The sequence below is a fragment of the Pseudoalteromonas obscura genome, from assembly GCF_030135505.1.
GTDB classification, from domain to species: Bacteria; Pseudomonadota; Gammaproteobacteria; order Enterobacterales; family Alteromonadaceae; genus Pseudoalteromonas; species Pseudoalteromonas obscura.
The window spans coordinates 741,922-799,592 of sequence record NZ_JASJUT010000001.1 but is presented as its reverse complement, the minus strand read 5'-3'; the positions used below and the strand labels follow the sequence as shown (position 1 = coordinate 799,592).

The following is a 57,671-nucleotide window of genomic DNA, read 5'->3' as shown; positions in this document are numbered from 1 at the left end:
TTGAGTGTTCGTACTATTCAGCGAATTGAGGCTGGTGGAAACGCGAGTTTGGAATCGCAGAAATGCCTTGCTGCTGCACTCAATGTCAGTATCGCAATATTGAATCAGGAGAAAATGACAATGAATAGACGTTCGGAAAATTGGCAAGGTCTTCCAATTATTTTAAAAATTTGGTTCGCGCTCAACTTTTTACAGCTTAGACCAAAGCGAGAAACAGCAAAACGTATCATGTGGTTAGGGCATATGTCAGGTTTTATATTCTGTTGTATGGGGCTCGTGAGTGAAGCTGCATTGGTAGGTGGCTTGCTTATGTTAATGACAGCTTACTTGTTTGCTTTGTTAAAGTGGCAAGGGGACAAATACGATATTTGGGATGAACCTAAAGTAACAGAGCGCTGAGTAGGACATGATTGTGAGGGGGTATGCCTCTTTGGTGAAGGTATGAATTTGGCGTAACGTGACGCCAAATTAATACCTTTAGTCCGAAACTCATCAGTGCATAGCACATAAATTAAATATCAATCAGATGAGAACTAGAATTTATCAAAAAAGGATTTTTGCACCGGGTGTTTAAGCGCTTTAGGCCTGAGTGTTTGTACTTGCTCAATGATTGCTTGGTTATCGTATCCAAGACGTTTCATCAGCAGCCCAATGACCAGCCCAGTTCGACCAGAGCCACCTTTACAGTGGACCGCGACAGTGCCTTTTTGCTCTACAATGGATAAGATTGCATCGACATGTGTATTGAAAGCATCAGTAAAGTCTTGGTTAGGGGCGTCGTCATCTGGCAGAGGCATTTGAAACCACTGCAGCGCGAACTTTTCACAGGCAAGTGGTAGTCCTTGTACACCGTTTTTTTCCATTTCACTGTCGTACATCAAAGTGACAATCGCTTGAACTGAAGCAGACTTGAGCTGCTCGACAGCTTGGATTAATGACACTTCTTTTGTGCCAGGGCATGGAGTGAAAACGAACGTCCCGCCGTTATTCAGGGTTAGTTTGTCAAAAGGGTGTGTTTGCATAACAGTCTCTTCGTGAGTTTATGGGTTAAACCAATGTTTGGTTTTATTGACGATAGCAACGAGAGACAGCATTACAGGTACTTCTACCAAAACGCCAACCACGGTTGCCAGTGCCGCGCCTGAATGCAATCCAAATAAAGAGATCGCGACAGCAACAGCGAGTTCAAAAAAGTTCGAGGTACCGATCAGACAAGCTGGTGCAGCAATATTGTGTCTAAGTTTCAATTTTAAAGCGGCAAAATAGGCGATAAAAAATATCCCATAGGTTTGCAAAATGAGCGGAATTGCAATCAGGACTATGTTCATCGGCTGTGAAATAATGGTATTCGCTTGAAATCCAAACAGCAGTACCACAGTTGCCAATAAGCCAATGACTGAATACGGCTTTAGCCTCGCCAAGAAGGAATTAATCGCAGCTTCATTTTTATTCGAGCCATTCAGTTTTTTCCGAGTCACAATACCAGCTACAAGCGGTAATAAGACATAAAGTAAAACTGAGATAAGTAAGGTATCCCATGGAACATGAATATTCGACACGCCCAAAAGCAGACCTGCAATCGGCGCAAAGGCAAATATCATGATCACATCGTTGACTGAGACTTGCACTAAAGTGTAATTCGCATCACCTTTGGTCAGCTGAGACCAAACAAACACCATGGCAGTACAGGGAGCAACTCCCAGTAGTATCATACCTGCAATATACTCTTGTGCAGTTTGTGGGCTGACATAGCTGGCAAAAATGCCTTCAAAAAATAACCATCCAAGGGCTGCCATGGTAAATGGTTTTATCAACCAATTTATCACGACAGTGAGTACCAGCCCTTTGGGGTTTTTACCGACTTCTTTGATGGTAGAGAAATCAATTTGCACCATCATGGGGTAGATCATCACCCAAATTAGCACCGCGACTACTAAATTGACTTTAGCGAAGGTTAAAGCAGCGATAGATTCAAAAACTGTTGGGTAAACTAAGCCAAGCCCAACCCCTGTGGCGATGCTTACGGCGACCCAAATGGATAAATAGCGTTCAAAAATTCCCACTGTAATACCTTTTAACTACACAAGTTTGAATAACGAGTAGGGCGGTCTCCCATAGTGTTTAGTCGTGCCAGTTCTTGCTCTATGAAATTTGGTTCATTGATAACTGTTGACGTGATCGTGTGTTTCATCCACTCGGGCAGTGTAGGGTTGAGAGAGTAAAACACCCATTGATGATATTTACGATCGGATAATATACCTACTTTTCGCAATTGAGCGAGGTGACGTGACACTTTAGGCTGGCTGGGTTCGTCCAGTGCGGTCATAAGTTCGCAGACACATGCTTCTTGCTCTACTGCAATGATAAGTAAAGCCTTAAGCCGAGTTTCGTCTGCAAGTGCCTTATAAAATGCCATGGGCTCTATGGTAGCTGGCTTTTCAGAGGCGTTATCTATGAGGAGAGATTGTATTTTTTCATTGATCTCTTGCAACGTTTTTTCAAATGGGTTGTCACATTGGCGAGTCTTTGGTTCATCTATATCCCATGCTAGGCAATTTACGCCATTGACTCTGCCTTCACACTCCTTGGTTGCACTGGCACATAGGGTTATCACGTAATCGAAATGCATGTTGTCATATTCGTCTATGTGTTGTGATTTAAGCCCTTGGCTTGTGAGCCCAAAATGCTCAAGAACAGCGAGAGTACGAGGATCAGCACCGCTTGGTTTTGTCCCAGCACTGTAAACCTCATATTTACCTTTCCCATGATGTTTTAGCAGAACTTCTGCCATCAGCGATCTCGCTGAGTTCTCGGTACATAAAAAGAGTACTTTCATATCAATGCTCGCTTTGAATATGAATATAATTAATTTGTTATATACTATCTTTGTTATGTATTACTCGCAAGCAGTTTTAATTTGAAGTTTTGAGAATGTACTGGTTTACTTTTCTTCTGATGGATAAGCAGCCTATGCCCAAAAGTTACTGGGCATAGGAAAACTTACAGCTTTTATGGGCAGTTAAAATGAGTAACTCAGCCCCACATAAGCCATTTGTGGGGCGCCAGGTTGGATTCGCTCTTTGCCATATCTGAGCTCAGCTTGTAAGGCATACTTTTTGTCTGTGACATTCGCCAATCGCGCGTGTAGCTTGAGTGCCTCAGTGACTTGATAGTTGGCCTTGAGGTTTGCAATTGTATAGCCATCATATTTTCGCGTGTTTTCAGAGTTCATCCAGTAGTCTCCAATACTCTTAATCTCAGCTGTGATATTGAGGCCTGACACGAATTGACTTGCGTAATTTAAGCGTAGGTTAGCAATGTACTCTGGGGCCATGACTAAACTATTACCAGATAAATCGACTTCTTTACTTTCTTTCGTTTTGAAATCGACTCTGCCTGCATCTTGTACATAGTGTTGAAATTCATGATTGGATTGGCTATATGCCAGCGCCACCGACCACGCAGGTGAAAAGGTGTAAATCCCACCGATCTCGAACCCTTGATGCCTCACTTCAGAGGCATTGACGCGAAAGCTTGCGCCAAAGTCATCATAGGCTGTCACAATCGCGTCTTTAACATCCATAATATAATAAGCCAGTTCTATAGAGAGTTTGTCAAAGTTTGCTTTGTAGCCTAGTTCGTATGTATCGGATGTTTCCTCGCTGATTGAGTCCAATTGTGAACTGGTTTCTTTGGTCTTTAAATGGTAAATCTCAGAAGCCGTGGGGATCCGAATCGCATTGGCATAACGAACATAAACACTGGACTGTTCGCTGAGTAGGTAGTTTAAACTCGCTTTAGGGCTCAAGTGTTCAAAAGTATCACTGCGACTTGCGATTGAACGATTACCAAATCCATCATCATCGTAAGCAGACAAGGTATTGTCAAAGTCGTATTGGTTGTTGTCGTATCTTAACCCGATTGAATAATTTAGTTGTTCAGTGAGTTTACCTAGGTGTTGAATGTAAGGAGATACCCCTACAAAACGTGTGGAATCATTATAAAAAACATGCCCTTGCGGATAGGTTGCAGCACCCCAACCAGTTGTAGTTCTGGTGGTTGGTTGATAGGAGTAAGCATCACCTTCTGAGCGTTCTAGGTCGATGCCTATCGTGGTTTCAAAATCCGGATTGTGTCTAAAGTTTGTTAAGGCCAACAGACCGACCGTTCTAACACTTGATTCGATCTTCGGCATATTCGGTTGCCAAGTCGCAATATAATCGTTACTACGATAGCGTAAATAAGGAATCACCGACGCGTAAAAGTCGTGATCTTCATATTTATATTCTGAGCTCAATCGAACGTAATCGGTGGCACGGCTAGGATCAATGGCTAGTACTTCATCGGGCAAACCAGATTGTGATGGATCTAGGTTAAACTGCTCTTCGGTGAGTGCGTTTAGCATTTGTTGATCTAGCGTTGAAGTGATCAAGCTGGTTTTAAGGCTTTGTTTGTCATCTATCTCAAGCTCATGGAGGACATTAAACTCCGCTTTTTCAACACTGCTATGCTCTCTCCAGCCCTCATTATTTAAGTAGGCACCACTGATCCGAATACCATTTGAGTTTGAGAGCTCGTGAGTAATGCTGCCGTTGACTCGCTGGTAGCCATGTTCGCCTAACGTGGAAGCCAATTCATTTTTACCTTCACCGATGGGTGCTGAAATAACATTAACGGTTGCTGCAACTGCACCGGAACCATACAGGCTGGTCCCGGCACCTTTAAGCACCTCTAAGCGAGATATTGACGAGTTGCTGCTTGCCCACCAAAGTGCATTGTGGTTGTAAAATGCAGCGGATTGCAAAGGCACATTGTCTTGTAGATATAGCGTGTAACCGCCATAGTTTATTGGCATCCGTATCGCGGCGTTATGTCCTTGTCCACCAGATAGCTGGTTGAGCAATACACCTGAAATAGTTTCTAGAGACTCAGATACGTGTTGTGCATTGTCATTTTTTATAATATCAGTGGATACACTGCCGACACTCAGTGCCAGATCCGTATTGGCTTTGGCTGTTCTACTTGCTGTGACGATGATCTGCTCGATATCCTCTGCCTGTTGCTGTGCGTACAGTAAATCTGCCTGCATTAGCGCTATGGCAATGAGTGAATAAGAAAAGCCAGATTTCATTATGCTTGTTCCTTAGTTATTTCTAATATTTCGTTATTTTGTATATTGCGATGTATTTTTGCCCGACGTTGGCGCAGCAGTCTCGAAAAGTACATTGAAGTACCTAATAAGGCAATAAATGCTAATCCGAGGCAGATCAGAGTAATGATGCTATCACGAATATCTTTACCCAAAGGGTTTAAAAAGTGGTACTTATGTAAATAGCCAAAATGCCAACTACGAGCGTTTTGCAACGTGTCGTCAACTGCGGCAATGTAACCGGTATGGAGTTCTATGCTATAGCGCACCTCTGGAGATTGTTCGAAACTCAGTTGTAGCACTGGTAGCCGCTTGTTAACAAAACCATATGTTGGGCCGAACTTATCAATTTTTTTGCTGTGTGTGAGCGTGCCCTTTATATTTAATTGATTGAGCAACGCACTCTGAGCGAAAGCTTTATCGTCATATTGAGTTTGGTTATTCTGCCAATATGTAAAGTGCATCGAATTATTTTTGTACGATACGATTTGGCTTAGGACTTGACCTGAAATAATGACCAACTGGAAATTATGGCCATTTGCTATTGCCAGCGTTTTGACAGGATCATGATGGATGGCGTTTGTGGCAATTTGGTTGGTCGGTGAAAGATCTCTAAACTCTTGCAAAAAAAACTTATCAATTAAAATGTGCGTACTACTACTCGCAAACCCGAGCATACACAAACTTAAAGCCAACCCTGAAGCCCTATGTAACGACCGTCTATTAAGTTGTTTTGTTTTAATTCGTGACCACAACACACTGTAAGAAAGCAGTCCAAAAATGGCCATAACCAATACCGCGATGCTGATTATCAGCATGGGGATGATGCGCCATAGGCTGTGTCTATCACCAGCAAACTGCCATGTATGTAACTGTTTGAACCAGAAAGACAGCGACTCTCTCAGTGGTGTATTGTGCGCGGTTATGCGTTTGCCTAATGTGTCTATATATATGTTGTTCCCGCTGTCCATGTGCAATCGATACACAGGCAATACCCGGTTTATTTCAGGGTAAGCAGAACTGAATTGTGTGACAAGTTCACTCTTTATAACGTTTTGATTGGTCCATTGTGTTGCTAGGTAGCGTGCATAATCAACATCATTTAAGCTGACACTGGTTGCTGATAAAGGGAGGTAATGCACCGTTGTGCCGTCATCAATTTGCTGTTGAACTTGATAGAAGTAGTTTCCTTTAAACTCTACCAAACTAGCATGGCTGAAGTGATGGACACCTTGCTGCTTTAATGCGTCTTTCAAATGTATATAGTTTTGTAATTTATTTGATTCAACTTTGATTGGGTCAGGTTTTATGTGTGGCGCTTTTGCAAAATGAGACATTGCGGGGTGCAGTAGCCCTGACAGCGTCCAAATTACAAATGGAATTACGCATAAAAGAGCCAGTCGTCGATGCCATGCGAGCAGTATTTTTAGCATGAATTGTTATTTAATTGGGGATAATGGTTGGATTATATGTAATAAACTAGCCTCAAGGGATGTGACAAATTGTCGCACAAGATTCTGATTAGTATCACGAATGTTAAAGCCCCATAAGTTGTAAGGAAATGTGAAGTGGCTCTATACAAGTTGTATTTCGGTTGATACATTAATCAGTGTTAAAATAGGTACTAACAATTGGATATTGGTGTTACTATTTTGGGTACAAAAATTGTGCCTAATAAATAACAAAAGGAACTCGCCATGTTTATCGTCACGCTTAATTATCTCGTTGGATTATCAGAAGTAGAGAAGTATTTACCGCTGCATATTGAGTATTTGGATCAGTGCTATGACGATGGTATTTTTTTAATGTCAGGCCCAACTGAACCTCGTACCGGCGGTGTCATTTTAGCTGCTTCCACATCTAAAGAATCATTGGAAGCAACTTTAAACGAAGATCCATTTTATAAAACAGGTATTGCTGACTATCAAATAACGGAATTTGTACCAACTAAGTCAATGAAAGAGCTAAACTATCTTCTATAGTTGTTCAAGAGCCGATTGTGGTCCACTTGGTACAAGGAGGTAGCTAAGTGCATAAAAATCTACTAAACACACTGCGCTTACTGGTTAAGCAACCCACTCAATTAAAAGGCAATATAAATAAGCAGCTTACGCTATTTAAAGACTCGGTAGCGGGACTGCCTTTTTTAGCCTCGTGCCACAAATCGAAACTGTCAGGCTATGACGAAAAGCATTACTTTGTCATCCCTTTTGAATTGGGGGAGCACAAAGTTGCCTTACATACTTTAAGAAACTTGCCGGACGGTGTACCAGAAGTAAACGCATTACCAAAACGCCGAGTATTTCACTTTGCCAATGAACATGCTGAAGCTTTATTAACAAATATTTTGTCAGAACAAGCTGAATCTTTAGTAAGAAAACAGCAGGAAGGGCAGGTAAGTCGGTTAGAGCTGCTAGCAAATGATATAGATAAGTTAGATACAAAACTCACTTACGGCATGTTGCTCATAGGCGGACTCTCCGCCTTTGTGAACCCTGCAATTGGTGCGGCTATTGCTGCAAAAGCGGCACTGCCTAGTATTACGGGTTTATTAAACAAACATGGTATTCGCCCATTAGGAGAAAAGTATACGCAAGTCGCGCTCAATCAGCATATTGAAGAGGCGCAAGATAAAGTGCTACAGGAATTTTCTGAGGCGGATACAGTAAAATTGATAAACCCGGTTTTGAGCCGATTATACCGTGCCCTTGAAACGTCAGAGCAACAGTATGATCCATTATTAGACGAATCATTTAATGACGTGGACTTTGGTGAACATGAAAAAGAAGAATGGTTAGAATTGACGGTTGAAGCATTGGCACATGTTTACGAAGACATCATTCATCAGCCTGAACTACACCAGCAAGCATGTTTAGGTGAGGAAGATATACGCTGGTTAAATTATCTCTTTAAAGGGTATCTTGGTTGATTTACATAAGGAGTAAATAAATGGCGATGTGGAAGCAAGCTTGCCAATTTTTCGGTCTATTTTGGTTACTTTTTAGTTCAAATACCTTTGCAACTGTGGATATATATTCTCAGACAGTAGCGGACAAGTCATGGCAAGTTAGGCAAGCCGTGTCGTCACCAACAGGACAAAGGATCAAGCTCAAAGTTGACGTATTGGCTGAGGAGCAAGTGAGGTGGTTTCAAATCATTCCTGATACTAGCCAATACTACAAAAACGCCAACCACCCATGGGAGGAAAATCCTTATAAGTGGGCCGGGTTTGGCAAAGTAAACTACTATAAAAAGCATCTCAATCAGTTTGATAATTTGGCTGAAATAGAAGTATCAGGAACATGGTTAAGTAAGAATAATGTGTTTGATTCACCCTACTACCATGCCAATGTAGGTAGCTTTTGGTTCCAAGTTGAAGTGGTAGGCAAAGATGGCCGCCGCCGTAAAAGTATGGGGTTAGAAAATAACGATCATCGCGGTTTAGATAAACAGGTACTTCGAGTTTCATTCACTCAAGGCGAGGGATATTTGGGTGTGCTGAGTAGCTTTTTTAATGTACCGGCCATTTTCGGGTCTATACCTTACCAAAGCCAGCATTATTTAGGGGTTGATTGCGCAGATGTATTAATGGCTGCAAATGCGATAAAGGACAATGACAAAGTATTTGATCGTAATGTAGCTTGGTTGGTGACAAATTTAAAGCACAAAGCGAAGTTACATGGATTTACAGGTTCAGATACAAAGTTGAAGTGGGGTGATGACATTTTGCCAGGAGATTTTATTGCGGTTAGATACCGTCAAAATGGGCAGTTTGCCCACATAGGCGCGCTCTATCAAGATAGCAATAACAATGGCGTACTCGATGGTGACGATTTAGTTATGCACGCCGGGCCTAATGCGTTGAGTTATAGCACAGTAGCCAATGCGGGGTTTCTGGGTGAGGTCGTGGTCCTTGATAATCAAGATTAAGCCGAATGTAACTGCCGGGTACCTGAAATTCAGAGCCAAGTGACGTGAAAAATATTCAGCGCCTACATACATAATGGACAACCTCATCACTATGATTAGAAAAGCTCAGTTTCAAGATATAAACAGTCTTGCTGCACTCGCGTTGCAGGTGTGGTTAACGACGTATACTTCAGATGGTATGCGTGACGAATATGCGCACTTTGCATTAACGACATTTACGCCCAAGTACTTTAGCCAATTAATTAATAACCCTAAGTATAAAGTAATGATATATGAGCGAGATAATGCCATTGTCGGCTTTGCGGTAGTCAACTTTGAGTCTAATTATCAGGGACGTGACTACGGATTTGAGATAGAAAAACTTTATGTTCACAATGCGTTTCAAGGACAGGGGATTGGAAAAAAACTATTGACTGAAATGAAACGTCATTGGGGCGCTGAATTTTGGCTTTATACATGGGTGGAGAATACGTCGAATTTGTTTTACCAGCGACTTGGCCTTGAACACATTGGCACATTCAGTTTTGATTTCTCAGGTACTCAAATAGTCAACAATGTATATCGTAGTAAATAAGCTCGGCTCTAAGTTTATGGAGTATATTAAGTAGGATTTTATAATGATTTTTATGTTATTTAATCTCGTTTGGTTGATTTTTGAGTAGCAAATGTTACGTATTTAACACATAAAATATTACTTATTTAATATTTTATTTATTTTAAGCTTACATGTTGATGGTGTGTAATTATTGTGTACAATCCTGCGTTGATATTATATTTTTTGCAGGTGTGTGATGAGTTGTTCTAGTAAAATACCAATTACACTGGGTATTTTTATTGCATTATTAATGGTGGGTTGTGGAGGCGGTGGAGATGGAGGAGAAAGCTCCGCTACCTCTGAGTTTGGTTTTCAAGATAATCTGGGTACTCCGTCAAAAGATGGTAAGCTTAAATTGGAAGCCAATTACGGTGGCAGTTTAGAAGTCGCTAAAATTAATACTAAAAACTTTGCCATGGTAGCCCACGAAGCTGTGTATTGGAATGATATAAAAAATTTTATTCTGTACGACGATGCCAGAGGTTTTTCAATTGGCCACCCCAAGTTCTTTAAATATTATAATAGAGACTACATGCTTCCAGAGTCTCAGAACTGCGAATCGGGATCCATTGAACTCCCAACGATTGATGCAGACAACCTTAAATCCAGTTATATAGTGAGGATTAATAACTGCAAAATTGGGCCACTAATATCCAATGGCACTTTGAAAATGCATGTCATCAAAACTATTCGAGGTACGCCCAAAAAAATTGCATCCGAATTTTCGCCAACATTTTCAGTACAAGACGTCGAGTCTGATGCTACCTATACTGTGACTGGGTACATAGTGCAGTCTATGGAAGAATCGTTACTTGAGGCGAGTTTTGTTTTTGGCCAAGCAGGCAAAACGCGTGCTTGGGTCGATGAAAAGTTTACCGCTTCTGGTGAGACGTATAATCATATATATTTGCCTGATTACGGCAAAGTCATTCTTAGTACAACAGACAATGGACGTGCCTATCCGGCGTTAATATCGGGCGATGCAGAGATCTCTTTTAAAAACTCCTATAATAACTATCTAATATTAAGCCTGTTGAATTCAGGTAGTTCGTTATATGGTCCATTTGATCAAGAGCATGTTAACTCGTCATATGAGCCTTTTACCACAGGCATGCTCAAAATACCTTTTGAGCACTTTTCTCCTTCATCCCTTAGCGAAGACACTGGGCCTAATGTTCCAGCTATTCAAGTACCTAATGTAGTATCACCGAACGAACTTCATACCATGAAGGTGACTGAGCTCAAAGCTACAGATTATGATCTGTCGCAGTTAAAATGGACTATTGCCGATGAATTAGGTGAAGTTTTCTCAGAAGGTGAGCAGTGGCAACATGAGTATACGTTTGAATCTTCAGGTGTATACACGGTTACATTAAATGCAACAGACTCTTTTGGCAATACTGCTACCGCTTCGGAACAAGTTTACGTGACAGGCGCCAAAAGAGGGCTGTTATCGCTTGAAGCTGATATTTCTGTAAATAGGGATTTGACAGAAGGTGAGTTGTTTTCCGCGCAGTTAAACGTAGAAAACCTCGATAAATACATAATTAAACTCACATCTGGACCAAAATCTATGACGCTTTCTGCTTCGGGTGGTATCGCATGGGATGGTCAATTGGATGAAAGCTATCATTTTGCCGATACAGTCCATTACTCGATAGAGGTTATCGATGAGGAGCAGAACAAGTCCATAACTGTATTGGGGGAAGTTGCGATACCTACAAATACGAAGGTAAGTTCGGTATTTCACTTCACAGGAGACAATCCAACTGACAATCGTTTTTGGCCAGTTGGGGCTGACAAAGCAGCTCAGTTATTGCCTTTTTCTGACGACTATAAAAACGGTATATATTGGCTAACTTTGCAAGATGGCCAACTTAAAGTGGATACAAATTTATTATCTCGATCGAGCAAAGGCTCTGTACTTGATGTGAACTTTTCTAACGATACGCAATCTATGGTCTATCTATATGCTAATGAGCTCGGTACTTCTGCGGAATACGAGAGCTTTCAAAGTTCAGGTGATGTTAACCATATTTTTGAAGTCACGACACCCAGTTATCGCTCAGCACCAAGACTGATTGATTTGAATGGGGATGGTACATTGGAAGTGGCCAACATGATTGATAACAATCGTATAGAAATATTTGACGCAACATATGTGCGCAGTGAATATCAATTGCCAAGCGACTTAACATTTTTTACCGGGCAGTCATGGAAGGCGTGTGATCTCGATGGAGATGGCAATCAAGAACTTGTTTTTTCTGCAACTAATCCAACCTTAAATGAAGTTAAATTAGTGCTTTCTAGCTATAAAGATAACGCATTAACAGACTTTGAAGTTCATCAGCAAGGTTATTATCAGTGGAATCGAGGTACAGTAGACAATACCTTATTTATTGATCAGGATAACAACGGGGTATGTGAAGGATTGCTGACGTTAGGGGAAAATGAATCGGGTGAGCAATATTTAAGTTGGTATGGCTATGAAGAAGGTGGTCTTATCAAAAAAGAGCAGCTAGATACCAGTGAATTTGGCAGCCTCTATCATGATGCTTTTGCGATAGCGGATGACTCAAATGGGACGAGCGGTATATTGTTTCAATCTGATAATGGTTTAACACTCGTTGGATATGACCAAATAAAACAAGGTTTTATAGCGAACACCTATAATTATGTTGCTGGGCTTGAAGTAACACCTAATATCAACAACTCAACCATAATTGGTCAATCTGACATAGATGGTGACGGAGCTCGTGAGCTTATTCTTAAACATTTTGTGTCAAGTCAAGACGCCATTTCATCTACGCTTCTTAAGCATGGGTATATTTCTAATGGGAGCATTGACAGTTACTATATTGCAGCCAGCCTTACAGATAATAAAATCGAGCCTAAATACATAAGTAATTTAAGCACTCGTTACCCATACACCTCAACAGACGACAGATACCATATAGGTAGCCGGGTTATACCGCTTAATGACGGAGGTCTTATGATTAATGTGTATGGACACACAGATATTATTGATGAGCGAAGCACCCTTAAAAATAGACATTTTCCGCTTGGATATGGAAACGATATGGTTATGAGAAGTGACGGTAGTTACTATCAGAAGGCTGACTCTGAGTACATTTTATATGATGTTAATAGAGTAGAACAAAAACGTATTTCTATACCCTATAGCGGATATGAAGGCGGTTATGTGCTAGCAGCTTACGATGGATTAGAATTAGTCAGGCAGCCTGAAATGATGGGGTCTCAGCGACGTCACTTTTTGATCAATGAACACGCTGGTCAAATTAAGAAATTAGAATATGTAAAGCACGTGTCTCCACATCCTGAATTTAGCAAAAATGGCTTAATTTACGTTTATTTGCACTCTCCACACTGGACTCACTCCACAGATGCTGAAGCGGTATCCAAGGTAGACAATGGCTATAGATTTAGTCAGTCAGGTGTGTATAAAGTGACTAAAGACGATATTGAGCTGGTTCATTCTTGGCAAGAGAAAGTTTTTAGTATTTATCAAGAGGATATTTTAGATGTTTATTGGGCTAATAATGATGATGACCCTGAGTTTGAATTGATTCACCATGTCATTAAAACGAGCGAGTACGGGAGTGTTGAGCAGTACTCGAGCTATGCATTTGTTGCCGACCAAAATGGCGATAATTTAAAATACTTTCAGACTAGCCGTTATATAGCGCAGAGAATTGCTGAAGAAGTCCTATCGAATGGCATGTGTATAGATAATGCCTGTCGCGATACCATCAGAATGGGAACACGGTATTCTTCAAATAAGGCGGAGTTGGCCGGCTATGATAAGGTGACTGGTTATAAATTGTGGTCTCGAACCTTCTCAATGAATGAGACCGAAGGGCGATTAGCCTACTTTGATGATAAGCAAATTTATATTTGGGCTAACGGCTTACACGTGATTAAATAAAGATATAGGGCCAGCCTCTATGAGGCTGGCCCTGTTTTAGGGGATTAACTAAGCCGACTGTTCTAACAATTGCGAAATCACTTCTCTGGCTTGATCAAATTCAAAATCTTCAATGAGTTCCACAAGTTCAATGCAAGTAGACTCATCAATTTTATGGTTAGCTTTGAGCTCATAAACTTTTTCAACGGATTGAGTATCACAACTGAGCAATAGCTCTTCCAGCTCTAAGAAGTCCCCACGAGTGACTTTAAAACTCACAATATTTGACGTGCTGGGGGCTGAGGGGGTTGGTTTATCATCACTTTGTAGTTCACTTAGGCTTTTATGTAGTCCTCTTAAGTATTCAGTAAGTACTTCAACGTCTTTTGTATCAACCTTTTGTTCATTGGCGATTGCTGCTTCGATGTCTGAAGCTTGCTTGGAAAGCTCATCAATGCATAAATTGGCACTGGCCCCTTTAAGAGAATGAGCAATACGCTCAGCGTGTTCCATATCGCCAATGACAAGGGCTTGATTGAGGTTAATGGTTTCTTCTATTTGATTTCGAGCAAACTTTTTAATAATGTTCCAAAAAGCTTTTTCATTGCCTCCCAACCGCTTTATTGCCCGTTCAATGTCAACTCCATCTAACTTGGTCTCTTGTTGCTTTGCACTAGTCTCTACTTCTGGCTGCTTGTCGTCAGGGCTCTCGACTACCTGATGCTGGCAGGTGTCCTCTTGGTTAGCCAATTTGTACAAATGTGCGTGTAAGGTCTCTGTCATTTGATTGAAATTAATGGGCTTACCAATATGATCATTCATGCCCGCAGCTTTACATTTTTGTAAATCTTCTTTCATGACATTGGCTGTCATGGCGACAATTGGTAACCCATCGAACTGACTAAATTCACGTATTCTTTTGGTTGCTGAGTAACCGTCCATAACAGGCATTTGGATGTCCATGAGTACGATATCAAACGTGTTATTTTTGACCATATCAACGGCAATCTGGCCGTTATCTGCAATGGTTACGTCTAAATTTAGGGAACTAAGCATCTCATTGGCAATTTCTTGATTTGTCGTATTATCTTCAACAAGTAACACTTTTTGATTCTCGAATGAATGTCTCACGCTGCTGTCTTTGTTTGACACATCGCCGTTTCTAGGCTGACTTGCTAAGTTAAATGACTCCATAATGGCATCTAACAGAACCGACGCATTAACAGGTTTGAGAATTATGGCATCAATTAAGTCGTGGATTTGTGAGTTCATACCAATGTCGGTGCCGTATGCTGTAACAAGTACATATTTGGGCTCAGGTGTTAATTCAAGTGAACGAATGTGTTTGATGGCATCAATTCCGCTCATATTTGGCATTTTCCAATCCATGAAAACAATGTCAAATTTGCTGCCTTGTACCAGCTCAATTGCGCCTGAGCCACTTGCCGCGCAAGTGACCGTAAACTTCATTGCTTTGAGCAGATTGGTCAATATTGCACGTGCACTTTCATTATCATCAACGACCAATGCGTGTTTACCGGCTAACTGGCTATCGGGACAAATGACATTGGTCAGTTTGGCCGACTGCAACCCGCAGCGAACTGTAAAGTAAAACTCAGAACCTTGGCCTTGCTCGCTGTTAACACCAATAGTGCCTCCCATTAATTCCACCAGCTTTTTAGAAATACTCAGTCCTAGCCCGGTTCCTCCATATTTGCGAGTAATGGAGCCATCTGCTTGTGAGAATGCATTGAATAACTTGCTTTGCTGCTCTTGAGACATACCAATACCAGTGTCTTTTACAGTAAACTTCAAGGTAGTTTGATCATCTTGCTGCTCAAGATTAGTGACCGAAATGGTAATTTCTCCACGGTCTGTGAATTTGATGGCATTGCCACATAAGTTAATTAGGACTTGGCCCAAACGAAGTGGATCACCGACAAGGCTAATAGGTACGTCAGGCGCAATGTCCAACAGCATTTCTAAGCCTTTTTCTTGCATACGAATGACGTTAATATTAACAACATTATCCATTACTTCTTGCAAAGAAAAGTCGATATCTTCAATTTCTAATTTGCCTGATTCTATTTTAGAAAAATCTAAAATGTCGTTAATTATACCGAGTAAACTCTTAGCTGCTTGGTCTATTTTATTGATATAACCGGATTGCTGGGTTGTTAACTCCGTGCGAAGCGCCAAATGGCTCATGCCAATAATTGCATTCATTGGCGTGCGAATTTCATGGCTCATATTTGCCAAAAACTCTCCTTTGGCAGTGCTCATTTCATCCGCTTTATCTTTTGCCAGACGCAGTTCGAGTTCCATTTGCTTGCGCTCTGTTACATCAAGTAATAAACCAACTACACCAGCAAGTTCGTTTTCGGCATTGGTAAATACCGCTTCATAAACAATGAAGTTGCGGGGATCACCTTGCGCATTATCAATTTTTATTTCGTAGTGTTGGTTTGACTTACCGTCTAGTAAATCTTGGTGTGATTGCTCAAAAACTTGGGCAATCTCATAGTTAAAAATATCTTCTGTAGTGGCGTCCAACACATCCGCATCGAAAGTCCCGAAATATTGATGAAAAACACTATTCACACCTAAATAATTGCCAGAGCTGTTTTTGTAATACATTGGGCTTGGAATGGCATCGAGAATTTTTTTGTTGAGCTCAAGTTGCTCTACGATACGTTTTTCGGCCTTGGACTGTAAGTCGATGTTTTGCGTAAGTTGTAGGCTCACTGCCAAATCGTTAATAACCGATTTCACCCACTTATAATCTTGATCAGTTAGCTCAACTAAGCTGCCCAGTTCTAATAAACCAATGCTGTCGTTGCTGACGACCAAGGGGAAATAGTATAACTCGCTTATCGAGAGCTTTTCTCCATTTAACTCAATGGCATACTGTTCCTTTTCAAACTTCATCGAGTAGGGCTTTTGAGTACTTAATACATGAAAGTGAATGGAGTCGTAGTTGCTATATGTTCTCGCGCAATTACAGCTGTAACCGGTGCCAGCAACACGCGTGAGTACTTTTTGCTCTTCAAAAACATACAGTCCTAATAGGGGAACTGATAGCCTTTGCTCTAAAAACTGCAACAGCTCTTCACCAAGCTCGTTGGGATTTTTTTTCCCCCTGAGTGCCAATCCAAAGTCTTTCATGATGGTGTTGAATTCAAGTTGTTCGGACAAGTCATTCAGGAGTTTGTTCATCGATTTTGAAAGGTCTGATAGGTCGCCTTTCACCGACTCATCAAGTACAAAGTTATAATTACCTTTTTCTACATTGCTCACTACTTGTTTTTGAATCGATGCAACTGGGTTTATATAGAGTTTCCAAAGTAGGTAAAAAGACAACGCGATATTAATAAGTAAAATTAAATTGAAAATATTTCTGAGCAAATAGGTATTGTTTAAACTATTTTGATGACTCTCAAGTTCGGCATTGAGGCGGTTGGTGATAGCTCTGTGTGCCTCACCAATAGCAGACATGATTTTTGATTTCTCAACTAGGTAGTTATCGCTGAAGAGTATTTTTTGAGCGCTCACTAAGTCTGGTGCTGCGTCTTTAACCCAATTACCATATTCGTCTTTGTGTATGCCTTCTATGGCATTAAAGGCCCGGCGTTCCAGGCTAACCAGAGCATTGGAAGTAGAAAGCGCATTTTGCATTTGCAAAAGTTCAAAGTCTTGCGCACCCAACTGTTGAAACCGCTCAATTATATTATGTCCATCGTTTACTCGGATCGTCTCAGGAACGCTGGAGTGAGGAGCTGCTAGACTATCCCAATAGTCATAGGTGTTGGCATTGTCCGCTCGAACCTTTCCGTCTCGCACTAGCAAAGTGTAACTGAAAAGCTGTTGCCATTTATCATTGCCTGTTACTGCATAGGCTCTTGCAAAATTTGTCAGATTGTCTGAACTCAGCTTCAGTTCATGAGCAAGCTCTGTCAGCTTAAAAAGTTGGGTCTGCTTATCAGTCAAAGCACTGACTTCTGATTTGACGTAATAGGACATTAACCCAATCCCAATACTGACCAGCAACATTATTGAGAATGTGATAAAGAAGCTGACTCTTAAACTTTTCATCTAATCCAATCCATGCTTGGCGTTTCAGTAATAATAGACCTATATTTTTGTGTGTGATGAATAATTGTCTAACAATTCAATAGAAGAGACTATGGAACAGCTTAAAACGGTGTTGGTAGTAGATGACGTGAAGGAAAACTTGGCTTTCATGACGGAAATTATCAAAGATAAGTATCGTGTCTTAGCGGTAAAAAGTGGTGAAGCCGCTATCTCCGTGGTTGAGAAAAACAAGGTCGACATCATTCTCCTTGATGTCGTTATGCCACAGATGAACGGGTACGAGGTGATCAAGTACTTAAAGTCGCACGAGGTATATAGTGACATCCCGGTGATTTTTTTAACTGCAAAAACCAGTGTTGAAGATGAAGAAAAAGGTTTTTTGTTGGGTGCATGTGATTACATTAACAAGCCAATTAGTCCGCCAATACTGCTTGCTCGCCTAAATACACATTTATTGAACAAAGAATCCAAAGACATTCTAAAAAACAAAAACGATTATTTGGAAGAAGAAGTGCAAAAGCGCACGGAGCAAATGTCTCGCCTTCAAGATGTCACCATTCAGGCAATGGCCAGCCTAGCTGAAACACGAGATCAAGAGACCGGAAATCACATTCGCCGTACACAGCTCTACGTAAAATTGTTAGCAACTATTTTGTGCGAGAAGGAAAAATATAAAAAAGTACTCACTTTAGAGGTCATTAATAATTTTTATAAGTCTGCCCCATTACATGACATTGGCAAAGTAGGGATCCCAGACAATGTATTGCTCAAACCAGGTCGGCTTACAGCTGACGAGTTTGAAATCATGAAAAACCATACCGTATTTGGTCGCAACGCCATAGAGACTGCCGAGTCTGCACTCGGTCAGGCCAATAGCTTCTTAAAAACTGCGAAGGAAATCTCGCACTATCATCACGAAAAGTGGGATGGCTCGGGCTATCCAGAAGGGTTGAAAGGAGAGGAGATCCCACTTAGCGCGCGGATGATGGCGATAGCAGATGTCTATGATGCATTAATTAGTAGGCGAGTTTATAAAGATGCGATGGAGCATGACAAAGCAATTGCGATCATGAGGGAAGGGCGGGGAAGTCATTTTGATCCTGAATTGTTGGATGAGTTTTTGGAAAAAGAAAATTTATTTTTTGATATTTCTCAGCAGTATCGAGATTAGAGTCTATTGGGGGGCGTATGTCGTACTCAATTTTGTTAGTCGATGACGATGAAGTTAACCATGATATTGCAAAAACAATGCTTGGTGAATCACATAACTACTTCTCAGCGCATAACGGTGAGGAGGCATTGGCGTTATTTCATGAACGCAAATATGATGCGATTTTGCTGGATGTTGTGATGCCAGGTATGAATGGCTATGAGGTGTGCAAAGCGATCCGCAGTGACATTTCTAATTCCGACACCCCGGTTTTATTTGTTTCCTCAAAAGATTGTATCGAAGACAAGCTTGAAGGGTTTAAAGCTGGCGGTGATGATTACATTACTAAACCGTTTGACGCAGATGAACTTAGTTTTAGGATTGATAGATTGGTCAAGTTCAGTAGCGAAATTGACACCTTAAAAGTAAATTGCGAGGCGGCTGAAGAAGTTACCTTAACAGCCATTACCAGCTGTAGTGAGCTGGGTTTATGTCTTGAGTTCATTGAAAATTCCTACCAATGTAACACCTTAGCTGATTTATCGAGCGCAATTTTAGCTGTTTGTCGAAATTTGGATTTAAACGCGTCTGTGCAGTTGGGATTATTGGGTGAGTTCAGAGATTTTTGTAACTTTGGCGTCATTAACCCGTTAGAAAGCGAGCTTCTTAAGAAAGGGCGAGAGAGTAAAACCGTCATTAATATCGAAAAGCGAAGCTTTTTCAATAGTGCATATTGCTCATTGTTAATAAAAAACATGCCCATTGATGACGACGAGAAATATGGGAGGTTTAATGACATCTTGGCACTGGTGGTTAGAGGAGCTGATGCAAGGTTAAAAAGTTTAGAAACCAACATTCAAGCTATTCAGGCAAAGAATAAAGGGCTCAGAGAGCTCAGTCAGGTAGCGAGTAAAGATTTAGAAGACATTGAACTTATTTTTAAAAACTATAATCAATCATGCCAAGAGCTTGTTGAAACGCTTATTTTTGACGTTGAAGATTCAATAGTCTCTTTTGGTATGAGTGAAGCGCAAGAGCAAACCCTACGAGAAACGCTAGACGGCGCGAAAGAAGATCTTCAGAAAATACAAGAGCACTCAGAAGATATGTCCGCAACATTCAACGATTTTTTTATTAAATTGGATAAGTTAATAGATTAATCGGATGTTTTTCTTTATTTAATATTTACGTTTGAGGATTCTTAGCTTCAAATATTGATTTTTTCATTATTTTAAATTTCATATTGTAATGGTTGAGGCCTTTTGTTAGCTTTGTTTATGATTATTTTTATTAGAAGAGTAAACATTAATATGCGAGCTTTGGGTTTTAATCAAGATTATTTGATGAGGACTCCTAGCTGTTTAAGCCGCTCTCATTGAATGGTTTAATTATTATATATTGAATCAAGTGGTACACAGAGTGTATTACTTAGGACCAAAGGCGCACTTCTAATTAAGAAAAAGGGTTGTTATTAAGGGATATCGAGTTAAAGCGGCGTGAACACATCTATGCGTTTTATTTTCCGGCTTGTACTTAACCCATAATTACTTATCTGGATGCTATTAATAAAGGAATTAAAAGTGTGCCCCAATTTTAAGTCTCTTGAAGCACAGTGGTTTTTTGAATTCCATATTACGTTATTTGCTGTCATGGCCTTTTTTGCCATGATCATATTGCCTGCGGTCAGGCTTCTTCTGCATTGCCATGCTAAAAAGGAAAGTTTACATTCATTTATAACACTATTTACGACACGAGTGGTCTCTAAAAGTAAACTCGAAGTTTTTGCTTTGTTAGTTTTATTTTTTCACATCCTATACTTCTTGAGTATGTTCGTTTTTAAATTTTGCATTCAGTGATATAAGTTAATTGCAAATTGAAAGTGTTCGATGTTTGTAGAGTTATTTATGATGGTTTTGAAGGGGGGGTATAGTGGTGTTAATGTATCTCTATTTATTTTATTGGTTTTCATAAATTATTATATTATCGTTGTTGTATAAATGGATTAGCGGCTTATTTGGCAACGTGTAGACACACCTCTCAATTTTAAAGTCACTTCTAACGATTAGAGCTGGTTACAGGCAAAGCAGCTGTTGAAGCTGCTTTGCCATAGTGTTTACTTAATAAAGTAAAGTAGTTTGTCTTGCTCTGTATGCGCATAAATTGTGCTATACGGCCAGATAGAAAAAGGCCTTTCAGGATTACCGTTAAATATTGCTGCCCCTGCGATATGGTATTGGTAATACCCCGTGTTGTCGGCCAGTTGTGCCATTGTGAACGTGCCGCTATCAACATAGTTGCATGCCACGCCTGTAGGCTCGGAACGGAATATGTTTAAACCTTCCATATGAGGCGTGCCGTCAAATGTTGCAGTTAGGTCAGCGGCCGTGTCATCAAGCAAACTCTGGCATCCATTACCGGTTGGATTGGTGACATTATGTGCTGAAATCATCGACACTCGCTGATGTTCGTCAATAAACATAAGCCCTTCTGTCATTGTGGCTCTCAGCGCTTGCCAGCGGGCCGATTCCAAAACACCATATTGGTCAATTTTTACTGGGTCGCGCATGAGTTTGCGTTCAATGCCATCTGCGTGATTTGCAAAGAGTGTCCAACCACCGCCAAGGGTGTCCATATCGCAATATACAGCAAAGGGGGATACGCCTTGATCGCCATCCGGGTCTATTTGGTAGTAACCTGAAGACGCTCCCGGATTATTAATCTGAATATCTTTACAGTTTATTCCTTGTGAGGCGCCAGGTTCTAGTCCAAACTCGTCTACAAAAAAGCCATAGTATTCCATCTCATCTATTTGACTATGTTTAACAGAACCATGAGTCGTCAAAATAAGTAACCTAAAGTAGGTGCCACTCGCAGCACGGTTTAACGTAACGGAAGCATGTCCTTTTTCCATGGTGATCTGTTCATGATCTATAAAATTAACGCCATCATTTGAGACTTGCAAAATCGCTTCTTTAGGTGTTCTTGGCGCGAATTCAGCATGGTGATTTGAAACACGCGTACTGAAGCCCGTAATTACTGCTTTTTTGGCGAAGCCAACCTGTAACCATTCATTGGTGTTTGTAGGGCCCAACCAGATACCGTGGGAAATTAAGTTACCTGCATCGGCATTTATTTTGTTGTTTGGATCTGTGTAATATAGATGACCGTCAAATGCGCCCGCTGGCGTAAATTGATTTACGGTGGCGCTGGCCGAGTAACTTGCTGGCTGCAATGAGTTGGTGTAAACCAATGCGATATTGTCATTGTCCCCGGTCATTTGACCAAAAATGGCTTTACTAGATGCACTTGGGTTCTCCATATCGCAATAGTAGTATTCGCCTTCTTTTCCACCTGGCCCATCACTATCTATCAAGTAAGCGCCACTTGGCGAGTTTGGTTTGGCCGCCAAAATACTTGCGCAGCTTGAACCATCGCTGGGAAACACCTCTTTATTCAGTGTTGAAATCATCGCAAAGAGTTCTTCGTATTTTGCCGCTAGCATACGATCTGCAGAATCAGTGTAACCTTTGGTAACCAGGTGGTTAGGCTGGATAGGTGTATTTGCAATGGCGTTACCTATTACTTCTAGGGCGGCAGAGGGAGAAACGGTCCCGACACCGACTCTAACTGAAGTGGTAACTTGATTTGCACCATCAGTCCAGTGCGTGGTGCCCGGTACTCCTTGGATCCCTTGCGGACCTTGTGGACCAATCAAGCCCCTTTCCCCTTGAGGGCCGATCAGGCCTCTTTCGCCAGCAGGGCCTGCTTCTCCAACCAAGCCCTGCAATCCTTGAATACCTTGAGGGCCTTGTGCGCCGGGTTCACCTTGTAGCCCCTTAAACTCGCTCCAAATAGCACCATCGCAAATAAATATTTGTTTATCAATACTGTTGTAGTACATCGAGCCTTCGTGAGCCGCATCACACGATATTGGGCTGTTTGTTTGTGGCACAAGTCGTAACGCACCTGCGACTTCTGTATTACCCGCTAATTGTTGGGAAAATGTCGGGGGAGTGCTAGTTGGATCACTGGGATCTGTGCCATTGCGAAACTCCAAGATATTGGTGGCGTTATCCAGATCGAGATCCGTACTTGCATCGCTTGGATCATTTGGATTTAATCCATATTGGATTTCCCAGTTGTCGTTCATACCATCTTGATCACTATCAACTAACGTTGGTGACACTGTTACTGAGACATCGTCAAAATCGATAACGCTTTGTTGGGAGTCTGAGTTAATGAGCTCCAATATTAGAAAGTCTGTGGATTCAATTAAAGAGCTATGGGTCTGAGTTGGTGTAAAGCTGATTTCAACCGGAGTAAACTGCCCTTTGGATAAAGATACTGAGGGTGTTAAATCTATAAATTGGCCATTGACTCTAAAACCAATTCTAAAATTGTATGCATCACTGTCATTTCTCCATCCGACTTTAGCTTTGACAAGGTAGGTACTGTGCATATCTAACGGGACTTGTAAGTTTTGGCTCAACTTACTGCCGGATTTTACAAAACCGATATTGTCGATTACATCATGATTTCCGTATTGTGCTAGGGTTGGGTTGAATATGCCGGCTTCGGTGGAGGGTGATGAGAGCCAGTACAGAGATTCTGAACTTTGCTGTGCTTCTTGCACGGTAAGAGCGTTAAAGTGGCCATCTTGAACAAGCTCTTGGCCAAGGGTAGGTAAACTGGCTACACAAAGAGCAGCAGAGATGTAATGAGACAATTTAGTGTGTTTCATTTATTTCCTTAAGGGTAAAGGTGTGGTGATTTAATGTACAAAATATATTGCGTAAATAACTCAACAATATGAATGAGAGTAGGGTTATTTATGAACTTGCTCTTTGGCTTGTTTTCTTGCGGCACATCGCTCTAGTATTGCAGCTTTTTCCTGTGCACTTTTGCTACCCCAGCCGACAATTTCATCTATGCTTCGAAGGCAGCCAATACAAATATCATCGGCATCCAAACAGCAATTTCTCACGCAAGGGGATTGCGTAGCACTTTGCTGTGGAGGTAACTTTTGGGCCATGATGTATCGACTTTGGTGGTTGTTTTCAGCGACTATTATGACGGTTTTTCAAATAACAAAAAAGTCGTGCATTTGGCTGGTTTTTAGTTAATGAAATGGAGGTTAATCTCAATTCTGCGGGGGTTCATCGAGTTTCATGATTTGCTGGGAACTCTGCAGATTTTTGTTGGTCTTGATAGTTAGATGAATCAACTATTTGTGGTGTAATTTTGTTCAATTAAAGCAAATAGTGTCTGTCTAAATAAAAACTAAAACCAAATAGCAAGGAGTTGATCACACGCTATGACATGCAATAGATCACAAGATTTGAGTTATTCACCTGTTCAAGCTTGTCGCAAACAACGTGCAAGGGCTGTAAAAAAGCGCTGGATTTTAACCGGTTCTACCAGTGCGGTGTTGAGACAACTGACGGTACCTATGTTGTGGGCTATTTTGGCTTTGTTTAGCGCGGATTTAATTGAACTTTACTTTGCATCTCGGTTAGGAGTCGAAGAGCTCACTGCAATGAGTTTTACGTTGCCAGTGCAGGCAACCTTGTTTGCGTTTGCCATAGGGCTTGGGATTGTTGTTGCGACACGTTTAACTCAGGCGAGAGAAGTGGAGGAGCTTGCCGCTGTCAGCTTGATATTTACCATTTTGGTTGGTGCTACGGTAGCATTGGGTATTTGGTTTAACTTATTACCTATTTTGAACTTGCTTGGTTTTGCTGACTTCTCTGAACGTGAAAAAGTTTGGGAACCTCTCAATACTTATATGCAGTACCGTCTTAGTGCTGTTATCTTCTTTTTCTTAATCATGGTGATTTTTGGGGTATTGCGCGCCTTTGGGAATATGCGATCGGCAGCGCTACTGCTGGTGGTGTTTGCTGGTATGCAGGTGCTCACCAGTGCGGTATTGTTTTCACCATGGGTCGGTTCTGAGCTTTCGAACAGTGGTTTAGAGAAGTTGGGAATTGCACATTTAGTTGCTGCAGTAACGGGCTGTATTTGGGCGCTTTATTTACTGGTAGTGAAAGAAAACATATCCATCAAAATTAATTTGCTCTCTACACAAAGTCGGCAAGGTTTTCGCTGTTTATTTCGTCTTTTGATCCCAATAGTGTCTATGCAGCTGCTTACACCGCTGGCGCAGTCCATATTGATGGCAATTGTTGCGACACAAGGCAGTGATGCCGTAGCTGCCTATGGAGTTGTAATGCGCCTAGAGCCACTAGCTTTGTTATTGCCTATGGTACTTACTACGTCATTACCTATCTTTGTCGGGCAAAATTGGGAGGCAAATAAAGCGCTAAGGGTTAGGCGTGGAATTAAGCTGTCGGTTTTAGCATGTATTGTTTGGCAATTGGCTGTCTCCTTGGTGCTGTTCTTTGGTGCAGATCTGCTTGGGGTTGGCTTTTGTCAGAAAACTTTTGTCAGCAAATCTATTGAGTTAGCGTTAACCGTATTGCCACTGTCCTATATTGCTTTAGCTGCAACCATGTTGTATGTCAGCTGTTGCAATGCCACTGGACGCAGCATGATTGCATTAAATGTGAGTATCTTACGGCTATTTGGTTTGTCGATCCCATTCGCATATTTTGGCGCTTATGTTGCTGGTTTTAGTGGTATTGTGTGGGGTCTCGCTCTAGCAAACGTCATACTTGGGTTGGGCTTGCTCGCGTATTGTGTTTTACAGCGTGAACGTTTGATGTTATCAAAACAGGCTGCTATTTAGTTAGGCTGTATAAATTTTGTATTTATTGTTTAGTTATTCGTCATAGCTGCGAAGAATAACAAAAGGAATAAATATGAAACATATCGCTTTAAAATTGGGGAGCTTAGCGTCAATTGTGGTATTGAGTGGCTGTAACTCAGACCCGGATGTATTGTTGGGCTATAGCGCCAATCAACTGTGTTCAAGGCATTTTATATCACAAGAGCCCATAGACTTTATTAAACAGCGTGTTATCCCTGAGGCACTAGGCGCACTGCCAAGTACACCTGTGTTGACTGTTGATGAAGTTGCAAAACAGGTTTCAGTAGCGGCTCAGGTTGACGGCGCAACCCTGACGCGGACTTCAGTGTTTCGAGATGGCCTCGGTTGTACATTACTCCATGAATTGACCCCTTCCCAATTGCATGCGCAAACTCAAGGTGTGGCGCTCTCTCAACAATTGCCAAGCACGCCGATTGCAAAAGCACTGGATCCGACGTTATCGCTAGATTCATTTTTTGCGACAAATCATAAGGACTATACATGGAGCGACAATACATTTGCAGTTGCAGTAATGTATAAGGGACAACTTGTCACAGAGCAATATGACCAGTTTCATGCAGGTGATACCAGAATGCTAAGTTGGTCAATGGCAAAAACCCTAACAGGGCTATTAACCGGCGTGTTGGTGGATAAAGGTAAGCTCAGCTTAGAGCAGCCACTGGCGTTTGGTCATCATGAAATGACGGTGAAGAACTTACTCAATATGAGCTCTGGCGTAAAATGGGCGGAATTGCCAGATATTCATGGATATGAAGATTTAGCGCCGATGTGGTATCACACGGGAGACTCGGTCAATTACGTAACTCGTCTGCCAAATGAGTACAAACCGGGCAGCAAGTTTGAGTATGCGACTGGCACAACTCAGCTACTGAGCAAGGCATTAATGGATGCGTCTGGCGGTGACTTATCATCTATCAATAAGCTGTATCAACAAGACTTTTTTGCGCCGCTTGGGATCAACAATGCAATTGCTGAATTTGATGAAGCAGGTAACCTCAGAGGTGGTGCGAGAATGTTCTTGACTGTGCATGACTGGCTTAAAATAGGCCAGCTGTTTGTAAATAACGGCCGCTGGAATGGAGAACAAATTGTTTCAGAGACTTGGATTAAAGAAGTAATGATGAGTAGAGGGGTTGATAAACACTATGGTGGGCAGCTGTGGTTGAATGATATGAGTTTTTGGCTACCCAAGTTGCCAAAAGACACTGTGTCGCTGCGTGGGCATAGAGGTCAGTACCTTGTAATTATCCCTTCTAAACAGCTGGTTGTTGCGCGTTTTGGTGCTTATGGCGCAGCAGTCAATCAACACATTGGGCTCGCAAACAAACGCTTGTTTAAATCTGTGCTCAATATTTTAGAACAACTAGAAAAGTAGTGGAAAAGAGTAGGGGCAAAATTTACGTCTGCCCCTGTAATATTTGTTTTAGTTCAGATCAATGCTAAGGGCGCAGTGATCGCTGAGCATTTTCTTTGGCTCCATATTGTCAAAATAATGGAATTGAACGCTGCCTTTCACGTAGACGGGTTTCAAAGTATTTGACACCAATACGTGGTCAATAGGCGCAGGGTAGTATGGGTGACAACCTGTTAGCATTTGATTTGCATTAAAAAAAGTCGCCTTAGACAGATTGTTTGGTGCTTTATTTGCAAGTCCATCTGGGTAATACAGGTCGCGGCTGACGCGGTTATATGGTGCGGTCAGTCTGTGATTAAAGTCACCTAAAACGATAAAGTTGGCTTGCTCTGCGCTTTTCGATTCAACCCAGTTATCTAACAGAGGCACTTGCTTTGCCAGTAGTTGGCACGATTTTTTGTCAGAGCGGCGGTAATCGTCCACAAAACAACCACTTTTTAGGTGTACATTAAGTAAGTCTAACGTTTTACCTGCATAGCCAATTTGAACTTCCAAGCCGCTTCTCAACCCAACTTGTATATCTGAAAACTGATTATGATGAATAACTTTTTCAACGTTTAAAGGCTTTTTAACAGCGAATGCAACTTTTTGTTGTGTTGATGTCAAACCATTGCCGCGGCAGGTGTAGCTTGGGCTGTCTTTACGATCAGATATGATCAGTTGCCATTGAGATTTGTCGAAAATGTTTTCAAGGGCTTTGATTGAGCCAACTTCTTGAAATGCAATAACGTCTGCTTCAAGAGCGCTTGCGTATTTCTTTAGCGCAGAAATTTCATTTTGTGTTCTCGGTTTACACCCTTTGGTGTTATCTGCCGCTAAATGTTCGATATTCCAAGTTACGACTCGCAATCCTGTATCCGATTGAGTATCACTTGGATTGGTTGCGTTACAGGCACTTGTTAGTAAGGTACATAAGGCCAGTGCACTGAGTTTTACAGGGTGGTTCATAATTCTAAGTACTTGAATATTTTTAATAGCGATATAGTGTATCAAAAATATTTCAAATAGATTATATAAAATTTTTAATTCATCGCGAATAATGTGACGTTTAACTCAGATGAGTTAGATGTTGTTTTGGGGCTGCAATATCAGAGGCTTAACTATCATAATATTGCAGCAACGGAGGTTATTTGTCTGTGTGTTCGTGCCAGTGTTTACACTTGCTTGTTTTACCGATGCCCGGATTGAATGAGTTGGTAGGATCAAGCTTTTTGTAGAAGGATTTCAGAGCATCTTTTGCAAAATATTCATGCCCGACATTGTGCTCAGCAGGGTATTCGGCGCCACGTTTATCAAATGTCTCTAAGATTTTATTTTTAACTGCCTTGGCATCTACGCCCGGTTTCATAATGTAGTTTTGGTGCATGACGTGGCAGAACAAATGCCCATAGTATAGTTTAACGGCGATCTGCTCATCTATTTCTGGAGGCAGTTGTTCGAACCAATCGGTTTCATTGCGCGGAAAGGCTACATCAATGGTCATGATGGCACCCATTTCTTTGCTGTTCATAGTTTGCATTCGGCCTATCGCACCGCCTGCTACAAAGCGATGTAGTATGGCCTTTTCACCTTCGTCTTCAGTACACTCAAAGTAGTTGCCATCATTCGTTTTAAAGAATTCATCAAAGTATGCTTTTGCTTCTGCAACACCTGCATTGCTCATCTCTACAATCCAGTGGTGTTCATAGCGGTCACGATACTCTTCCATACGTTTTGGCAAGTGGTTAGGCCATAAACAGCTTAGATATTGCATAATTCGATCAGAAAACTTGCTGGGTAAAAACTTAAAGTTGTCAGCAATACGATCAACAGTACGTTTGATGCCAAACATTTTTGGAATATATTTAGACCCTAGCTTATCTATTACTAAGAACGTATCTTTACCGTATTTCTTAGAGGCGTCATAACAATCCCTATGCAGATATTCACCAGAGACTGGCAAGTTTTCAAATTTAGATAGGATGTCGCGACGGATCTGAGCTAACACAGATGGGTCGTTAGTACCGACATAAAAGACTTGGTGTTTTTCAGGTACCGGATAGGTGTCTAATCGAACGGCAAAAACAGCAAGTTTGCCAGCACAGCCAGATGATTCGTATAAGCGGCGTCCATCATTGTTAAAGCGCGAAGGTGTCTCTGCATCGACATCTCTAACACGTTCATGGTATTCATCATCAGATGCTCTAAGTTCTGGGAACTGAACATCAGCATCTGTGTAGTTTTGCGCTTGCAAATTAGTCAATATCTCTTCGGGTGTATCGCCCAAGTTAATGCCTAAATTATTGACTAGTGACAAGTTACCCTGTTCGTCAATTTGCGCAAAAAGTGACAACTCAGTATAGGCTGGGCCACGCTGTACCAAAGCCCCCCCTGAGTTATTACAAATTCCGCCGACAATTGATGCCCCAATACATGATGAGCCAATTACAGAATGCGGCTCTCGACCGTGAGGTGCAAGCGTGTCCTCTAGGCCAAACAAGGTGCTGCCAGCTAGTCCGACAATTTGCTTGGCATTATCTATCAGCTGAATACTGTCAATACGCATAGTGCTAATGATGACGATGGGGCGATCATAATCTTTGCCATCAGGTGTTGAACCACCAGTCAGGCCCGTATTGGCTGCTTGCATGATCACAATCACATCAGCTGCAACACATGCTTTTAACGCTTGCCAAATTTCCAAAAGAGTTGCTGGTCTGATAACAGCAAGGGCTTCACCTGAACCAAAACGAAATCCTTTGGTATATGGTTGCTTTTTGGTGTCATCAGTCAGTACAAAGCTGTTACCGACAATAGACTTTAATTCTTGAATTAGTGAAGTATTTGGCGCGTTTTTGGTCATGCTGTTCTCGGAAATTGTATCTGCTTTCACATTTTTGACGAGGGATTGGGAACTAGTATACAGCAAGGTTAAGATGGAGTGAAACCAATGATTTGCATGTTACATAAGTACCTTTTCAAGGGAAAGTTGGCGGAAATGAAGAAATTTAACGGCATGTTGTGGCCTAGCTTCTACAATAAAACTAAGTTCAGGAAGCGTGCAAGGGAGCAGAATATCTATGCCAAGTTGGGTTCAATTAAACGCATTATCAATTGTAACAACTTACGTTTTATTAAGTATGTTGCTAGCAGGATGTGAAGGAAAGCAAAATCAACAACCAGTCCAGGAGGAGTCAAGTCAAATCCCTAAATCTGATTCTCATGGCAAAGAAGTTCACAATGTAACTCAAGATGAAAGTCAATACGTATTGGGAGCGTGTGTTGAACTGGGATATCCACTTTTGCAAACGGACGAAAGGGAGTCAAGCGCAGAAACGTTAGCATGCGAGCGAAATTTAACCCATAAGTTTGATGCTGGTACTAAGGCGTCAGACACCAAACTAAAATGGCGGGTACGTGTAAAAGGCCAAATCATCCAGTGCCAATGTGCAGGTTATGCAACTCAGATTGGTAAAGGAAATTGATTGAATTAATGTTAGTCACACAAAACCATACGGCCTTGCGATCACAGCAAGACCGTTGCTCTTTGCGTCAAATGCTTCATTGACACTAAATTGGTATTGTTGGCATAGCCTCGCAATGTCCCTAGCTCTTAAATATCTCATCAAGCCTATATGTTTCATAGGGAGGTGGCCCTGACATCGCGACAGAGACCATTTTTGTGGCGACTTGAGCACCTGAAATAGGCCGATACTTTTGTAACCCAGGTAGTTTGCAAATTAAGGGCAGCAAGTGATTACCTATGGTTTCAGCTATTCGAGTATCTGGTCTGTGACCAATGAGCAAGGAAGGTTGAAAAATACTGAGGTGCTTAAACCCGAGTTGTTTTATGTTTTGCTCCAGCTCGCCTTTCATTTTTAGGTAAGGGCTGACGCTATTTGCATTCGCGCCACTCGATGAAACCAGTAAATAGTGCGCAACCTGATTGTATGCAGCGAGACTTGCTGCCTGATATTGGTAGTCGAAATCAACACGCCTTTGCTCGGCTATTGAACCCGCCTGTTTGCGTGTTGTGCCCAGACATGAAAACAGCATATGTCCTTGGAAAATGTGCTGATAGTGATTTAGCTTTTCAAAGTTGACAACTTCATTGACGATTTTTTCTGAGTCATACTGAATGGGTCGTCGCGTAACTGCAACAACTTTTTCAATGACTGGCTGCTGCGCCAAAATTTGGGTAACACGTTGGCCTATAAGGCCTGTGGCGCCAAGTACTATTGCTGTTTTCATACTGGTGATTACTTATTTTGTATTGTTGCCTGTGTATTAGATACAGCGTATTTACCAATGGCAAGTCAATTTACTCATTGTTGACCGTCGTCTAATGCGAGCTGCATAAAAACTGAGCTAGGTTCTGCGTTATACTGGCCAAATGCACCACAATGCCTAAAACCAAAAGACTCGTAGAGCTTGATGGCTGCGGTTTGTTGATCCCCGGTTTCTAATTTTATTTCGCGGACCTTTTTACGCTTAGTTTGCATAATCAGGTGTTCAAGTATGGCTTTCGCCATTCCTTTTCCACGTTGTGATGGCTTGACATAGATACGTTTTAACTCGGCATATACGCCAATATCCTCTTTTAAGACAAAACTGCCACACGCGACTAGTTCACCGTTATCATAGTGGCCTATGATATAGGTTTGTGGGCTGTCTATCTCACTTATTGGCACTAAATCATTGGCTTCAGCAGGGTACAAACTATTCATTAAGAGATCTATTTCTTCGAATAGCTCTGCAAGACCCGCACTTTGGCTGTGTAACTGAACAAACTGCATCGATACCCCCTTGATATAAAAAGCCAATATATCAGTTTCATTATAGGGATGGTCAAGGTTTAGTTTAATAGTAACTGGCTGATACATTGAGCTTTTTACTGTTGAGCTCGGTATATCTCGATGTGACATATTGCGTTAACTTGGAATCCCAGCGGCTGAGTAACAGTTGTTAGGGCAGGATTAGGCGTAACCACACGATTGGCAGAAAAGTCAGTGTGTATTTGGGTGGACAAAGGCGCGTCACTCACAGCGGCTGATTCACCTATGCGTGTTGCATATATTATCTGATTTAAAGACCTATTGTTATCAGGGCCAAAAACTACGCTCTTCAAATAAATAACTAAGCCATTTTATCAACTCCCAAATCGTTCAGCTCTGAATCAGCAACAAGTACCGGGTAATTTTTCTATCCATTCGAAGATAAGATTAATTGAATATTGTATGCAATTTATCTTTACTGTTTAATTTAATAGCGTTAACCTAAATAAAACAAACTAAAAACAGGATGTAAAACATGAAATTAAAACTAAACAAAAAGAAAGTCATAAATTTATCCCGCGACGCAAACGCCTTTCCCAATGAAATGACACCACAGGTTGCTGCTGGAGCTGGAAACTGGTTTACACAATTTGCATGTGACGCTCCTACACTGTCATGTAGAAAGTGTGTAGGCTCGCGGGGGTGCACTGAGGGTCAACCATAACTACACAGAAGCAATAATATCTGTCATATGAATTACCGCAAATAACGGAGGTCTGCCTTTATCAATATCTGGCTTGGCCTCTGTTCGCAACTTTATAAGACAACAGTAGGTAGTTTGACTACATAAACCATAAAAAACATATTATAAAAGCATGCTTTTAATAGGGGAGCAATTTTCCAGTCTATGAGAATCTTATGTCTAACTTCTCATAAAAGGGTTTGCATAAAAGTGCACATTGCCACTTTAGTTTAACGTAACAGACCAAACGTAAAGTTTCCATACTATCCCAAACAGGTTAAAAGAAACACATCACGTGAGGTCTGTAATTGGGCCTTGCCTTAATCAACAAACAACTGATTCTCTAAAGTACGGCCGTTGACAAGCTGTTTGTATGTCCACTTATGCTCGTGAATTAAAGCCAGTAAAGATAAGTCAAATGGTTGTGGCTGTTTTGTATATTCAATGACGAGTTCATCTGATTGAGTTTGTTTGATGTGACGCACACCCGCTAGGTTGGAGATTTTATCCTGCATATCTGCATCCAAGTTGAGCATTTGCAGGGTCACAAAGCTACCTTGCTCAGTTTTATGTAAATCGCTTTGGTGGCTGGAGAGTTGTCCTTGCTCCAAATAAAGCACTGTATCACAAAGGCGTTCCAGCTCACTGAGATCATGGGAGCTTAAAATGAACGTGATGTCACCTTGTAAGGATGCGATAAGGCTGCGAATGGCTTTTGCATTTTTCGGATCTAAACCTGCGGTTGCTTCATCTAGAAGCACTATTTCTGGACTCCCAAGCAATGCTTGTGCGATACATACGCGTTTACGCATGCCATGAGACAACTCGCTTGTTTTTGAGTTTGCAACATGTGCCAAATCTACCAATGTTAACACGCGCTTTGTATCTTCAAGCGCCGCTTTGCCCGACATGCCCTGTAGTTTGGCAAAAAAGGTGAGCTGCTGTAACACTGAAAACTTAGGGTCCAACTGTGCATCCTGTGGTAATGCTGAAATTTTATCGAATAAGCTAGCATCTCCGGGCCGATGACCAAGGATATCTATCGTTCCGCTACTTGGTTTTAAGTACCCACACACAATACTAAATAGTGTTGTTTTTCCCGCTCCATTGGGACCAACGAGGGCGACTGTGCTGCCTTTTTCTATTTTGAATTCAACATTGTCTAAAGCCCGTTTTGTACCAAAAGTCTTGCTCAGTGACTTTACTTCAATAACTGTGCTCATAGATCTCTCCCTTTCAGTAAAACATGTGCTGCACCCAAGAGTATCGCTGTTTGACACGCCGGGAGCGCATAAGAGAATAACGGTGTGTTTTGCCAGCCAGTCAGCTCTGCAATTTGATGTCCCGGGATAATGTAGTTTAACCAACTTAATACCGGATATTGAGCGCCGACATAACCGATCACAGAAGCGATTAAAGTAAAAAACAAAATAGCGAATACAATGCTCATTCGTGCCGAGTTATTAATTAAATTCAAGAGGCTCATAAGCGCAATAAATGGCAGACAAGTAAGCAGCAACTTGCTCCAAATAGCGATCGACTTGGCAAATGCAGAAGTAAGTAAGCTGGCATCACGATAGAGTAGCATGATGAGCGTTGCTACTGTAACCAGTGCAATCAAGGCGGCTAAAATCATCACTTGGCCAATAAAGCGACCCAGTAGTATTTCCAACCGAGTACTTCGCATTGTCAAAAATCTGAGCGTGCCCCGGTTTCTATCCCCAACGGTCTGATCTGCGGTGACGAACACGGCAAACATTGGAAAAGTGAACAGGCCAATAATCCAAAACATTGCGAGTTCAGCTTCAGGCCAAGAAACGAGCGCAGACAACCCTATGGTGCCAGCTATTTGGCCAACAATATCAGAAAACTCATAGCTGTTAATGAAAGGGACCGCATTATAAATTGGGTAACGTAATACCATGAGCCATACGAGAGAGAATGCGGCGATAGCCAACCAGCCTCGTTTTGTGGCAAATAGGCGGGTAAGTTCAAATAGGCCAAATAGCCAAGTGCGTTGTAGATTCATATAGTCTCCTCATTTAGATCAATACATTAGCTTGAATTTACCAGAGGAGAAAGGAAAAAGTGTTGCAGAATATAGCAACAGAAACAAAAAGCGCAGCAAAATGCTGCGCTTTTGTCATGACAGTAAAAAGTTGTTACCAACCACACTGACGATTTTTGTTTTGCTCATCTAGATATGCTTGAAGTGGCGCGAAGTAATCTAAGATGGCTGTTGCATCCATTTGCTTGTTACCAGTAACGGTTTCAAGTGCTTCTTGCCATGGGCGGCTGCTACCCATTTCCAACATGGTATTTAAACGCTCACCAGCTTCTTTCGAGTTGTATACTGAGCAACGGTGAATCGCTTCTTTGCTGCCAGCGATTTCACACAGCGACTTGTGGAACTCAAATTGCAGGATGTGTGCTAGGAAGTAACGCGTGTATGGTACATTACCAGGAACGTGATATTTAGCACCTGGGTCAAAATCATTTTCGGTACGCGCTACAGGCGCTTGTACACCTTGGTACTTTTCACGTAGGTCCCACCACGCTTGGTTGTACTGTTCAGGGCTAATTTCACCGGAATAAACTTTCCAACGCCACTGGTCAACGAGCAAACCAAATGGGATAAATGCAATTTTATCCATTGCCATTTTCATAAGTAGACCAATGTCTTTAGACTCATCAGGTACTTGCTCTAGTAAACCAATTTCTTTCAAATAACCAGGCGTTACTGAAAGTGCAATCGTGTCGCCGATAGCTTCGTGGAAGCCGTCATTCGCACTCTCTTGGTAGTACAGTGGCAGTTTGTTGTAAGCGCGTTGATAGAAGTTGTGGCCTAACTCGTGGTGAATGACTGAGAACTCTTCACCTGTTTGCTGGATACACATTTTGATTCGTAAATCGTCTTTGTTGTCCAAGTTCCATGCTGAAGCATGACACTGCACATCGCGATCTTTTGGCTTTAAGAACAGTGAACGAGTCCAGAATGTCTCTGGTAATGGTTCAAAACCCATTGATGTAAAGAACTTTTCTGCGCCTTTAGTCATCTTAAGCGCATCGTAATCATGTTGCTTTAACAGCTCAGTTAGGTCGTAGCCTGGATCTGCATTTTGAGGTGCAACTAGGTCGTATACGTTACCCCAAGTTTGTGCCCACATGTTGCCAAGCAGGTGAGCTGGAATAGGCTGGTCTTGAGGAACTTTATCTTCACCGTATTTTTCGCCCAATTTAGCTCGAACGTGGCAGTGTAGAGAGTTGTATAGTGGCTTAACTTGGCCCCAAATACGATCTAACTCTTTGGCAAAGTCGTCCGCTGGCATGTCGTATTTGCTTCGCCACATTGCGCCTGTGTCTGCATAGCCAAGTTCATTAGCACCTTCATTGGCCAATGACACAAGGTCGCTATACAGCGGTCTCATTGGTTTTGAAACTTCGCGCCAACCTTGCCAGATATCGAGGAGCTCTTCGTAGTTGCGGCTGGTTGCCATTTTAGCAGTCATGTCGCCAAGGCTCATACATTTACCGTCTTTACAGTACTTGCCTTTACCATATAAACCATCAAGCTCAGCAGAGAGTTGTGCTAATTCAGCCGTTTTTTGCGGATCTTTTGGTGCTGGAAGCGTTAAGTTCAGTTTTAACTTATCAAGCTTACGGCGGTTATCATAATTTAGTTCAAGGTCGTCAAATTTAGCCGCTTCGTTGGCAAGCGCTACAAGTGCAGCAGTATACTCTCGGCTTACTTCAGCCGACAGTGCCGCGGTGTCTTCAGTAATAAAGTTGGCATAAATCCATGCAGCACGACTGCTTCTTACAGATAGGTCCTGTAATTGCTTTTCTGCTTCAGCAAGAAATACTTCTGCGTCTTTCTCTGTTAGTTTTTCACTTGTTGTTGAGTTACAGCCACTCAGTGAGAGTGCCCCAGCGACAAAAATAGCGCTTAGGCTGAGTTTAAATTTTGCTGACATATGTTTTCACTTTTTGTTATAGAGAGCGCTGATGATAACAGCCTCTTTACCGGTGCTCAATTAGCTCGTCTCAAAGTTCATACAAAATAGTGAATGGGCGCGTAATCAACGGGCTTATCAATATTCGTGAATTATTGAGTTAGCCGATTTTTCATCCATACTTATCGTTAATACTCAGTTGGGGAACAACTCTTATGTGGCTAATTTTATTATTGATTATTGCAATATGGGTTATATTTTCGGTCAAGGACATTCGAATTAAATGGATATCGACTCCCACATTTAATTATTTTAAACGTGCCTTGCCTGAATTATCTGATACAGAAAAAGAAGCGATGAAGGCAGGAGATACTTGGTGGGATGCAAGTTTATTTAGTGGCAAGCCGGATTGGAATATGTGGCTTAAATCAGGACGACCTCGATTATCTGATGAAGAAATCGCATTCGTAAATAATGAATTAAATACACTTATGGGTATGCTTGACGAGTCTGAAATTACAGCGCGAGGAGATCTGTCAGAAAACACATGGCAATTTTTAAAAGAAAAGGGCTTTTTCTCGTTGATCATTCCGAAAAGCTTTGGCGGTAAAGAGTTTAGTGCGCAAGCAAATTCTGTGATTGTATCTACCATTGCTACAAGGAGTTTATCTGCTGCTGTCACTGTGATGGTTCCTAACAGCTTGGGGCCTGCGGAACTGCTGTTACATTTTGGTACTCAAGAACAGCAGCAAAATTGGTTACCTAAACTGGCAAGTGGTGAGACGCTACCTTGCTTTGCTTTAACTTCTCTTCATGCAGGTTCTGATGCGGGTGGGATAACGGATCACGCGACGGTATGTCACCAAGAGCTTGAAGGGAAAAGTGTACTAGGGTTAAGGGTAAGTTGGTCAAAACGTTATATTACGCTTGCGCCAGTGGCGGATGTGCTTGGATTAGCGTTTAAAGTTTATGACCCAGATAAATTACTGGGTGAGCAACTTGAATGTGGTATTACGTGTGCGTTGATCCCCACGTCTCACACTGGCGTGAATTGCGGTGACCGCCATGACCCTATGGGCCTTGCATTTATGAATGGCACGACGTCAGGCCAAGATGTCTTTATTCCTATCGACTGGGTGATAGGTGGGCAAAGTGGCGTGGGCAAAGGCTGGCGAATGTTAGTTTCTTGCCTGAGCGCCGGACGGGGGATTTCTCTACCTGCGCTAAGCGCAGGAACTGCGCAGCTATGCGCAAAATCAACGTCCGCATATAGTCAGTTACGGTATCAGTTTAAACAACCGATAGGGCAGTTTGAAGGGGTTCAAAGCTCTGCTGCACGCATTTATGGATTAGCCTATAGCATTGAAGCTGCAAGAGAAAACACCGCATTGGCGGTTGATCTAAAGAAAAAACCATCGGTGATCACAGCAATTGCTAAATACCACCTAACTGAACAAGCGAGAGTGATCATTAATGATGCAATGGATATTCATGGCGGCAAAGCGATACAAAAAGGTCCGCTAAATTATCTGGCTTATCATTATGCTGGCATGCCGATAAGCATCACAGTCGAAGGCGCTAATATCTTGACTCGCAACCTGATGATATTTGGCCAAGGGGCGAGTCGTTGCCATCCGTTTATACTAAGGGAAATGGAAGCGGCACAAATGACAGACGTCGATCAGGGACTCAAATCATTTGATAAGTTGTTGATTTCGCATATTGTTCACTCTGGTAAAAATGCGGTGAAAGCACTTTTAAATGGTATCACGGCCGCTCGCTTTGTTCGCAGCCCAGTGAGTGGAGAGGTGGCGCGATATTACCAAAAATTAACTTGGTATAGCCAAGTGCTGTCTTCTTTAAGTGATATCGCCATGCTGAGATTAGGCGGCAAGCTGAAGTATCGAGAAATGCAATCTGCTCGCTTAGGTGACATGTTAAGTCATTTGTATTTGGCTTCATGTGTATTGAAAAAGTTTGAAGATGATGGTCACCAATGTGGTGATTTGCCGTTGCTGCACGCAGCAATGTCTTATCATTTATCTGGTTATAGCACAGCGGTAAAAAGCTTTATTGATAACTTTTTGCCCAGAGGGCTGCGCACTATAGCCAAGCGTTTGTATTTCCCAATCGGTACAAGGGCGCTAGGGATCTCCGATGAGCAAGTAAAATCAGTATGTGCGAGTATCAATGAAAACCAGACAACGCGAATGCGAATAAGCGCATTTTGCCATTCCCAAAACATGCCTGGCCTCGAGAAACTAGAACGTGCGTTAGCCCTATCTAAAAAAACCGACAATGCTTATCATGATTTTTTAAGGTGGCAAAAAAAGCACAGCATGACTTTGTATAATCAATCCATCGCAGATCAACTCTGCGCCGCATGCGAAGCTGGGGTTTTTTCTGAAGGTGACAAGCAAATGCTGGAAGAGTGGTTAACCGTTCGTGATGAAGCGCTGAGCGTTGATGCCACAAGCGCTTAATCAAGTTAATATTATCTAGCGTAAGGGTCTGGGTTTATTTTATCTACGTACCAGTCGCCCTTACGTTTTATCATTTGCACGCTGCGCATATCGTCAATTTGATTGCCATGCAGTTTGCCAGTGAATATGAGGTTTACTTTCGCATTTGTACCATATTGCTCACGAAGACTTTTGTTGGTCATGTCTAGTTCGATTGTGACATGGTCAAATTGCATATTGACTAAGTTTCTAGTGAATTGAGAAGGGGTACCATAAGAGCGCATGATTCGTGCGAGTCTAGGTGTAGCTAATTTAAGCGCTGCATTCATGTCTTTGCGATTATAAAGGGCATCGAAGTACATGGTTGCAGTATATCCAGGTGTATCTTTGTCACCTCGGCCAGCATCTTCATTGCCACAACCGGTTAAAAAAAGAGTCATACACGCGAGGATTAAAGCGAATAATTTCATAATACGAGATAGTTGCGAGACACTAGCTCTAGTTTGTCTTCATTCACAGCGTTTGTAAAGAAAACTAGTTAAAATAACCTAATCTTTAAGTCTTAAATAGTATAAATATATTATCTTTATGATTGATTGTAATTAAGCTTTTAAATAGTGCTCACCTTTGAATTCACAAAGGTGAGCAGAGTAGGTTATTAGTCGAGTGGACAGTTAGCGGAATATGCGCGTTTGGTTTTGTAGCATATCTTTTCATCCTTCATGAGCAATGTAGATACGAATTTACCTGCGCTTTCGAATACTTTCTCTTCTCCTTGATAACAATGTATTTGGCCATCGCTGACGAGGCAGGTTTGATCATTGACACTCAAAACTTGGTGCACTTGGCCTGATTGCTTGATTAAGTCTTCAATTTTTGTGGCCTTGTTGCCCCAGCACTGCCAGCTTGTATTTGCAAACTGCGCACATACAGTTTCTGTATCGACGGCATTGAGTCTCGCGACAGGTTCAAGGTTAGGTACTTCGAGAGCTGGGTTATCTTTGAAGCCATCACATTGAACTGTTCCATCATAGCCTAACAAGCAAACGTAGCTGCCTCGAGTTACCACTTGCTTCAGTTGCTCTGGTGGAGTTGAAAAATGTACCTGTCCATTTTCACTCGTGCATTGTTGTAATACCCTGTCTTTTACTTTGCAGTCATAGACTTCGCCATTTAAAGTTAAATTCTCAACAAACTCGACAGCTAACTCGCTTTTTGTTTCGGTATTATTTTCATCCTGGCTGGATAGTATGACTTTTACTCTTTCTGATTCAGGTCGGAAGATATCTCGCATTGTTGCTGTATTTATGGGGGATTGAGCATTTACAAATTCAAAACGCAGAGTATCTGAAGCCCAATTGGCAATGTAATCATTCTTATTGTCAGCATGGAGCAATTGCCCAAAGACAGAAATACTTCTTCCAGCAATGAATACTTCATCTACACCTGAGTAGGCACGTAACAAAGAGTCGTAAGCCTGCGCAGTTATAGAAAACTCCTTTTCAGCAGCTCCCGCTTTAGTTAGTACTTTGAAAAATCGTGTTCCCGACAATTGAGGGGCGTTTTTAAGCACTGTTATGGCTAAATTATCACCAGCCAGCTTTGCCTCAAGCTTATCGTAGGTATATGTGTCCCATGACGAGACAACGCGGACATCGTCTAAAGGCACGCTGCTTGTTAGTGTGTAGTTGGCCGTGACTTCTCTTTGTGGGTAAATTGAAAACTCTTGATATCTATCGGCAAGCTTAATATCGTTTTCAGCGGCTGATTTACTCAGATAAACGAGCGGTATTTGCGATTCTTGCACAACGCCTGAATTATACTCAACGGTGTAAGAAACAGTATGATACTTTTTGACGTCATTCGTTGGTGGGATCTCTATGGTAAGTTGGTTATGCTCTTGAGCATACATGGCTTTATCAAAGCCATTATTAATATCCCAAGCTATAGACTTTACATCCGTGGTGTCTTCTAAATCACTTTTTATGATCACTGTCTGGCCAGCTGTTGCAATCTCATGTGAGCTGGTCAGTGTCAATGTGTTGTGAGCGGGTATTGACTTAACTTTTACCTGTGTCGTGGCTGATTGCTTTACATCTCCTTTCATTGTGACGTTTAATGACACGGTAAAGTCGGTGTCTTGCTCAACATTTGGCGCAATGAACTGATAAATCTTTTTGGTGGCAGTTGGATCTGTTGGTTGAGGGTTTGGTTCCCATAGCCACTGGTAAGAGGTTATCTCGTCAGAATTCGAAATGGTAGGCACAATACTTAACTGACCTTTTGAATATACGGATAAGTTTTGTGGCAGTGAAACCGTTAAAGAAGGACCATCCGCTGGAGAGACCTTAACGCGTGCAGTCTGATTGTGTACACCTTCTTTGGTTTTGATAGTGATCGTTAAATAAAACTCTAATACTTCGCTTACCGAAGGAAGTTGAAGCTTCAAAGTCGAGTCTCCATGATCAGACGTTAGGCTATTGATCACTTCCTGATGATCTGGTTCAAAGTTTTCTATACTCCAAGATACCTCTTCAATTTCTGAAGTTGTCTTAAAAGGTACATTGATACTGACTTCGCTCTCTCCTTTGAACTGATATTCGTCAAGCATTTCAATTTGGGCACCGATAGTCTCAGGGTATAGCGTCACGTTGAAATTCCTTGTGACAGTCGGGTTCACGCCATCTGATACCTCACAAGTGATCACCACAGATTGCTTTTCGGTCACCGTAGGAAATGAAATAACGGTTTCAGCCAGAGAGTTTTGTTGGAATGTTACGTCGGAAAGAGAACTTTTCCAGTTGACAGTTAAGGTATCTTGTTCCGGATCTCTAAATTGAGTTGTTAAGGTGATTGACTCTTTTGAAAGCGCGATGCTTTCTCCGGCTAAAGCAATTGTAGGTGCTTGATTTACATTGGTGTTAGGGCGGGATGGCTCACTATTGTTTGAACCTCCACCTCCGCCACCGCCGCATGCACTGAGGATACCGATCAATGGAGCTATAAGTAATTTACGCATTTTTAATCCTTAATATATGCTGTTTTTGTTTTAGGTAATACTCTCTAAATATTAACCATGTGCAAGATAGAATTCGCGAATTGAATGAAAACTGAATAGTCGGGTTGAGAAGTGTTTAGAGATTGTAATTAAGTGTAAGAGCCGGCCTTTCGGCCGGGCTCGTTCAGGAAGGGAAGGGGGTTAATTTACATTAGATTGTACTTGTGGTTGCTCTGTTTTAGCCTTACCCAAAACTCTGCGCACAAGTCGTTTAATGTCCTCTAGCATCACGTATTGGCAAGGAATTAACAATAAGGTAATGACAGTGGCAAACAACACACCAAATGCCAGTGATACCGCCATTGGAATAACAATTTGCGCCTGTAAGCTAGTCTCCATGATAATAGGCACTAGACCGATAAAGGTTGTTAGTGATGTTAATAGGATAGCTCTGAAGCGACGGCACCCAGCTTCAACTACGGCCTCTTTGATACTCATACCTTGTTCACGCGCTTTGTTGACAAAGTCGACCATTACCAGTGAATCATTTACGACAACACCAGCAACTGCAATGATGCCGAACATTGAGAGCCCACTCATTGTCATACCAAGTACCATGTGACCAAATACAGCGCCAACTACACCAAATGGAATTACAGACATAATCAATAGAGGTTGTGAATATGAACGAAGTGGAATTGCAAGCAGTGCAAAGATAATCATCATTGAGATGGCAAAGTCTCTAAATTGCTCTGCAACACTGTCCATTTCTTCTTGAATTCGACCTGCAATATTACCTGTTACACCCGGGTAACTTTCAAGCAGGCTAGGTAAGTATTCTTCGTTAATTTGCTCCGCAATTTTAAATGGCTCAGCTTTATCGGTATCGATTGACGCCCACACACTGACCGTGCGTTTAGAGTTTTCACGGCGAATACTGCTTACGCCTTCAACGCGTTTAATGTCAGCAACTTCAATCAGTGGGATCTCAGCACCGGCAGGCGAAATGATGCGTACATCTTGAATGTCGCTAATGGCATCACGCTGTGCTTCAGGGTAGCGGACCATCACTTTGATCTCTTCACCATTTCTGAGTATGCGCTGTGCTTCGATACCGTAGTAGCTAAAGTTAACCTGAGAAGCTACATCGGCAAGTGTTAAACCCATGCTGTAAGCAAGTGGTTTTAATTCAAGCTGAATTTCATCGGTTGCAGACTGCATTGAATCATTTACGTCACCGACTCCTTCGATTGTTCTGAGCTTGTCTTTTAGCTTTTGTGCAACTTCTTTCAAGGTGTCTTTGTTCTTGCCTTCTAAGCGGAAGCTAATGTCACCGTCATCACGACCACCGTCAGAAATACTGTCTTGAATGTTTAAGTTTTTGACGCCCGGTAAAGGGGGCATGTTTTCACGCCACATGGCACTTAATTCAAATGTATCTATGGGTCGCAAATGGGGTTCAACTAATACCGCGCGAATCGTCGCATTGGTTCTACCATTCATGTTTACAGCGAAGTTTTTAACCATTACTTGGTCGTATTCTTCTTCAATTTGCTGTTCAACCTGATTCAACATGGTTTCAATCTTATTGATTGTTTCAAGTGTTGCAGTCTCAGAAGATGACAGGTTCATCTCCACTCGAATGCTTGGAAAATCATGAGGAATTTTCGGGTTAGCGACAAATTTGATAAAGCCACCCATAAACAGGCCTGCACTGACAATCAAAATACACACAAAACCAACAATCACGGTATAGCGGTAATGAATACACTTTTCAATACAAGGTCTGTAGATGTTTTCGATAAAGTGTTTTAAACCGTTGTCTAATGCTTCGCGCAAGCGGTGGAATGGGTTGTTCGGGTTACTCGGCTTGTCTTTCATTGCTGCAAGGTGAGCGGGTAAAATTAGTTTTGACTCAATCAGTGAGAAGATTAAGCAAAGAATGATGACACCGCCAATGGCTTTTGAGAAAGCGGCTTCAGGCCCAGTAGAGAGGGTTTGTGGGAAAAATGCAGCTATGGTGGTCAGTACACCAAAAGTTGCTGGCACTGCAACTCGTTTAACGCCACGCACTACATTATCTAAGCTATGGCCATGTTTTTCTATTTCAGCATGCGCGGATTCACCAACAACGATAGCGTCATCTACCACAATACCCAGTACGAGAATAAAGGCAAATAAAGAAGCAAGGTTAATTGTAATATCAACGGACCCGGCTGGCATGAGTAAAAATGCACCTAAGAAAGAAACAGGTAACCCCATCATGACCCAAAATGCCAAGCGAATTCTTAAAAATAGTGCCAGCATTAGCATAACCAGTGCGCCACCGATGATCATGTTTTCAATCATCATGTTAAGGCGACCTTCTAGGTAGTAGGTAAAGTCTAAAAATGGTTCTAATTTAACGCCTTGGGGTAATTGGCCTTGCTTTTCTTTTAAGTAGTTTTTAATGATCCCAGCAATGTTGGTGATGTCTTGATCTTTCGACGCACGCACTTCATAAATAAGCGAGTTTTTGCCATTGTACAGTGAGTACATCAGGCCTTCTTCAAAGCCATCAGATATTGTAGCGACGTCACCTAATCGAATTTGTGCGCCATCTTCTAATGTTATTAGCGGCAGCTGCTCGAAATCGTGACCGCGATAGGCCTGGTTTTCCACTCGCATTGAAATATAACCATTATCCGAACGGATCTGACCTGCGGACATATTTGCTGAGTAATTACGTACGGCATCCGCAATATTTCTAAAGGTTAGCCCATATTCACGCAATTTATCAGGGCTTACTTCTATGCCTATCTCATAATCAAGGCCACTGTTAAATGAGATCAAGTTGACGCCGGGTAAAGCCAGCATTTCATCATGCAAATTGTTACCAAGGCGTTTTAGCTCTTGAAAGCTCATGTCACCATTCAAAGTGAGTAACATTACTTCTTGTTCATTTTTCTCATTGCGAATAACAGGGCGTTCCATACCAGCAGGAAACGTTGAGATTGCGTCAACTTGCATTTTGACTTCATCTAGTACTTCTTTTGGTTCGTACTGGTGGTCTACTTCAATCCAAGTTTGAGAGAAGCCTCTATTTGAGTAGGTTATCAGTCGTTTTATTCCTTCAAGGCCTTCCATCGACTCTTCAACTTTGATGGTAATACCTTCTTCTACCTCTTGTGGGGCAGCCCCTGGGTAGACTGCTTGAATACTTAGCCAGTAGTTTTTGCCCTGTGGAAAAAGTTGTTTTTGAATTGTAAATGCAGTTAGTAACCCACCGACAAGGATAAAAATCATCAGCAAGTTTGCCGCAACAGGGTTGCGTGCAAACCAGGCTATTAAGCCTTTTTCTTGAGTATCCATTGGCCATTACTCCTCTTTTAACGCAAGGGCAGTAGATGGTGATGCAACTTGGCTATCATCAAGGCTCAGCTGCATGCCCTCGGTAGGGAATTCAAGCGAGGAAGTGATCAGTTGTTGACCAGTCTCAAGTCCTTGGTTTGCTACAATGAGGCCATCGTACTCTCTAACAACGTTGAGTTTCTTAAATGATAAAGTACGGTCTTGATTAAGAATGGCGACTTGCCCATCGCGTACTAAATGATGAGGGATCTCTACCGCATTGGTAAGTAATTTCCCTTTGATTTGGGCGTTTAAATATGCGCCAAATCGCAGCGGCGCTTGTGCATTGTCGTAAGGACGTTCTACTTGAGCTACTAGGTAAGTCATGCGGCTTCGGTTATCAATAACACCTTCACTACGGACAATTTTACCTTGCCAACTCACGTCTTGACCCGCTACTTTAGCGGTCAGCGTTACATCTGCATTTAGACCGTTTTGGTTGAGATGTTGCAACTCGTTGTCAGCTACGGGCAAGCGGATCTCAGCCACTGAAATTGCATTTAATACGCCTACTGAGCTGCCTAAATTGACAACACTCCCTAAGCTTAATGCTCGGTTTTCGATAATCGCATCATAAGGTGCTTTAACATAAGTGCGCTCTAAATTTCTTTTAGCTCGTTTTACACTTGCTTGAGCTGCTTTGAATCGTGCAAGTTTCTCGGCCAATTGTGGCTTTCTAAGATATAGTTCAGAAGGGATCGTGGAGTTTGCGTTACTTTTTATACGTTCCCACTCGGTTTTTGCAACATGCGCCTGTGCTTGTTCTATTTCTAATGCTGAGCTTGCTTGAGCGAGGGTCGCTTCGGCATCAATAAGCGCGGCTTCGTAGTCATTTGGGTCAATACGTGCTAGCACTTCCCCTTTTTTGACAAATCCACCTTTAACAAATTGCTCGGAAAGCTCAATAATTTGACCACTGACCTGAGCAACTAATTGGGTGCTGTATTTTGGTTTTACAATACCATAGGAGTTTACAGACATTTCTATGGGGGCAACATTAATAGGTGTTACTTCAACCAGCGGGTGAATGACTTTTTTGGGTTTTTCTGCGGGGGGTGTTTTCATTGACGAAAACGCAATTGCGCTTGCTATGCCGCCAAGTAGTACCACGCCGGGTAATATAATTTGTTTTTTACTAGCCACGATGTTAATTCCTTCCTGAATTGACAATTGAGATACGCTGGTACTTACCGTGAACGCATCGGTTAGTTTGAATAATACGTCAATAGTTATTTCAAGGTGTTTTGATCTGTGCTCAATATGTAACAAAGCATTGCGACATAAATACTGCAGTTACAATTGCAAAAATTTGTACATTTTTTGAGTTGAGATACATACATCGTATTATTCGCCGCGTATAATGGAGGCTTTTTGATGGTTGGCTCAAAATGGACTGTAGATTAGGTTGTGGGGCATGCTGTATAGCCCCGAGTATCAGCTCGTTGGGGAAGGCTGCTAATATCCGCTGTGAATACTTAAATGACAACAACTTGTGCTCTATTTTTGGGCTACCTGAGCGCCCTAAAGTTTGTAGTGATTTTAAAGCGGATAGGGAAACGTGTGGGAGTTCAAATGAAGAGGCGATGGCAAATTTAATCTATTTAGAAGCCGTTACCTAAATTGCATTAAATCCAATTTAGTAGATAAAGCGCACTCAACTGGTTTCAAAAAATGGCAGTAAACGTCGTTGGTCGTTACTACCATACCACTTTGTTTTTATTGGATATTAATTTTTTTAGATAATGGAAATTCAGAAAAAGAAACTTCCTTCCAACCAAACTTCATAAAGTTACGAATATTGCCATGATCGTCACCAGTCGGGTTCTCTAGCACGTCTTGTCGGTAATAACGTCCAAAGCAATGCAATGTGGCTTGCTCTGATAAACCATGTAATTTGGCGAATGCTAAAATTTTACAAGAGCCAAGGTTGGTACCTGCTTCATTCTCTTGCTCACCGTTTGTAAAACTAGTTGGTGTGAATTCAAAATGAGTGTCTATAAGTGAAATGGTCTGTTCAAACTCTACCGATTCTCCTTGTTCTGTTACACGACTAATAAAGCGCTCAACACTTTCCGATTGTATATTTGCCATAATGCAAACTCCTGCTAAAAACCCATATTATCCTTTTTTAGGTAAATGAAGCATAGTGAATTTTCGTCTTGTTCACTTTACTTTTAATAGCTTAAGCCGATGTTAGCAAAGGATTTGTGTTATACTTGTGAGGTGTCAGAAATAGGAGGTAAATTATTCGAGTGAGCACCGCAAAACTAAGCCAAGACGAAAGCCTATCATTTAAAATCAATTATCAGCTCCTACCAAAAGAGACAAATCAACTTGACCTATACTTTTCCATCCCGGTTGATATGGGGATCAATGCTAATACACTCAATGAAGTAGACTACTTCAATGCAAATATAAAATGCCATAGCGCCTATTACTCTGAACAATTGCACTTGCCATTGGTTCGAAGTCGTTTTATCAGTCAAAGCAAAGGGCAAAAAAGTGATTATCGTGTCAACTTAAACTTATTTTGTTATCAGATCAGGATTGCACTGGATGCAGACGTAAAGCAAACCCTTAAACTTAAGCAAGCAGAAGAGTTTTACCCAGCCGCGATTGAGCTTGTAGAGCAAACATCAAAGCTTTTAGTGAAGTTGCGCCGTTATACACCACCGGACAATCGGCTTAAATCTTACTTTCAAAATGCTGATAATTATTTAAGTTGGCATACTGAGCAAGCCTTTTTAAAGTTACTTGCCAGAGGTCCTAAATCAAGTGATTACAGCAAAGAGCGCAGTGACGTCATTGATTTTTGTAAACAAGAAAACCGCTATCGTGAAAAACACAGTTATAACTCTCAGGTTACACTAGAGGATCCCAATCGCATTACCAATAAAATGCGCTTACTTGAAAGATTGATAGAGTATGGTGTGGTTTTCAACAAAGAAACGGTTAATCTGGGGGCAAATCTAAAGCGTCTTGCTCGAGGGGCTGTGACTGCGGTTATTATGGCGTTTGTGATGTATTTGGTGCTCAATGCCCGCTCAAACTTTGAGGAAATTACCGTGGCGTTAATTGCGCTTCTCGGTGTGATCTATGGTCTAAGAGAAACGTTTAAAGATGATTTAACACAGTGGGCGTGGCGTAAGGTGCAAAAAGGCCGGCCTAAATGGCGCAACAAATTCAAAAACTCAGTCAATGATGAAACAATTTGCACTCAAACGATTTGGCTAGAGCACATTAAGAAAAAAGATATTCCAGAAGACGTTGATATACTTCTCAAAAAACGAGGCCGACAAAATCGACAAGAAGCCAATTTGTTACACTTTAGCTGTAAGAATTCGGTGCAAATAGATGAGTTTCTACCTGGATATGAAGAGGTACAGCAACGTATAACGTTTAATATGAGTTCTTTCGCGCGCTACCTTAAAAAAGGAGCTGGGAAGTTATACAGTCTAGAGGGCCACAAAGTTTCTAAAAACTCAGTAGAGCGCAGATATCAAATAAATCTTGTAATGCGTTTTAAATCGGGCGAAGACATACAACTGGAGCGCTACAAACTGACCATGAACCGCTCTGAGATTGTTGCGATAGAGCAAATGAAGGACTAGTCAAAGTTATTATATAGCTAAGATTTGTATCATCGCTGTCTTATCAGCTTTAGTTCGACTGGAAAAATATAAGTTTATTTCCAAATGGATCTGAAATAGCCATTTCTATCCCCCAGGGCTGCTCGCTAATCCCTGGTCTTGCATGTTTGAATTGTTTGGCGGTTAATTGTGTGTGGTAGGACTTAAGGTCGTCGCATTCAATTCGAATGCTTGTTCCTGGTGACGCGTCGCCGTAGTGCTCGGAAATATGCAATATGCAGTTGTCTTTAGAAATTTGCATGTATACGGGTAAATCAGTTTCAAACTGGTGTTTCCAATCTAACTTGAACCCCAAAAATTCAAGGTAAAAAGCGTGTGCAACATGCTCATCAAAGCTGCGAATAATGGGGATGATCGAACGAAGTGCCATAGTAGCCCTCTACTAACAGAATCTAAATGATCCGCAACAGCTAACAGCACACTGTACGGCTTCGACTAACACAAAGTTAGACGAAGCCAATACAAAAATATTAAGGGGTTTGTTGCTTGGTCGCGTGCAGTAGTTCAACGATGGCTTTAAAGTTTCGTTTCGACGTTTCTTGTTTTAAAGCCGATTTCAATGTTGCTTTTATACCATCTTGATGCTGTTGATTGGCGAGTGCTTGGATTGCTGCGAATCGGTTTTCTGCGGTGGGGTTGTTGACGGCGATGGCTAAAACGGCGTCACTGGCAGCGGGTTGCAGTTGATAGTGAGACAAGGCTTTGAGCAATGCGACATGGTTCTGACGAACCGGTTTAGACAGCTGCTTCTCTAAGCTATTATATGCGCGCTGTGTTTGCATCATGCCAAGTGCGCGTATAGACGCCTTTTGAACACTGTTATTGTGGTAGTCAAGGTAGCTGTCAATTTGTTCAAAATGTTGTTCGTCGCGACTATTGCCTAGGGCCGTTATCAGTGCAGATTTAGTCGTGTTCTCGCTGACCAGTGACAACTGCTCTGATAGTGCGTCATGCAATTGAGATGATTGCAAGTTGGGCTCACGGCTATGCAACATAGCGCCTATCGTCATGTAGAAACTGCTGGTTACTTCAGAGTCTAAACTGCTAAAGCCATTTTCTATTTGTGCCACTAGCAATGCGCTTAGTTGAGGGCTCAGTGGCTGTTGGCCTTGAGATAGTGCTCGCAGGGCACGAAATTGCATCAGTGGATTTTTGTCTGCCTTGATAAGTAAATTACCCAGTAACAGTTGGCTATTGGCACTATCAAGTTGGCCTAATGCATTAAACAGACGCATTTGCGCTTCATCAGAGAACGCTTGTTGTAAAAATACACCTTCTAAAGAACTTATTACTGCATCAAATTGTACTAACTGTTTTGCCAAATCATAGGCTGACGTGTCGGTTAAATCGGGTTTTTTAACCAAGTTGTGGAGCGAGATTTTAAGTTGTTTTAGCGCTTCTGGGCTCAGTGTTTTATTTGCAATTGGCCAGTTGTCTAAATGTTCTGGAAGCGTAAATAGGGTTGAAGGAAATACAGTTGCTGTGGATTCTATATGGTATTGCTGCTTGGTTTTTAAGTTTAAACTCTGCGCTTGGCCAGAAAACAGCAGTGTCTCTTGGCCTTTACGTGATTCGAAAAAGCATGCATTAGGAACAACTGTATGGCCAGAAGATGCAACTTTAACCGTTTGTAGTGCGGTTTGCGCGGTATCGCGCAACAGATAAGCGTGTTTGTTTAGGTGAATACTCGAATCTTTAAACTGATAAGATACCGTATACTTACCCAGTGTATCTTGCTCTTGCTGGTGTAATTCATTTTTGACTCGCTGGAACTGGAAGTAGTATGCAAGTCCCTTCAGCTGTTCTTGATTTTGTTGATTTAGCTGCGTAGGAAACCAGAAGTCCCTGATAAGCCCATTCGGTGCAAGTCTAAAAGCAAAAGGTAGAGTATAACTGGCTAATTCAGAAGTAAATTGGCCTTGCCCGGCAGTCACATTGTCGGCTTTAATAGCCCACCAACCAAGCTCATCGTTATGTTGAACAGCCTTAATTGACAGTAAGCCACTGAGCTTTAATTTGGTTTGCTGACCTTGTTGGCTCACCTGATCGTAATTAAAGGTCGTTCGTGTATCGATTGCAAACTGATACTGTGCAGAACAATCCGCATTTGCAGTACCTGAAACAGCCAGTGCACAAAGTGCACTGGCTAATGTCGCTTTACTAAGCGTGATCATAGGTTAATTTCACCTTCTTTGGAGTAAATTGTCCAAGATTTATCAAACACACTTTTGGTTTGATATAACCACAGATCATAACGCGATGTCTTCTTACCACACGGGTATGGAATTCCCCATTTTTTACACCATTTGACGCCATACGTTTCTGCGTATAAACCGAACTTTCCTGAGATCACATCTAGGTCATTTTTCAGCTCAATGCCGTAGTAGATATGTGGGTTGCTGCTATCGTTTGTAAGTAACGCAAAACCAGCATTTGATTCCATGGCAAAAGTATTATCGATTAAAGTCAAAATTGCTTGTACGCCTGCAGAAGCGACCAGTAAGTTAACGCCACCACGACCAAATGCACCGAAATCTACGTGGAATAAGTCACCTTCTGCGTATAGCTCAGCATTGTAGCCGACTGTAAGCTCAAACCCTAAATTACCAGTGACGCCAGCTTCAACCTTGATAGGGATAGGGCCGACGGTAAATGTCGCTTGGGCAAGTGTTTTGTCTTCTTCCCATTTCTTTTCCCAAGACTTCTCGTACTTGGCTGTGAATTTTTCATCTTCAAAAACCACATTGTTAAAAATGATCATCTCAGACTCATAACCCGTATTTTGGCCACTGATGTATGCACTGCCGTTATACGAAATACTAAAAAGAGTGTTTTTAGCTCTGAAAAAATAGGCTTCCACCGTACCTTCACCGGTAATACGGCCACCCGGATCGCCCGTTGGTACGATGAATAATTGACCCTGTAAGTCTACACCAACACTAAATTTTGATTTGTCTCCGTATGATTTATCAAATTCGCTTTGGAAATTGATATTGGCAAGGCCTACGGCAGCAGGTGCAACCGCTTGTTCAGTAAAGTCTTGTCTTGCCAAGCGACTTGCTGGTTCATCTGTTGTATCTTCTTGTTCGAAGAAGTATAGCGGTATTGATGTCAGAATTTGGTTGTTGTCAGTATTGGTCTCTGCATCTTGTGCCGCATCAATTAATGTAAAGCGCATTTCAAGTGTGTTATCGACGTCTGCATTATAGTTATCATGCAAGCTTTTTAACAGTTCAGCTTCTAGAGCGATATCAAAACCGATGTGCTCGTTGTGTAGTTCAGCAGTAAATTCATGAGCAAGTGTGTCTGTATATTTGCCAGCTGTCGCGTCCCAAAAGTGTGTGCTAACCCAGTTACCAGCGATCATTACTTCTGCTTTTATATGCGATAGGCCTAAATTTGTGCCCTCATAGTCAGCCTCGAAGTAACCGACTAAATCGGTGTGATGTTCACTAGCGCCATTGTCGGAGTTTGGTGTATCTAGGATCAATGCTGCTTGACCGAATTCTGCACCTAGAAGTTTGTAGTCGTGGCCAGCTTGTTCTCTTACCACAATGTCTGCGTGTGGGAAGTTACCTTCTAAGTGAGGGTCATGATCGACAGAAGGGTGGTTGTCTTCTTCAATGTCTTCGACATGCAGATCATGGGGATCAATTTGCGCCAAGATGTGATAGTTGCCACCTTCCAATGAATTGGGCAGGGTTAGTTCAATCTCATGTTCAGAAGCACCTTGCGCAAGCCCCGTTAATTCGATAACTGCAATTTGCTGAATATCTTCAATGGCTGCTTCTTGGTCGTTTTGGACATCGAGTTCATCTGAGTGCATTAGATAAAAATGAACTTCGACATCGACGTTATTAAAACCCGTCACATCGACTGTGTAGTATGTTTTCACAGTGTCATTTGGCTCCAAAGTATCCAAAGGACCAGTTGAAATATCAGTTATTTCTAAATTACTTTTAATTTCTGGAGCGGGTGTTACAACGGTGACTTCCGGGGTGTCGTTATCGCTAAATTGGCACCCGGTCAAAGTAACCAAACCAGCGAGGGCAAATGGGATCAAGCGCATGTTATTTCTCTATCTTGTCTAAAACACCTTAAGAGTATCGTAAGATTATGGATTGAGTGTGGACACATTTAGCCGCTACATTTGTATTATAATTAAATAGGCGCTCAATCAGCTTTATCTGCCATTACAAAACGGTTAAGACTGTGATATGAATAGTGAAGCCAACATTTTTATCGCAAGTGCCGTCAGCGTGAGCTTGATAATCCAAATGAGCTTTGCGTTATTACTAGAGAGTCGCAATTTGCTGCCACAGTATGACCCCGCGATAGATCCAATAACCATGTATAAGATGAGTGAGCCACTTTGTAAAAGTGTTGACGAAAGCATTGCAAAAATAGGCACTTTTGCCAAATGGCTGAGAGTCATAAAGACTGCACTGGTGGCGATGATTTCATCTTTACATTTGAGCTGTTTAGTAAGTACAGAAAGGGACAGAGGCCCAGTAGCACCTACCAACAAACCTAAGCCGGTTTGCAGCACGCCTATGACATAATAGTTTTCGAATTGGCTAACGTAGTTTGCAAATGGCTTGTACCAAATGTTGAGCAACAAGTAGAGGCCAATTGCCGCAGGGATATAAGTCGTAGGTAAGTTGTATAGAACCAAACCAAATAGCAAAGTCCCAATGACTGACCCAATTAAGAATGCAGGCAATAGTGACCACTTCACATAAGAAATCGAAAACAGCGCTCTTGATGTGTTGCTGGCAATCTGTGTAATACCATGGATAGGGATGATTATAGCGGGACTTAAAAACATGGGAAGAACTGCGATAAGGAGCATTCCGCCACCAAAGCCAATGATTGCAGCTATCAGTGACGTCGTGAATGCGATTATGCCTAGCAACAGTTCCATGTTGGCGACCTTTACTAACTTGTTTATGTTCTGGTGGCAATCGCCACGCCTGAGGCGGACAGTAAACTACCTGCTAATTTGTTAAATATGTTCAAACGTTTTGAGTTTGAGACCAGCTTTTTGGCTTTGGCTGAGACATACGAATAACCTAAGTTAACAGAGCCAAATGCTAAGGTCGCGCAGGCAAAAATGCCTAAAATATCTGCTGTGGAGATGGTTTTAAAATCGACAAATGCTGGAAACAGTGCAACATAAAAAATAATGGCTTTTGGATTGCTCATTGTAAGCAAAAAGCCAGTTAATATGTCCATATGGTGCTTACTGTTAGGTACGGTTTGCTCTGCCAGCGAAGGTTTTGAGAAAAATAAGTTGACGCCCATCCAAATTAAATAGCCCGCGCAGAGATATTTTATAATCGCAAAAGCGCTCCCCATAGACTCTGCGACATACGCTAAACCAGAAACTGCCAATAAAATAAATACATAGTCAGCGAAAATGAGTCCTACCGTTATCGCTGCACCACGACGGAATCCTCCAGTCATTGAGGCTGTTGTTATTGCGATAACGGCAGGGCCGGGAATAATGCCAACAATGAACATGGCAAAGAAGAGGGCAATATAGCTTTCTATTGTCACTTGGGGCTCCAAAAAGGCGTTGAGTGATAATCCTACCATACAATATGCAAATTGAAGGGAAACTATTTTGATGGGTTGAGGTTATGGATGACTATTCAAAGAGATTACAAATGATTGAGTTCATTAATTTTTCGGCCAAGTGAAGCAATATCTTAGACGATATCGGCTTATAGGCACTGAAAGGGAAATCGTTACGTCGTCGCTGTCCCTCGTTCTACCTTAAGGGGTTTGTATCGACAAACAAATTGCGCATATAAAATTGGTGTGTTTATTGCTGTAAATTACTGATAGTAGATAGGTTGCCGTCTGCTGTTAGGATTTTCTAAGAACAAATGAAGGGGCAAGTAGGTTCGCGAATCATGATTTTACTTTGACATTATGACAACACTTAAGTCGGTAATTTGTTTAACAATTCACACATCAAAAGGAGATGACAATGCAGGTTTCAAATACCAGCAGCACGCAGTATAGCTATCATTCAAATGCTGCGAATAAGGCCCATACAACTCAACGAGAGTTTAATGTAGAAGAATCAAGTGCTGGCTCAGCCAAAGGTATCGATGTCAGGGGTAAAACCAATCTTATTTATCTGCTTGAAAAGAAGGATATTGTAAAGCTGTCGAAAGATGAGGTGAGCTGGCTAGCAGATATTAAGGAGTCTTTCATGTCGGTGCAGGAGACTGAAAACTATTTAAAGTCAAATGGCCAGAAAAAGGAAATGAATGCCATCATATATGTCGAAGGTAATGTTGTATCTTATCAGACTCAAGAAGGCGGTGTGTATTACACAGATAGTAAAGCGGAAGAAATTTTCCGCAAAGCGGGGTTTGATGCTGAAAAAGTGAAGGAGCTAGTGAAAGAAATGTATCCAGATGGTGCCAAGGTGCAATTTTTTGAGGCAGGTGAGGGGCCTTCAAATGCACAACTGTTTGAACAGATACATGGCTATTCTTACAGCGAGTTTATTAGAAAACAAGTAGATAGCTTAAACCAGTCAGAGTTTGATCAACAGTTACGGCAAGAAGAATACCATCGAAGCAAAGTTCTGTTTGATCAATCTCCTCAAACCGAGATTTTCAGTGTGGGGGGCCAAGTAGTCGCGAGCCGTGGCGAAAATGGCTATATAGATGTGGGCCAGCACTTGTTGGCGCAGGCAGATGCAAGGGGTATTGAAAGGGCCGAGCTTAAAGAGATATTCACAGTATCGCCTGAGCGCACTGCTGCACAATATCTGGTATTGCTACAAGATGTTTTCGGCGATGAGGTTACGCTTCAATCATTTAGCTCAGGTGATGCGCCTACTCGTGCCGAAGTTAAGTTGATGCAGGCTAATAACAGCTCTGTTTAAAAAGTGTAAGCCGATTAAGTTTCTATAGTTATTCAAACATGGTTCCTGAAACAAGTTCAGGATGACGAACTTTGATTTAGGAGGATGACCTTTGGTTCATGGGGTTGGCCTGTAGTTCGGGAGGATAGTCTTTTGTATAGGGCAACGGTCTTAGGTCTAGGGAGAGGGCCTTTCATATAGGTGGGATACAGTTTAAGGAACGTTACAGCTTTAACTGTCGTCATTGTGGGCTTGCCCCGCAATCCATTTTATTAATGCAAGTTGGGTTTTAGAGGCGGCAGTCTTAGCGATTGTTAAAATAACTCGTTTCACCTTGGGCAAAGTAAATGAATTCACTTCGCCCACTGTCATTAACACTTTGTGCTTAATTTACCTTGCGCAAAAGAACCGAATTCTCAGTGTTTGCCGTCGGTGCTTTCGTACGGTAGCATTATTAACCCATGCATGACTCGATAGATTCTTGAATACACTCTTTTGACAAGTCACCTTTATTTAGAAATCCTTTTACAAAATCATAAGCCTCTGTTTTTCGTTTATCTTCTTCCATGGCTGAGGATGTGAACATGATAAATATAGACGAGGTATAATTTTTGTTGGCTTCTCTTAGTTTATGAAATGCGGCTAAGAACTCAAAGCCGTTAACACGAGGCATATTGATATCTAAAAAGATGAGCAATGGCGGAAAATCGTCTGCAAACCTTTTGTAGTTTTCTTCATAATCCTCAAGAAAGTTCAGCGCAGTTTCCCCATTGTCTGCTTCAAATATCTGCGTTGAAATATCAAGCTTTTTGATGACTCTTTTAAGTAAGTAACGGTCATCTTCACAATCATCTATAATCATAATTGAAAATTTTTGCATGTGGCCTCTAGATTCAGGTTGGTAGCTCAATAATAAATTTTGTCCCACTTGCCGAGCTGCTAAATTGAATTACACCATCCATTTTCTCAATGTGTTTTTTGATAATATACATACCTAAACCGCTTCCATATGCGATATTGGGATGGAATCGTTGGAACATGCCAAACACTTTGTCCGCATATTCATTGGGTATACCAATGCCATTGTCTTCGATAGTGAGTATCGTTTTATGCGGCTTTTTCATGGTTGTAATTCTGACATAGCGGTTGGGTTTGTCTTTGTCTGAATACTTTATGGCATTTGAAATCAAGTTTTCTAATACTTGCAAAATACGGGCTTTAGGTGCCGTAAGCTCGACGGAGCAATCTACCTCTGCTTGAATTTCAACATCATTGCCGATATAAACAGCCTGTAAACGAGCCTCAATTTCACCGAGTAGTTCAGAAATATTGATCTTTTCTTTATTACTCAACTCTAATTCAGCTTTTGCTAGATTAAGAATGTCAGTGACTAAATTCTCTAACTTCTTCACATGTCCAGCGATATTGCTGGCATTTTTTCTCACGTCTTGATAATCACCATCATCAATGTCCTCACATATCGCCGTCGCCAGACCTCTGATTGTAATCAAAGGTGCTTTTAGGTCGTGAGACGTTCTATAAGAGAATTGAGAAAGTTCATCATTTGAAGCAACTAGCTGTTTGTTAAATAGTTCTAATTTTGCTTGATATTCAAGGTTATTTCGCTCTTTTTCGTAAAGTTGATTAGTCATTGTGCGCAGAGCAGTATCTAGCTTCGCATCGCCACTTGAAAAAGTTCTATCGAGGTCATAGTTACCGCGAGCTATTGTGTCAGCCAACTGAATCGTTTGGTTAAGAGGAGTAAAAACGGCTCGAGCCAATAGAATTGATAAA

At 41.7% G+C, this 57,671-nt stretch carries 42 protein-coding genes (2 of these 42 only partly in view); 15 read left to right on the top strand and 27 right to left on the bottom strand.

Annotation, left to right across the window (positions count from 1 at the left end; translation table 11 throughout):
- A protein-coding gene (locus tag QNM18_RS03435) for an XRE family transcriptional regulator (protein WP_465264051.1) crosses the window boundary here: on the top strand, positions 1–399 show its 3' portion. Its footprint begins 9 nt before the window's first position; the window shows 399 of its 408 coding nt (coding positions 10–408); its start codon lies off the left edge, out of view; it ends in the stop codon at positions 397–399.
- Between the two features lie 134 nt (positions 400–533).
- On the opposite strand, the gene QNM18_RS03430 is transcribed toward QNM18_RS03435, so the two are convergent.
- The 5 genes from QNM18_RS03430 to QNM18_RS03410 all read right to left on the bottom strand — a co-directional run bounded on the left by QNM18_RS03430 (position 534) and on the right by QNM18_RS03410 (position 6,582).
- Positions 534–1,022 carry a phosphatase domain-containing putative toxin gene (locus QNM18_RS03430; protein ID WP_284136349.1) on the bottom strand — a complete coding sequence of 163 codons (489 nt, stop codon included), beginning with the start codon at positions 1,020–1,022 and terminating at the stop codon, positions 534–536.
- Positions 1,023–1,040: 18 nt separating this feature from the next.
- Entirely contained in the window at positions 1,041–2,063 is a 1,023-nt protein-coding gene (gene arsB, locus QNM18_RS03425) for an ACR3 family arsenite efflux transporter (RefSeq protein WP_284136348.1), read from the bottom strand.
- Positions 2,064–2,074: 11 nt separating this feature from the next.
- Positions 2,075–2,836, bottom strand: coding sequence for a metalloregulator ArsR/SmtB family transcription factor (locus tag QNM18_RS03420; RefSeq protein WP_284136347.1), 762 nt, complete (start codon positions 2,834–2,836; stop codon positions 2,075–2,077).
- Between the two features lie 183 nt (positions 2,837–3,019).
- The gene (locus QNM18_RS03415; protein WP_284136346.1) at positions 3,020–5,131 is read right to left on the bottom strand and encodes a TonB-dependent receptor; all 2,112 of its coding nucleotides are present in this window, start codon (positions 5,129–5,131) and stop codon (positions 3,020–3,022) included.
- On the bottom strand, positions 5,131–6,582 hold the full coding sequence (locus QNM18_RS03410) for a PepSY domain-containing protein (RefSeq protein ID WP_284136345.1): 1,452 nt from the start codon (positions 6,580–6,582) through the stop codon (positions 5,131–5,133). The genes QNM18_RS03415 and QNM18_RS03410 overlap by 1 nt, the downstream gene beginning before the upstream one ends.
- A 264-nt stretch (positions 6,583–6,846) precedes the next feature.
- Between QNM18_RS03410 and QNM18_RS03405 the strand changes: the two genes are divergently transcribed.
- The 5 genes from QNM18_RS03405 (at position 6,847) to QNM18_RS03385 (ending at position 13,620) form a co-directional block, all read left to right on the top strand.
- Positions 6,847–7,131, top strand: coding sequence for a YciI family protein (locus tag QNM18_RS03405; protein WP_211009179.1), 285 nt, complete (start codon positions 6,847–6,849; stop codon positions 7,129–7,131).
- Positions 7,132–7,178: 47 nt separating this feature from the next.
- Positions 7,179–8,078 carry a hypothetical protein gene (locus QNM18_RS03400; protein WP_284136344.1) on the top strand — a complete coding sequence of 300 codons (900 nt, stop codon included), beginning with the start codon at positions 7,179–7,181 and terminating at the stop codon, positions 8,076–8,078.
- Positions 8,079–8,098: 20 nt separating this feature from the next.
- Complete coding sequence (locus tag QNM18_RS03395; protein ID WP_211009181.1) at positions 8,099–9,079, top strand: hypothetical protein; 981 nt, start codon at positions 8,099–8,101, stop codon at positions 9,077–9,079.
- 91 nt (positions 9,080–9,170) lie between these two features.
- Entirely contained in the window at positions 9,171–9,653 is a 483-nt protein-coding gene (locus tag QNM18_RS03390) for a GNAT family N-acetyltransferase (RefSeq protein WP_284136343.1), read from the top strand.
- 217 nt (positions 9,654–9,870) lie between these two features.
- Positions 9,871–13,620, top strand: a complete 3,750-nt coding sequence (locus QNM18_RS03385) for a PKD domain-containing protein (RefSeq protein WP_284136342.1) — start codon at positions 9,871–9,873, stop codon at positions 13,618–13,620.
- Between the two features lie 48 nt (positions 13,621–13,668).
- Here the strand turns inward: QNM18_RS03385 and QNM18_RS03380 are convergent, their stop codons facing one another.
- Entirely contained in the window at positions 13,669–17,691 is a 4,023-nt protein-coding gene (locus tag QNM18_RS03380; RefSeq protein ID WP_284136341.1) for a response regulator, read from the bottom strand.
- Between the two features lie 91 nt (positions 17,692–17,782).
- Here QNM18_RS03380 and QNM18_RS03375 point away from each other — a divergent pair, with 91 nt between their 5' ends.
- Together QNM18_RS03375 and QNM18_RS03370 are read left to right on the top strand one after the other, a co-directional pair.
- A complete protein-coding gene (locus QNM18_RS03375) occupies positions 17,783–18,862 on the top strand; it encodes an HD-GYP domain-containing protein (RefSeq protein WP_211009184.1) in 1,080 nt (359 codons plus the stop codon).
- Positions 18,863–18,879: 17 nt separating this feature from the next.
- A complete protein-coding gene (locus tag QNM18_RS03370) occupies positions 18,880–20,001 on the top strand; it encodes a response regulator (RefSeq protein WP_284136340.1) in 1,122 nt (373 codons plus the stop codon).
- A gap of 953 nt (positions 20,002–20,954) precedes the next feature.
- Here the strand turns inward: QNM18_RS03370 and QNM18_RS03365 are convergent.
- Complete coding sequence (locus QNM18_RS03365) at positions 20,955–23,582, bottom strand: fibrinogen-like YCDxxxxGGGW domain-containing protein (RefSeq protein WP_284136339.1); 2,628 nt, start codon at positions 23,580–23,582, stop codon at positions 20,955–20,957.
- A gap of 84 nt (positions 23,583–23,666) precedes the next feature.
- A complete protein-coding gene (locus QNM18_RS03360) occupies positions 23,667–23,873 on the bottom strand; it encodes a DUF1289 domain-containing protein (protein ID WP_284136338.1) in 207 nt (68 codons plus the stop codon).
- Positions 23,874–24,155: 282 nt separating this feature from the next.
- On the opposite strand from QNM18_RS03360, the gene QNM18_RS03355 reads away from it, so the two are divergent.
- Together QNM18_RS03355 and QNM18_RS03350 are read left to right on the top strand one after the other, a co-directional pair.
- Complete coding sequence (locus QNM18_RS03355; protein WP_211009188.1) at positions 24,156–25,586, top strand: MATE family efflux transporter; 1,431 nt, start codon at positions 24,156–24,158, stop codon at positions 25,584–25,586.
- A gap of 73 nt (positions 25,587–25,659) precedes the next feature.
- Positions 25,660–27,003 (top strand): serine hydrolase domain-containing protein, encoded by a 1,344-nt coding sequence (locus QNM18_RS03350; protein WP_284136337.1) that lies wholly within the window; start codon positions 25,660–25,662, stop codon positions 27,001–27,003.
- A 48-nt stretch (positions 27,004–27,051) separates the two neighbouring features.
- Here the strand turns inward: QNM18_RS03350 and QNM18_RS03345 are convergent, their stop codons facing one another.
- Together QNM18_RS03345 and dld are read right to left on the bottom strand one after the other, a co-directional pair.
- Entirely contained in the window at positions 27,052–27,990 is a 939-nt protein-coding gene (locus tag QNM18_RS03345; RefSeq protein WP_284136336.1) for an endonuclease/exonuclease/phosphatase family protein, read from the bottom strand.
- Between the two features lie 178 nt (positions 27,991–28,168).
- Positions 28,169–29,884: a D-lactate dehydrogenase gene (dld, locus tag QNM18_RS03340; RefSeq protein ID WP_284136335.1), complete on the bottom strand. Its 1,716-nt coding sequence runs from the start codon at positions 29,882–29,884 to the stop codon at positions 28,169–28,171.
- A gap of 217 nt (positions 29,885–30,101) precedes the next feature.
- Between dld and QNM18_RS03335 the strand changes: the two genes are divergently transcribed.
- Positions 30,102–30,506 carry a hypothetical protein gene (locus QNM18_RS03335; RefSeq protein ID WP_284136334.1) on the top strand — a complete coding sequence of 135 codons (405 nt, stop codon included), beginning with the start codon at positions 30,102–30,104 and terminating at the stop codon, positions 30,504–30,506.
- A gap of 121 nt (positions 30,507–30,627) precedes the next feature.
- Here the strand turns inward: QNM18_RS03335 and QNM18_RS03330 are convergent, their stop codons facing one another.
- The 5 genes from QNM18_RS03330 to QNM18_RS03310 all read right to left on the bottom strand — a co-directional run bounded on the left by QNM18_RS03330 (position 30,628) and on the right by QNM18_RS03310 (position 36,512).
- Positions 30,628–31,272 carry an NAD(P)H-binding protein gene (locus QNM18_RS03330; protein WP_284136333.1) on the bottom strand — a complete coding sequence of 215 codons (645 nt, stop codon included), beginning with the start codon at positions 31,270–31,272 and terminating at the stop codon, positions 30,628–30,630.
- 74 nt (positions 31,273–31,346) lie between these two features.
- Positions 31,347–31,817: a GNAT family N-acetyltransferase gene (locus tag QNM18_RS03325; RefSeq protein WP_284136332.1), complete on the bottom strand. Its 471-nt coding sequence runs from the start codon at positions 31,815–31,817 to the stop codon at positions 31,347–31,349.
- Between the two features lie 1,041 nt (positions 31,818–32,858).
- Positions 32,859–33,761: an ABC transporter ATP-binding protein gene (locus QNM18_RS03320; RefSeq protein WP_284136331.1), complete on the bottom strand. Its 903-nt coding sequence runs from the start codon at positions 33,759–33,761 to the stop codon at positions 32,859–32,861.
- Positions 33,758–34,567: an ABC transporter permease subunit gene (locus QNM18_RS03315; RefSeq protein ID WP_284136330.1), complete on the bottom strand. Its 810-nt coding sequence runs from the start codon at positions 34,565–34,567 to the stop codon at positions 33,758–33,760. Before QNM18_RS03315 ends, QNM18_RS03320 begins: the two co-directional genes overlap by 4 nt.
- Positions 34,568–34,700: 133 nt before the next feature.
- Positions 34,701–36,512, bottom strand: a complete 1,812-nt coding sequence (locus QNM18_RS03310) for a M2 family metallopeptidase (RefSeq protein WP_211009197.1) — start codon at positions 36,510–36,512, stop codon at positions 34,701–34,703.
- Positions 36,513–36,706: 194 nt separating this feature from the next.
- Between QNM18_RS03310 and QNM18_RS03305 the strand changes: the two genes are divergently transcribed.
- Positions 36,707–38,974 carry an acyl-CoA dehydrogenase gene (locus QNM18_RS03305; RefSeq protein ID WP_284136329.1) on the top strand — a complete coding sequence of 756 codons (2,268 nt, stop codon included), beginning with the start codon at positions 36,707–36,709 and terminating at the stop codon, positions 38,972–38,974.
- An 11-nt stretch (positions 38,975–38,985) separates the two neighbouring features.
- Here QNM18_RS03305 and QNM18_RS03300 read toward each other — a convergent pair whose 3' ends face one another.
- The 4 genes from QNM18_RS03300 to QNM18_RS03285 form a co-directional block, all read right to left on the bottom strand.
- The gene (locus tag QNM18_RS03300) at positions 38,986–39,423 is read right to left on the bottom strand and encodes a hypothetical protein (protein ID WP_211009199.1); all 438 of its coding nucleotides are present in this window, start codon (positions 39,421–39,423) and stop codon (positions 38,986–38,988) included.
- A gap of 188 nt (positions 39,424–39,611) precedes the next feature.
- Positions 39,612–41,972, bottom strand: a complete 2,361-nt coding sequence (locus QNM18_RS03295; RefSeq protein WP_284136328.1) for a hypothetical protein — start codon at positions 41,970–41,972, stop codon at positions 39,612–39,614.
- Between the two features lie 180 nt (positions 41,973–42,152).
- A complete protein-coding gene (locus tag QNM18_RS03290) occupies positions 42,153–45,302 on the bottom strand; it encodes an efflux RND transporter permease subunit (RefSeq protein WP_211009201.1) in 3,150 nt (1,049 codons plus the stop codon).
- A 6-nt stretch (positions 45,303–45,308) separates the two neighbouring features.
- Positions 45,309–46,484 carry an efflux RND transporter periplasmic adaptor subunit gene (locus QNM18_RS03285; protein WP_211009202.1) on the bottom strand — a complete coding sequence of 392 codons (1,176 nt, stop codon included), beginning with the start codon at positions 46,482–46,484 and terminating at the stop codon, positions 45,309–45,311.
- A 245-nt stretch (positions 46,485–46,729) separates the two neighbouring features.
- Between QNM18_RS03285 and QNM18_RS03280 the strand changes: the two genes are divergently transcribed.
- A complete protein-coding gene (locus QNM18_RS03280) occupies positions 46,730–46,960 on the top strand; it encodes a YkgJ family cysteine cluster protein (RefSeq protein ID WP_247687225.1) in 231 nt (76 codons plus the stop codon).
- 97 nt (positions 46,961–47,057) lie between these two features.
- Here QNM18_RS03280 and QNM18_RS03275 read toward each other — a convergent pair whose 3' ends face one another.
- A complete protein-coding gene (locus tag QNM18_RS03275) occupies positions 47,058–47,432 on the bottom strand; it encodes a HopJ type III effector protein (protein ID WP_284136327.1) in 375 nt (124 codons plus the stop codon).
- A gap of 161 nt (positions 47,433–47,593) precedes the next feature.
- On the opposite strand from QNM18_RS03275, the gene QNM18_RS03270 reads away from it, so the two are divergent.
- Positions 47,594–48,952, top strand: coding sequence for a hypothetical protein (locus tag QNM18_RS03270; RefSeq protein WP_284136326.1), 1,359 nt, complete (start codon positions 47,594–47,596; stop codon positions 48,950–48,952).
- Positions 48,953–49,001: 49 nt separating this feature from the next.
- Here the strand turns inward: QNM18_RS03270 and QNM18_RS03265 are convergent, their stop codons facing one another.
- The 5 genes from QNM18_RS03265 to QNM18_RS03245 all read right to left on the bottom strand — a co-directional run bounded on the left by QNM18_RS03265 (position 49,002) and on the right by QNM18_RS03245 (position 54,550).
- Positions 49,002–49,361 (bottom strand): glyoxalase superfamily protein, encoded by a 360-nt coding sequence (locus QNM18_RS03265; protein ID WP_284136325.1) that lies wholly within the window; start codon positions 49,359–49,361, stop codon positions 49,002–49,004.
- Positions 49,362–49,461: 100 nt separating this feature from the next.
- Positions 49,462–51,165 carry a HEAT repeat domain-containing protein gene (locus QNM18_RS03260; RefSeq protein ID WP_284136324.1) on the bottom strand — a complete coding sequence of 568 codons (1,704 nt, stop codon included), beginning with the start codon at positions 51,163–51,165 and terminating at the stop codon, positions 49,462–49,464.
- Complete coding sequence (locus QNM18_RS03255; protein ID WP_284136323.1) at positions 51,162–53,060, bottom strand: hypothetical protein; 1,899 nt, start codon at positions 53,058–53,060, stop codon at positions 51,162–51,164. Before QNM18_RS03255 ends, QNM18_RS03260 begins: the two co-directional genes overlap by 4 nt.
- A 135-nt stretch (positions 53,061–53,195) precedes the next feature.
- On the bottom strand, positions 53,196–53,915 hold the full coding sequence (locus tag QNM18_RS03250) for a sulfite exporter TauE/SafE family protein (protein WP_284136322.1): 720 nt from the start codon (positions 53,913–53,915) through the stop codon (positions 53,196–53,198).
- Positions 53,916–53,938: 23 nt separating this feature from the next.
- A complete protein-coding gene (locus tag QNM18_RS03245; protein WP_211009209.1) occupies positions 53,939–54,550 on the bottom strand; it encodes a LysE family translocator in 612 nt (203 codons plus the stop codon).
- A gap of 436 nt (positions 54,551–54,986) precedes the next feature.
- On the opposite strand from QNM18_RS03245, the gene QNM18_RS03240 reads away from it, so the two are divergent.
- Positions 54,987–55,898 carry a hypothetical protein gene (locus tag QNM18_RS03240; protein WP_284136321.1) on the top strand — a complete coding sequence of 304 codons (912 nt, stop codon included), beginning with the start codon at positions 54,987–54,989 and terminating at the stop codon, positions 55,896–55,898.
- A gap of 433 nt (positions 55,899–56,331) precedes the next feature.
- Here QNM18_RS03240 and QNM18_RS03235 read toward each other — a convergent pair whose 3' ends face one another.
- Positions 56,332–56,757 carry a response regulator gene (locus tag QNM18_RS03235; protein ID WP_284136320.1) on the bottom strand — a complete coding sequence of 142 codons (426 nt, stop codon included), beginning with the start codon at positions 56,755–56,757 and terminating at the stop codon, positions 56,332–56,334.
- Positions 56,758–56,770: 13 nt separating this feature from the next.
- Positions 56,771–57,671, bottom strand: partial view of a sensor histidine kinase gene (locus tag QNM18_RS03230; protein ID WP_284136319.1) — the 3' portion only. It continues 599 nt past the right edge of the window; the window shows 901 of its 1,500 coding nt (coding positions 600–1,500); its start codon lies off the right edge, out of view; its stop codon occupies positions 56,771–56,773.

Bases quoted from the DNA above. Each gene is read 5' to 3' on its own strand.
- QNM18_RS03300 (WP_211009199.1), bottom strand. From the start codon at position 39,423: ATGAAATTATTCGCTTTAATCCTCGCGTGTATGACTCTTTTTTTAACC.
- dld (WP_284136335.1), bottom strand. From the start codon at position 29,884: ATGACCAAAAACGCGCCAAATACTTCACTAATTCAAGAATTAAAGTCT.
- QNM18_RS03390 (WP_284136343.1), top strand. From the start codon at position 9,171: ATGATTAGAAAAGCTCAGTTTCAAGATATAAACAGTCTTGCTGCACTC.
- QNM18_RS03410 (WP_284136345.1), bottom strand. From the start codon at position 6,582: ATGCTAAAAATACTGCTCGCATGGCATCGACGACTGGCTCTTTTATGC.
- QNM18_RS03430 (WP_284136349.1), bottom strand. From the start codon at position 1,022: ATGCAAACACACCCTTTTGACAAACTAACCCTGAATAACGGCGGGACG.
- QNM18_RS03330 (WP_284136333.1), bottom strand. From the start codon at position 31,272: ATGAAAACAGCAATAGTACTTGGCGCCACAGGCCTTATAGGCCAACGT.
- QNM18_RS03350 (WP_284136337.1), top strand. From the start codon at position 25,660: ATGAAACATATCGCTTTAAAATTGGGGAGCTTAGCGTCAATTGTGGTA.
- QNM18_RS03240 (WP_284136321.1), top strand. From the start codon at position 54,987: ATGCAGGTTTCAAATACCAGCAGCACGCAGTATAGCTATCATTCAAAT.
- QNM18_RS03320 (WP_284136331.1), bottom strand. From the start codon at position 33,761: ATGAGCACAGTTATTGAAGTAAAGTCACTGAGCAAGACTTTTGGTACA.
- QNM18_RS03295 (WP_284136328.1), bottom strand. From the start codon at position 41,972: ATGCGTAAATTACTTATAGCTCCATTGATCGGTATCCTCAGTGCATGC.
- QNM18_RS03235 (WP_284136320.1), bottom strand. From the start codon at position 56,757: ATGCAAAAATTTTCAATTATGATTATAGATGATTGTGAAGATGACCGT.
- QNM18_RS03275 (WP_284136327.1), bottom strand. From the start codon at position 47,432: ATGGCAAATATACAATCGGAAAGTGTTGAGCGCTTTATTAGTCGTGTA.
- QNM18_RS03385 (WP_284136342.1), top strand. From the start codon at position 9,871: ATGAGTTGTTCTAGTAAAATACCAATTACACTGGGTATTTTTATTGCA.
- QNM18_RS03415 (WP_284136346.1), bottom strand. From the start codon at position 5,131: ATGAAATCTGGCTTTTCTTATTCACTCATTGCCATAGCGCTAATGCAG.
- QNM18_RS03290 (WP_211009201.1), bottom strand. From the start codon at position 45,302: ATGGATACTCAAGAAAAAGGCTTAATAGCCTGGTTTGCACGCAACCCT.
- QNM18_RS03365 (WP_284136339.1), bottom strand. From the start codon at position 23,582: ATGAAACACACTAAATTGTCTCATTACATCTCTGCTGCTCTTTGTGTA.
- QNM18_RS03345 (WP_284136336.1), bottom strand. From the start codon at position 27,990: ATGAACCACCCTGTAAAACTCAGTGCACTGGCCTTATGTACCTTACTA.
- QNM18_RS03395 (WP_211009181.1), top strand. From the start codon at position 8,099: ATGGCGATGTGGAAGCAAGCTTGCCAATTTTTCGGTCTATTTTGGTTA.
- QNM18_RS03315 (WP_284136330.1), bottom strand. From the start codon at position 34,567: ATGAATCTACAACGCACTTGGCTATTTGGCCTATTTGAACTTACCCGC.
- QNM18_RS03355 (WP_211009188.1), top strand. From the start codon at position 24,156: ATGACATGCAATAGATCACAAGATTTGAGTTATTCACCTGTTCAAGCT.
- QNM18_RS03255 (WP_284136323.1), bottom strand. From the start codon at position 53,060: ATGCGCTTGATCCCATTTGCCCTCGCTGGTTTGGTTACTTTGACCGGG.
- QNM18_RS03325 (WP_284136332.1), bottom strand. From the start codon at position 31,817: ATGCAGTTTGTTCAGTTACACAGCCAAAGTGCGGGTCTTGCAGAGCTA.
- QNM18_RS03250 (WP_284136322.1), bottom strand. From the start codon at position 53,915: ATGGAACTGTTGCTAGGCATAATCGCATTCACGACGTCACTGATAGCT.
- QNM18_RS03310 (WP_211009197.1), bottom strand. From the start codon at position 36,512: ATGTCAGCAAAATTTAAACTCAGCCTAAGCGCTATTTTTGTCGCTGGG.
- QNM18_RS03420 (WP_284136347.1), bottom strand. From the start codon at position 2,836: ATGAAAGTACTCTTTTTATGTACCGAGAACTCAGCGAGATCGCTGATG.
- QNM18_RS03280 (WP_247687225.1), top strand. From the start codon at position 46,730: ATGGACTGTAGATTAGGTTGTGGGGCATGCTGTATAGCCCCGAGTATC.
- QNM18_RS03370 (WP_284136340.1), top strand. From the start codon at position 18,880: ATGTCGTACTCAATTTTGTTAGTCGATGACGATGAAGTTAACCATGAT.
- QNM18_RS03265 (WP_284136325.1), bottom strand. From the start codon at position 49,361: ATGGCACTTCGTTCGATCATCCCCATTATTCGCAGCTTTGATGAGCAT.
- QNM18_RS03305 (WP_284136329.1), top strand. From the start codon at position 36,707: ATGTGGCTAATTTTATTATTGATTATTGCAATATGGGTTATATTTTCG.
- QNM18_RS03260 (WP_284136324.1), bottom strand. From the start codon at position 51,165: ATGATCACGCTTAGTAAAGCGACATTAGCCAGTGCACTTTGTGCACTG.
- QNM18_RS03360 (WP_284136338.1), bottom strand. From the start codon at position 23,873: ATGGCCCAAAAGTTACCTCCACAGCAAAGTGCTACGCAATCCCCTTGC.
- QNM18_RS03405 (WP_211009179.1), top strand. From the start codon at position 6,847: ATGTTTATCGTCACGCTTAATTATCTCGTTGGATTATCAGAAGTAGAG.
- QNM18_RS03380 (WP_284136341.1), bottom strand. From the start codon at position 17,691: ATGAAAAGTTTAAGAGTCAGCTTCTTTATCACATTCTCAATAATGTTG.
- QNM18_RS03335 (WP_284136334.1), top strand. From the start codon at position 30,102: ATGCCAAGTTGGGTTCAATTAAACGCATTATCAATTGTAACAACTTAC.
- QNM18_RS03375 (WP_211009184.1), top strand. From the start codon at position 17,783: ATGGAACAGCTTAAAACGGTGTTGGTAGTAGATGACGTGAAGGAAAAC.